Source organism: Veillonella sp. ACP1 (genome assembly GCF_000286635.1).
Taxonomy (GTDB): Bacteria; Bacillota; Negativicutes; order Veillonellales; family Veillonellaceae; genus Veillonella; species Veillonella atypica.
Map to the genome: position 1 here is coordinate 1 of NZ_ALKL01000021.1, position 51,908 is coordinate 51,908.

Consider the following 51,908-nt stretch of genomic DNA (forward strand, 5'->3'; position numbering starts at 1 on the left):
AATTTTGTTGTTAGTTCCTTCTGTGTATCCATTAGAATATGGAAGTAAGAATGCATTAGTTAATTGCGTCATCCATGCAGGAAATGATGTAAAGAAGTTATTAAATTCATTTAAGCCAGATGCTTTTACTAATTCCAACCAATGCGTTAAATGTGCAGCTATTCTTTGTTTACCATAGATTGAAAAGATTTTTCTAAAAGAAAGTTTTAAAGCATATGCTTTTCGTAAATCATCAGATATTCTAAGTATTTCACATAGTTTAATATGTTCGGCTTCCGTTAAATGGTCTGGATGCTTCATTAGTACACGTCGATTCTGTTTTAACATACGTGAATAAGCAGCCAGTTTATGTTGCTCACGCTTTCTAACTCGCTCTACCGCCCAATCTACAAGTCGACATACATGGTATCGATCACAGATAATATGCGCATGTGGAAATAGCGCCTCCATGATGCGCTTAAATTGTATGGACATATCCATTACAATAAACTTAACTTGTAGGCGATCCTTATGTTTAAATGATGCAAAATAGTGGATTAATGCTTGCGTATCACGTTTCGGTAAAATATCTAATATTTCATGTGTATCTGGATTAGTTAAATTAACTTGGTATTGGTAGCCTTCTGCATTTCCTTTAAACTCATCAATACCAATCACAGTGGGTAAGGTCTTGGGCTTAGGTATAGTGATCATAGAGCAATAACGTAATACTGTAGTAATAGATGTATCACACTCGTTAGCAATAGCTGTATAGGTTACACTTTCAGTAAGTTTATCAAATAGCATTCTAATATTAGTTACACTTAGTTGCATATGTTTTCGTACAAATGGATTGCTTTCAGCAAAAGAATGACCACAATGCGGACAAATATACCGACGCTGTCTGTATTTTCCAATTAGTGGACCTCGTTGTACTTTTCCAAACTTTACAGTACGTATGCGGTAATCCTTAATATGCTTTGTGGTTTCTCCACACTTTGGGCAAATATGTGATGTTGCTGGTAATTCTATGTCAAAAATAAATACTCCGTCTAATTCATAGCTATTTGTAATATATTCTTGTTTTACATTATGTAAAAATTCAGTATAATCAGTAGTAGGCATATAAGCTCACATCCTTTCTTTAGGACTTTGACACTTTTATTGTAAAGCATGTGAGCCTTATATGCTTATTTTTTTGCAAAAAAATAATGTTGGAAGTGACACCGTAGTGGTGTCACCCCAACATTTATTATAGAGCCTAAAATTGGCACCTAGATTTCTATAAGGAAACCTTAGGTGCCAATTCAAATATAATTATATGAAATTGTTGATTATAGCATTTCTACCAGCATGATACTGATTATCGATGATCCCAAGGACCATCACGCAAATCTTGTTCCCAATAGTACTCAACCTTCATATCACTGCGTTTAACCTTGTCGAACATCTTAGAACGTGCCGAAGTCATCACATTTTCGCTATGCTTACCACCAAAGTACGCATATTTAGACTTACCTAAGGTATACATAACAGATACATACGGTTCTACAGAACTAATATTACTTTTACCAATTCCTAAATCTACAGAAATATGAGGCGTCACATTCATTTTAGCGCCTACCTTTAATCCATGTATAGATTGCCACTTATGTTGGTCAATATAGTACATCACTTCTGGATGCTCTCCTGGAGCTTTTGTTTTCCAATGATATCCTTCCACATAACTAGATAACCAACGAGCATTCTTATAATCACGTGTATACCGTATATCAAAGCCATCCAGTACATGTTCATAAGAATAACGAGGTGTTCTTCGAATACCATTAGGTGGTGAACTTAAGCTATCATGGAAGTCTATTGCCCGTGGTACTTGACGCAAAGGTGTGTTAATGTCATAAGGCCCCACCGTTTTTTCTGATAGTCCATGGTAAACATTGACACTAATCGTATTTAGACCAGCTACATATTCTAATCCTGCACTAACACGAGAAAATTTATCCTTAAATGCATAGTCATAGAATACATTGGCGCCGACGTAGGCATGCTCATGTGTACTAAGGCGACGATAGCCAACACCAGCAGTACCGACAACACCAAGCGTATCATGTTCTACTACTTCACCTTTATCAATATAGGTACCTTGACCGTCAATTCTTCCAAAATCTGAATCCGAACCATTCCAATATGTAGTAGTGGAAACTTTTTCGCCACCATTACCATCTAAGCGCCCCTGTACAAAAACCATAGATTTATCATATTTCTTTATAGGTTGCAATGTTTCTATAAAATACTTTGCGTTCATTTTCTGCTTAGAGTTATGATTACGATAATGGAATCGTGTATCATAGCTTAGATTATTATCAGTCATTTGTTTATTAGGCATTGCATAATCATGATAAGAATCTTTATGAGTACCTTGTACCCCAATACCAATATCCGTACGATCCATCCAGCTACTTTGTTCAGTATCCCCAGCTTTTACATCAGTATTCACATCTGCAGCCATCGTTCCCACACTTAGACTGCACATAAAAGCTCCACAAACAAGAGCTTTCAGTATTAATTTGTCTTTCATTTCTAACTCCTCTCTTACACATTCATTCCAATAATGAATATAAGATGAACATACTTTATTATACATATAATCTAAAGCGCTGACAACTATAGAGAAGGAAAAATTTATGTGTTAAAATATATGTATTATATACATCGGAGCAACATTATGAAATCAAAAGCATTAACAATAGCAATCATTATTGCCATCATAGCCGCACTGAGCGCTATGTGGTATTTCTTATGGTACATTCCTCATACACCAGCCTATACGTTCCAAACTATCCGAGAAGCCGTAGAAAATAAAGATGCGGACACGGTATTGGAGCACATCGATACAACATCATTAGTAAAAAACATCGTCACCCGTGAGGGCAACACCTATGTGGATACATCCTCACCTCTAGGCAAGGCCGCTGTGGCAGCAACGAAAACATTCGGCCCAGCCCTTCTTGATGATGTAATTCGTAAATATGTAGAAGATCCGGATGGTTTCAAATCGACAAATAGTAGTGATTCCAATACTGAAAGCGAAGATACATCCAATACCTTCTCTATGGTAGACCGCATCCAACGGGGTGAATTATTTAAACAACGCCATTTAGAGATTAAAAATATTACCTCTGAAGATGATGGCAACACCGCTACAGTAACCGTAACGATTCACAACACAAAAACAAACCAAACAGCTCCCATCCGAGTACTTATGAAGCACATCGGTGATGGAACTTGGGCTATCTATGATATCCCAGATATCGAAGCACTCTATAAAATCACAAGAAAATAAAGACCTCTTTATGTATCTCAATACGAATAGAGGCTAATGACAGAAAAATCCGACTTTGGCCCTGCGAAGCCCGAAGGGCGTAGACAGACCCGGCCGGTGGAGGATTTTTCTGTTATTGGCCTCTACATACATATTTGATACGAAAGAGGTCTTTTTTTCTTATCGATTTTTAGGTACTATCGCACAAGTTACAGTAACCTGAGATATCAAACGGTTGCTTTCATCATACATATCAAAGCGCCAAACGTGAGATGTTTTCCCTTGTAAGAGTAGCTGTCCTCTAGCAATCAAATTGCCTTCTGCCTTCATAGGGCGCATATGATTGGCGGTTACCGATTGTCCTACAGCAAATTGATCATCCCGAATCAGTTGATTGCTGAGCATACCCGATAAAATTTCGCCAAAGGCCAAAGTAGCGCCACCATTGAGATAGCCTTGTGGTTGCGCGTGATAACTAGTTAAATGCATCACCCCTTGCCCGCTGGTAGGCCCTGTTAACTCAACACAATCGATTTGTAATGCTTCTATCATTGTCATAGTGTTCGTTTCTCCACTGTATATTCCTCAATACGATTATCCAATACATCGACGCCAAGACCATTGCCATTAGGCACTTGCATGACCCCATCGGTAAATAAAATTTCTGGGTCGATAAGATCATGTTCAAAATAGCGATTAGAATTGGATAAATCCCCTGCCATATAAGCATCACCTAAGGCAGCTAGCTGAACATGTAATATCTTTGAGATACCTGATTCAACCATACTGCCAATCCAGTATGGAATACCTGCTTCGCGGCACCGTAAAATAGCAGCACGCGTCTGTATTAAGCCCCCAAGTCGTCCTACTTTTACATTAAGCACATCGATTAATCTATGCTCGATTGCATAAGACAAATCATCATAGGACAAGATTGACTCATCTAGACAAATAAGACTTGTAATCGGCCAATTAGGCAACGATTCCTTCCACGCTTTATAGGTAATCAGATTCGTCATGCTAAAGGGTTCCTCTATGCAGAGCAAATGCAAATCATTATAAGCAGCCACCATATCTAATTGATCATAGGTATAACTTTGGTTAGCATCAACGGCTAAGGCTAACTTTGGATAGGCTTCACGTACAAGTCGTGTCCGTTCATAACCATCACGAGGCGATACCTTGAGTTTAATTCGTTTGCAACCATTAGATACATGCTGTTCCACGATGTCCAATACTTTATCCATGGGCACGTCACCAATGACGATGCCGTTTAAAATGGTAGGTTCCAAGGACTGCCCCATAATATACGACACAGAATTCACGCCTTTTCGGTTGCAGTCCAAATTAATTAATGCATTTTCAAGGCCTGCTATCGTCATGGGCATATTATCGCGTTTTAACCAAAATTGCAACTGACGAATGTATGCCATCAATGGTTTTGGCCGCATCAAGCGCAACTCTAAGATGTAGGTATCTACCAATTGTTTCCATCCGGAGTCAACGGTTTCTGGTGTATAAAACGGATCTGTGAAAGCCACACATTCCCCGTAGCCAACATAGCCTTGTTGGTCCTCGATACGAATGATAATACTTTCACGAACACGAACAGCGCCCTTAGCGGTTTTAAATTCAAATTTTAGCGGTAATGCTACACGATATGTCGTTATAGATTTAAAGTTCAATACATCATTCATGAGAACCTCCATTGGTCTCAGCCATATCGAGATAGGAGGCCAACGATTTACGCACAATTTTACCCGTCCCATTACGTGGCAATGCATCCATAATCGTAATGTATTTAGGCACCTTGTATTTGGCTAGCTTACTAGAAATATAGTCTCGCACGACCATTTCCAAATTGGAACCTAATGCATCTATATCCTCAAAGGCAAGGAATAATGCTGGCACCTGTCCCCATTTCGCATCAGGCACAGGGATAACAGCACATTCCTTCACCCCTTGCATGGCATACACGGTATCTTCAATTTCCTTTGGATAGATATTTTCGCCTCCAGAAATAATCAAATCTGTACGGCGATTTAAAATGTATAAAAAACCATCTTCATCGACATAACCCATATCATCGGTATTAAAATCGCCATGAATCGGTTCGCGATTGATATAGCCACTCATGACCATGGGGCCATTCAAATGGATTTCCCCTACTCCATCCGCATCGGGATTCACAATATGCACGGTCATACCTGGCAAAGGTTTACCTACCGAATCTAGTTTGTTTAGATTGAATAATACAGGCATGGTCACGCTTTGACTAAAGGTTTCTGTCATACCATAGGTTTTATAAATCGGTAACTGCTTTGCTACACACGCATCAACTAGAGGTCGCGGTATAAATTCCCCGCCCAATAAGATGACCCGCAATTGATGGTGAGTAATGCGCGGTTCCAAATTCTTTAAAATAGTAGGCACCAAAGACATCATATTAATGCGCCCATCATGAATATATTGCAGTACTTGTTCTTCGTCATAGGATTCCATAATGGTCATAGCTGTACCATTATACAAAGACCGCATCAAAATAGATAATCCACTTACATGAAACAACGGCAATACCATAAGCCAATTATCCTGTTCAGTTCTGCCTAGCACCTCTTGTGATGCTTGTACATGAGCCTTAATTTGGCCCCATCGAAGTGGCACCGATTTAAACTGTCCCGTTGTAGCACTGGTATTCATAATAGCAGCAATGTCATTGTCATCCACGGTCCAGCCAAAGATATCCTTTACCTCATCATGTAACATAACGCCCATGGATTCGAGTTCAATAGCCTTTACAAATTTTGGTACTTGTTCACGTCGTTTAGCGCTGTGTAACACAGTTGTAATATGTAGCTGACACAACTGATTTTCTATTTCACCCACTGTAAGATGAACATTTAATAAAAGTACCTCTTTACGGACTAGCATAGCGGCCAAGAGATAAACGGCCATCATTACGGAGTTATCCGATACTATAGCGATGCGTGTATCTGGCAATGCTTGTAATCGCGTTGCCACGTGCACAACAGCACTATATATGTCGCGATAGGTATATTCATTTATACATTTACGATTCGGATAGTGCTGTCTTCCATATCGTAACCATTCCATCATCTCACCTCATAGCTAACCATAATACTATAAAACATATACGTATAAGAAAGGCGCCTCATATAGAGGCGCACTGCACTTATTATGTAAAAGGTTCATGTCCATACATAAGGACTGATAACCATATTCCTATTAAGGGAATTTAGGGAATTGTTTGAAGTCTGGTTTGCGTTTTTCTTTGAACGCATCACGACCCTCTTTAGCTTCATCTGTTGTATAGTACATCAACGTTGCATCCCCTGCAAATTGTTGTAACCCTGCAAGACCATCTGTATCTGCGTTGAAGGATGCTTTCAACATGCGCAATGCCATTGGGGACAATGCCAAAATTTCATTACACCATTGAACCGTTTCTTCTTCCAATTTGTCAAATGGTACCACGCAGTTAACCATGCCCATTTCATAAGCTTGAGCAGCCGTATATTGACGGCAAAGGAACCATACTTCACGAGCGCGTTTGTGACCAATCATGCGCGCTAAATAACCAGCGCCATAACCAGCATCGAAGGAGCCTACGCGAGGACCTGTTTGACCGAATTTCGCATTTTCAGAAGCGATGGTAAGGTCACATACGATGTGCAATACATGGCCACCACCGATAGCAAAACCATTTACCATAGCGATAACAGGTTTTGGAATGATGCGGATTAAATGTTGCAAATCAAGTACGTTAAGACGAGGGATATTGTCATCGCCTACATAGCCGCCATTGCCACGCACGCGTTGGTCACCACCAGAGCAGAATGCTTCTTTATCTTCGCCTTGGCCGTGGTTGGCACCAGTCAAGATAATAACGCCGATTTCTGCATCGTCGCGAGCGATTGTGAATGCATCAATAAGCTCGATTACGGTTTTAGGGCGAAATGCGTTTCGCACTTCTGGGCGATTAATCGTGATTTTTGCAATACCATTATAGGTTTCGTAAATTACATCTTCATAATTACGATCCAATACTTTCCAATCAAATTTGCTCATGGATGTTACCTTTCCTTATATAAAAAATCTGCTAAGGCCGTCATAAACGAGCCCGGCTTTTCTAAATGTACATTATGTCCCGCCCCATTGACGATGACATGGTCACAGTTTGGTAAATTACTAAACCGCTCTTCTCCTATTGTAGTATATTTTGTATCTAACGCGCCACTAATATATAGAGATGGCATAGATAATTCTTGTAATCGATGGCCTACATAAGGCATAACGCCCTGTCCTGAGCCGCGCAACGTAGCTGCTAATGCATAAGGACTATTGTGTGCACGACGTTGAAACAACTTGTCATGTACAATTGGTGAAAGCTGGCTTTGGCTTTCAAAAATAGAGATTTCCGACCATTTAGTGGCAAACCAATGCCCATCATTATCCTCTATATCTGATGCCAATTGATCATCTGATTCTTTACGCGCTCGCCGTTCTGCATCAGATTCAATGCCAACAGAACCACTTTCTAAAATGAGGTTTTCAATTTCTGAACCATAGTCAAGAGCGTAAATCAATGCTAATCGTGCCCCCATGGAGTATCCCATGAGCGAGTAACTTTCACCTGCGACGGCGGAAATTACTGTATGCAAATCACGGAGCATGGTAGGGATAGAAAAGGCACTCTCATCCTCTGGAATATCCGAATCGCCATGACCAATCGTATCGATACGGATAAGCTGATAGCCCGGTACGACGATGCCATCCCAAGTGTATCCAGACTCAGAAAAACCATGTAGGCACACAAGAGGTTTTCCAGCGCCAGCCAATGTAACACCATATCGATATTCACCAAGATCGACATACATGCGAAGTGCTGGATTATATATGGAGTTATCTATAATACTGCAAGCATATTGGCTCATAGTCGGTCCTCCTTGTTTGTAGGAATCGTCGTATATAGCTTATGTAATTCCCGACTTCGTTCTTTAGATGTGGGGATTTCAATGACATGAACACCTGCTGATCCTACATAGTTTTGTAACGCATTTTGCAATTCATCATTATTGGCAACACGTACAAAGTCGATACCATATAGTGTAGCAAGGCCACTATAGTCTAGACCTTGTGCGGTGCTAAATAAGTAATCAAAATGCGGAGTTCCCTTTTGCGGCAAATATTCAAAAATGCCTCCTCCATCATTATTGTGAACAATGATGGTTAAATTTAACGGATGCGTTTTCGCCACAGCAAGACCATTTAAATCGTGAAAGAATGTTAAATCCCCCGTAAGCAATACGGTAGGAACGCCATTAGTAGCTAAGCCGAGGGCCGTCGAAACGGTACCATCAATACCGTTAACGCCACGGTTACCGTAGATGGTAGCGTCATGGCGATTACCAGCCCAAAAATAATCCATATCTCGAATGCTCATACTATTGGCAACTACAATTTGACTATGTTGTGGTAACAGTTCTTGTAAGAGATGAATTGTACGTCCTTCAAATAGTTCCTGTTCTTGACCTACTGTATCGAGTTGTTTACGCCCCACTGCATCTACGTCAATCCATGTAGATAGATAGTTATTACCATCTGTATCTAAGTTCTCATCAATACCGTCTGTACAGTCATTATGTTCCATTGAATGAAGCTCCGGAATCTGTGTGTTCAATGCCTCTACTAAGCCTTGTGGTGTCGATTGTACGAAGAGCGTTGTATTCCCTGCGGGATTCGTGTAATCCATAGTTGGACTAACAGAAATGATAGCCCTATCCTTCATGGATGCCACCCACTGCTGAACGCGTTTAGATACGACCATCTGACCAATTTGCAAAATGCAATCTGGTTGTAATACGTCACGATACGCTTCTTGCGTCAGTACTGCATCGTAGGATGTGATGACCCGTTCATCACGAACGCTACGCATATTAGATAAGGGATCGCCTAAAATTGGCGCATTGAACATATAGGATAAAGTAAGAATAGCCTCTATGTCATCAGGATTAGCACTTGGGCCAGCTAACATAAGCACCTTTTTATTCTTAAGAAGGTCATATATAGCACGCACATCGCTTGGTTGAATCGTTCCACTCACAACAGAAAATGGAAGTCGTCCACATTCAAAATGCTTTCGATCTAACTTCGGTACTAACGGTTCAAAGAGTGGTACATTGATATGCACTGGTCCCCGTTTCACATCCATAGCCTTCATGTAGGCCTTCCGAGCTACTAAGCGTGGATACGTATAGTAATGGTCCTGTTGTGGTACAGCTAATTCTTCGTAATAATTAACGGCTGTTCCGAATAGTTTTTGTTGGTCCACCGTTTGTGGAGCCCCTACATGTTGCAATGTATGAGGTCGATCGGCGGACAAAATAATCAAGGGTACACCGCTATATTGTGCTTCTAGTACAGCCGGCATATAATGGGCCACCGCTGAACCCGATGTGCACACGAGAATTACAGGCTTGCTATGGGCTTTAGCAACGCCTAACGACATGAACCCCGCAGACCGTTCATCAATATTCATATAGGTTTCAAAAGCACCATGTTCACGAAATAACATGGCCATCGTTGTAGAGCGAGAACCAGGGCTAAACACGGCATGCGTGATGCCTAATTGGGCGAACTCATCTACCAAGGTAGCGATATATTCATTCATGTAATTTCTCCGTAATCTAGATGAGGTACATAGTCCTCATCATAGTTATTTCGCACTAGTTCTATACCATTTATAAAGCATCTAGTATAGTACGCATTTTATTATTCGTTTCTATATACTCTTCATCCGCATCGGAATCAGCAACTACACCACATCCAGCATACGCATACAGAACATTGTCCATAATGAGTGCTGATCGAATGGCAACAACAATGATGCCATCCCCCATATCCTTCATAAAGCCAAACGGAGCGGCATACATACCACGCTCGTGTGCTTCATATTGTTGTAGTAAGGCCAACGCCTTATCTCTTGGTTCTCCCCCAAGTGCTGGTGTAGGATGTAATAACTTCGCCCATTCAATGAGCGACTTTGTGCTATCCTTGGCCGTTATGATGGTTCTCAAATGATAGAGATGGGCAAGCTCCATAATCTCTGTTTTACCAACAGAAACATCTTGAGTGACCTCGTTCATTGTATGTACAATACGATCTCGAACGATATTGTGTTCAAACAGATTTTTCTCGTCTGTTAATAACTGTTCCTTGGTCCATGCATGAGGTCCATCCTTTGGCGCTGTTCCAGCTAGTGCATAACTAAGGATTTCATCACCACGATGACGCACCAAAATTTCTGGAGAAGCTCCCACAAAGGTACGGCCATCCTTTTCATAGCCAAAGATAAAACAGTTCGGATTATTTTCAACCAAGTTTGCCAAGATACTCGCCACATTAAACGGTGTATCACTTGTAAATTGCACCTCACGAGATGCAACCACCTTTGTCATCTCCCCACGACTAATGCCATCCGAAATAGCATTCATCAAATTATCCCAATCAGATTTATCATCACTAGTTTCATGGAAATCATGACGAATATGAGGCACTTCCATGTCTTCGATGCTAACGCTTTCACCAGCATACAAATAAAAGGATTCCCCATTTTCTACGATATAGTAATGGGTAAATGCAATCATTTCATGCCCCATGCCTGACCATTTTGGGTCCTTTGATGTGTCAAAAAAAGTATCCCCATAAAACACGTACGCATAATTATGGCGGTCCTCGTCATCTTTAACTGTGGCTAGACGTTTAGCGCCTACAACAATACGATCACTTTGCCGATCCACCCAAAAAACGCGTTCCTCGTTGGGGAAATTAAGCCAAAAGGCTACGGGACTATTCAGTTGTAACGGTTCTTTATTATAAATCATAATGGTATATCGCTATTACAAAGAAAACAGACTCTATTACAGCACCGAATGTCATCTACATTGGTGTTTCTATGTATATCGATATTATTATATCACGGGTACCTGCTAAATTATAGGCAATAAAAATCCCCTACACCATATGCATACACATATAGTATAGGGGATTATGTATTATTTGAAAGCTTTTGCACCAATATCCTTACGATATTGCATACCCTTAAAGGTAATATGATCTACGCGCTCATAGGCACGGTCTAAAGCAGTTCGTAGGTCCTTACCAAGTCCTACAACACCAAGAACACGACCTCCATTTGTAACATAATGGTCACCTTCTAACCTCGTGCCAGAATGGAAGATGATGGATGTATCATATTGTACGAGTTCACCTAAGATGACATCACCTTTAGATGAGGTTTCTGGGTAGCCCTTTGAAGCGAGAATAACGCAGGCAGCAGAAGAGTCTTTCCACTTCACCATATTGGACTGCAATGTACCAGTAGCACAGGCCATCATAATTTGGCCTAAATCACCATCTAACAAAGGCAATACAACTTGTGTTTCTGGGTCGCCAAAGCGCGCATTAAATTCTACCACCTTAGGACCTTCATTGGTAATCATAAGGCCTGCATAGAGGCACCCCACATATGGCATACCTTCTTTTGCCATAGCTGCTACCATAGGCTCTAAAATAGTCTTCATCGCTTCGTCTCGCAATGCTTCGGTTAACACAGGTGCTGGTGCATAAGTTCCCATACCACCCGTATTAGGACCCTTATCGCCATCAAAAATGCGTTTATGGTCTTGAGACGCAATCATAGGAACCACGGTTTTACCATCTACAAAGGCAAGGAGGCTCGCTTCTTCACCTTCCATGAATTCCTCAATAACAACGGTGCTACCAGCTTCACCAAAGCGGTTACCACTGAGCATATCATCAACGGCTGCATTGGCTTCGTCAATGGTCATGGCCACAACAACACCCTTGCCGGCCGCTAAACCATCTGCTTTTACCACAATAGGTGCTCCTGTTTTAGCGATGAATTGTTTCGCTTCATCTGCATCGGAGAATACGCCATACGCAGCAGTTGGGATATTGTATTTTTTCATAAGGTCTTTAGCAAACACCTTGGATCCTTCTAGTTGAGCTGCCGCTTTAGATGGTCCGAACACAGGAATTCCCGCATCATTCAACACATCTGCAAGACCTGCCACAAGAGGCGCTTCAGGACCTACAACAACAAGGTCCACCTTATTATCTTTCAAAAAACGAATAAGATGATCCGTATGAGACCAATCGATGCCCACTAATTCTGCACAATTTTTCATAGCCGCACTGCCAGGAACGGCGTATACCTTTTCTACACTCGGACTGATGGATAAACGCCAAGCAATTGCATGTTCACGGCCACCATTTCCGATTACGCAAACCTTCATAATTACCTCTAATGTTTAAAATGACGAATACCTGTAAATACCATTGCAATGCCGGCTTCATCAGCAGCCTTAATGGATTCTTCATCACGGATAGAACCACCTGGTTGGATAATAGCAGCTATACCGTGTTTAGCCGCCGTTTCTACGGTATCGCCAAATGGGAAGAATGCATCAGATGCAAGAACGGCCCCTTTTGCAGCCTCTCCGGCTTGTTCAAGAGCAATTTTAGCAGAACCAACGCGGTTCATTTGACCGGCACCGACGCCGAGTGTCCGTTTCTCATTGGAGATTAAGATAGCATTGGATTTCACATGTTTTACAAGCTTCCATGCAAATTCAAGAGCTTTCCACTGTTCTTCTGTAGGTTGCGCCTTTGTAACAACCTTATAGTTAGCACGGTCTTCTACGATATCATCTTCCGTTTGTATGAGCATGCCACCAGATACCTTTTTCACGGTTACTTGACCAGATTCAGGTTTGGATAGTTCGATGAGACGAATGTTTTTCTTCGCTTCCAAAATGGTTAAGGCTTCTTTTGTGAAAGCTGGCGCCATGATGACTTCTAAGAAAATTTTGCTCATTTCTTCGGCCGTAGCCGCATCGACTTCGCGATTGAGCGCAACGATACCGCCAAAGGCGGATACGGAATCGGCTTCATAGGCATTAACATACGCATCATGCAATGTGGCTGCCGTTGCGGCACCACATGGATTCGTGTGCTTAATAATACATGCAGCTGGATCAGTAAATTCCCATACCATATTCCACGCAGCTTCCATATCGACGATATTGTTATAGGATAACTCCTTGCCGTGCAATTGTTTCAATGCACCCATGCCATGAGCCTTGCCAATTTCTTTATAAAAAGCTGCCTTTTGATGCGGATTTTCGCCATAACGAAGATCCATAACCTTTTCATAAGCGCTTAAATATTCAGGAGGTGTAGGGCCTTCTCCAATTACACCACTCATATAATTGGCAATCGCTGTATCATAAGCAGCTGTATGAGCAAAGGCTTCTTTAGCTAATGCAAAACGATACTCTTGCGTCAATGCACCATTCGTTTTAAGCATGTCTAAAATTTCATCATAGTGATCAGGGTTAACCACAATGCCTACATAGGCATTATTTTTAGCTGCAGAGCGCACCATGGTTGGGCCCCCAATATCGATATTTTCAATAGCATCTTCTAATGAAACATTTGGTTTTGCAATCGTTTCGCGGAAAGGATATAAGTTTACTACCACTAAATCGATTGGCAAAATACCATGTTTTTCCATAGCAGCTTGATGCTCTGCATTATCACGAATCGCTAAGATGCCACCATGTACCTTTGGATGTAATGTTTTTACACGGCCATCCATCATTTCAGGAAAGCCTGTAAGAGATTCTACGGCCTTTGCAGGAACGCCTGCATCAGTAATAGCTTTCAACGTGCCACCTGTAGAATAAATGGTTACCCCTAAATCTACAAGACCTTTGGCAAAGTCAACAATACCTGTTTTATCAGAAACACTAAGTAATGCGTTTTGAATCATCGTTCCTCCTAAATATAATGTACAATGCGTCCTTCTATACGCAATGCATCTTCACAGAACAAGCGAAGTGCTTCACGATAGGTAGCATGTTCTACGGGCAATAATCGTTCGGACAAAGTATCCTCTGTATCATCAGGGTATACAGGAACTGTATTTTGCATGATGATAGGGCCTGTATCCATACCGGCATCCACGAAATGAACGGTACAACCCGTTACTTTTACGCCCGCATCAATAGCCTGTTGATGACCATGAAGGCCTGGAAAGGATGGCAATAAAGCGGGATGAATATTTAAAATCTTATGTTCATAGCGAGCAATAAGGCCAGCACCTACGATACGCATATAGCCTGCCAATACAATACCATCCACACAATACGGCTCAAGAGCATCCAATTGAGCTTGTTCAAAGGCTTGCTTTGAATCAAATTGACTACGTTCAATAGCAATGAGTGGAATGCCCCAGCCTTTAGATCGTTCTACAATACCAGCATCTGCATGGTCTGTAATAATAACGACAAACTCTCCATTGATAAGCCCCTCTTGCATCGCCTTATACAAGGCTTCGCCATTTGAGCCTCTACCGCTAGCAAATAGAGCAAGCCGCTTTTTAGCTACGGAATTAGTCATTAAATACCGCCCCTTTTACGACAACAGGACCTTCGCCTGCAACGATGCGACCAATTTCATATACCGCTTCATTGCGGCTTTCAAGGTTAGCTTTCACCGCATCTACATCATTAGCATCGACGATGAGAATCATACCAATCCCCATGTTAAATGTGCGGTACATTTCATGCCAATCTACATTGCCCCATTCTTGCAATTTTGTAAATACCGGAAGGCGTGGCCATGTATCACAATCTACCTCAGCAGTTACACCATCAGGTAGAACGCGCGGAATATTTTCATAGAAACCACCGCCCGTAATATGAACTATGCCTTTGATGTAATTTTCTTTAATCAACGGCAACACAGCTTTAGGGTACAAGCGTGTTGGCGTTAATAATTCTTCCCCAAGGGTTTTGCCAAATTCAGGAATGTCTTGATCTATGGAGAAACCCTTATGGTCGAAAACGATTTTACGAACCAAGGAGAACCCATTGGAATGAACACCGGAGGATGGCAAACCAAGAATAACGTCACCAGCTTTAATATGTTCACCAGTAATCAATTTAGGTCGATCTACAATACCTACGGCAAAACCTGCCACATCATAGTCGCCTTCACCATAGAAACCAGCCATCTCAGCTGTTTCCCCACCGAGGAGAGCACAACCGGACTCTTCACAAGCATTAGCAACGCCGCGTACGATATCAGCCACTTGTACAGGATCAAGTTTACCAACCGCAACATAGTCTAAGAAAAATAGAGGCGTTGCACCTTGTACGAGAATATCATTGACACTCATAGCCACACAGTCTTGGCCGATTGTATCATGTTTATCCATCATGATAGCGAGACGCAATTTAGTGCCAACCCCATCTGTACCAGATACGAGCATTGGTTCTTGCATGGAATGGCCTGCCAAAGAATAGAGACCACCAAAGCCACCTAAATCACCTACAACACCTGCTGTATATGTTCTTTTTACGGATTCTTTCATCAACTCTACGGCTTTATTACCGGCATCGATATCTACACCTGCATCACGATAGGTTAATCCTGTTTTATTCGAGCACATATTTGACCCCTTCCTCTTGTTCTGTAGGCACATCTACCCTGTAATCACCATTGAAACAAGCGAAACATAAATCCGCTTCTGGTACGCCACTAACAGCTCGGCACAAGCCTTCTTTTGATAGATAATGCAATTTATCTGCCTTAATATAATCTCTTATTTCTTCAATTGTATGTGTGGCCGCAATCAATTCTTTACGAACCGACGTATCAATACCATAGTGACAAGAATATTCGATAGCCGGCGAGCTAACACACATATAGATTTCCTTAGCGCCTGCCTCTTTTAACATCTTAACGATAAGGCCGCTTGTGGTACCACGCACGATAGAGTCATCGATTAATACAATACGTTTACCGCCTACAACCTCTGGCATAGCATTTAGTTTCATGCGCACAGCTAGTTCCCGTTCTTCTTGGTTAGGTTTGATAAATGTACGTCCACTGTATCGATTTTTAATCAACCCTTCTGCAAAAGGGATACCCGACGCACGAGCATATCCAAGAGCAGCCGTCGTGCCAGAGTCTGGAATAGACATGACGATATCTGCATCATATTTAGTTTCATTATATAGTTCACGTCCCATATTGAGTCGTGTTTCATATACAGATTGGCCATCGATTTTACTATCGGAGCGCGCAAAATAAATATATTCAAAGACACAAAGTTTTTTATCAATTTTTTGAGGTTCTGCATAGATTGTGCTGCGCACACCACGATCATCGATGATAACCATCTCACCTGGGTCAATATCGCGAATAAATTCAGCTTTTATAGCATCAAAGGCGCAGCTTTCACTAGATAATACATAGCCATGTTCAGTCTTGCCCAAACAAAGCGGTCTAAAGCCTTGAGGATCGCGAACCCCAACGAGAGAGTCGTTAGTGGTAATAACCAAGGAAAAGGCCCCTTCGATTTGACGTGCCGCATCAGCAATGCGTTCCTCTTGCGTTTCAGCCTTAGAACGAGCGATTAAGTTAACGATAACCTCTGAATCCATAGTTGTTTGAAAAATGGAACCATCTGCTTCAAGTTGACGACGGATGCCTAGAGCATTCGTCAAATTGCCATTATGGGCTACTGCAATTTGGCCACCTTGATAATGGATTACAAGAGGTTGAATATTACGTGGATTATTAGAGCCTGTTGTAGAATACCGAACATGACCAGTCCCCATATGGCTTTTTAATGTTGGTAATTCCTTGATAGCCTCGGTCAATAAACCCATACCTTTTTTTAGAGCCACTTCATTACCATCGGTAATAGCGATACCTGCGCTTTCTTGACCGCGGTGTTGAAGGGCAAACAATCCCCAGTATACATATCGTGCAACGTCAACAGTGCGGTCAAACACACCAAAGACGCCACATTCTTCATGCCATTTGTCAAAAATTGGATCGTAGTTCATCAATAACCCCCAGGTTATGCACGTTCGCCCGTTAAGCGGAATAACATTTCTTTATAAGCTTCTTCGATATTGCCAAGGTCGCGACGGAAACGGTCTTTGTCGAGTTTTTCACCTGTTGTGGCATCCCAGAAACGGCATGTATCAGGAGAAATTTCGTCACCAAGCAATACTTCTCCATTATGTGTACCAAATTCAAGTTTAAAATCGACTAATGTTACATTCTTAGTAGCCAAGAAGTTTTTAAGGATATCGTTAACCTTCATAGTAATTTCGGAAATTCTATCCAATTGTTCTTGCGTAGCCCAGCCAAGAGCTGTGATTTGAGATTCGTTGGCAAATGGATCGCCAAGTTCATCATTTTTGTAGCAGAATTCAAGAATTGGATGTTTAAGAGGCGTACCTTCTTCAATGCCAAAACGTTTAGCCATAGAACCAGCAGCAATATTACGAACGATAACTTCTAGAGGAACAATGTTCAACGTCAATACTGTTTGGTTACGGTCATCTTCACGACGAACGAAATGTGTTGGAACGCCTTCTTTTTTCAATAATTCAAAGAAGAATGAGGAAATTTTATTATTCAATACGCCTTTACCAAGGATAGTATCATGTTTTTCACCATTAAATGCAGTGGCATCATCTTTGTAGTGAACAATATATGTTTCCTTGTCATCTGTTTGATACACTTGTTTTGCTTTGCCTTCGTATAAAAGTGTTAATTTTTCCAAATCGATATTAGCCATGATAGTAATCCTCCTATGTAATAATTATTTATTTAATTCTGCTTGTAATGCAGCATTATCTGCTAAAACCTTGTCAGCCATATCTTTGCGATAGGCAACATATTTTTCTTTTAGTTCCTTGTTGAAAGTAGCACCGATTTGTACTGCAAATAATGCAGCATTTTTTGCACCATCTACGGCCATTGTTGCTACTGGCATACCAGACGGCATTTGTACGATTGCCAAGAGGGAATCAATGCCCTTTAATGCTGTCGCATTAAGAGGAATACCGATAACAGGTACGGTTGTAAAACTTGCCACCACTCCAGGTAGATGGGCTGCAGCGCCTGCACCTGCGATAAAGGCGATTGCTCCTTCTGCTTCAAGGCGTTCCACAAAAGACTTAACAGCCTCTGGTGTACGATGCGCAGAAGCAATCACCATTTCATAAGGAATATTGAATTCATCTAATATAGCAGATGCTTTTTTCATCGTGTCTAGGTCAGATTTACTGCCCATGATAATGCCAACCTTCATTGTTCCTCCTTAATAAAAAAACTCGACCTAAAAAGGCCGAGTTTACGCACTGATAGCGTTAGCAGAAATAGTCATAATAGTAACGGATGTTAGGTTTATATGTCTCTTCATGATAACGCCTCCTTATCTGTATCTAAATTGTATCAGACCAATTTGTATCGGTCAATCATTTTTCGAATAATAATTATATTAGTTTTTATAATCGTTCATTGTATTCCGAACTATATAGTGCTTATATTAAAAATTACACAGTGTGATACGAATAATAATTATTATATACGAATGTACATTGATAAAAAAAGACTTCCACACATAGGTATGGAAGTCCCTTGTATTCTATTCCCTATTCACACGATATACTATCGTATAAGGAATATCATATTTTATTGTACATTGCTTTCAAAAGCAGCTTTTAAATCGCCAACGGCCTCAGGAATATAATCCACAATCGACGTCATTAAAGCATACATCAACTCTGGTATAAACTCATCATTAGCACACATGTAGACGCAATCTAAATACAATGTAGAGTCTTGTTCATCAATATAAAATTTATAGTTTTTATACGTTGCATTTTCACGGTTGATCAATGCGTTGATAGCCGCCATATTTCGGGCAGTAACCTTTTCAGGGCCAAGCACTAAACGGATAACACTATAAATACTATTATCTAAGATCACGAACATCGGCATATCCCAAAGCGGTGATTTAATATAGGATCGATATACAACTGTACCATCTTCATCATCAAAATCTTTGCGCTCAAAAGCCGTTACTTCTTCTGCCTTCATAAATTTATCAAAGGCTAATGCTTTAGGATTCATACTAACCTCTTATTTTGCTTGTCCTACAATTTTCAAAATTTCTGGATGAACTTCATCTAAATGCGGTTTAATAACCTCTAACATAAGATTAACCAATACTGCTGGTTCAAATGTTTCAGCTGTAGATGGCACAGAAATATCAGTGTAAATATTGCTGTCTTCATCATTTACATAGTATTTTGTCACTTTAAATTGTTGGTTAAGCTCATTCAATTTAGGCAATACTTTTTTAATGGCTGCATCTGTAATGCTCGTTGTTGTAACTGCAACACGAATATAGGAGAATACAGAATCATCCAACACGATAAAAACAGGTAAAGAATTACCATGAATTTCTAAACGACCATGGTATACAACCGTATTGTATTCATCGCCTTCAATAACATCCTTTGTAAACCATGTATTACCAGATTTTTCAATGTCCGCTACTAGTACATCAAATTTCTCAGCTTTTACGTTCATTATTCTACCTCTCTCCGCAAAAAACTATAGGACTAGTCCTCTATAAAAACACATTTATTATCTTTAAATTCTTTGATGCGCACTAAGGATTCAACACGGAAACCAGCATTTTCTAAGCGTTCACGACCTGGTTGGAAAGACTTTTCAATAGCAATTGCCATACCAACCACTTCATCGCCTGCATCTTTTACAAGTTTAGCAAGCCCCATAGCTGCTTCACCAGAGGCCAAGAAGTCATCAATAATTAAAACCTTTTCGCCTGCTGGCAAGAATTTTTTAGAAATTGTAATGTCATAATTTTCTTCTTTTGTATAAGAATATACAACAGAGTGATATACATCATCGACCATAAGAATAGATTTTTTCTTACGAGCAAATACTAATGGCACGTCTAGTTCAAGAGCAGCCATCAATGCCAAGGCAATACCAGATGCTTCAATGGTAACAATACGTTGAACACCAGCATCACGATAGCGGTCAGCAATTTCTTTACCAATAGCTTTAAATAAATGTGGATCGATTTGGTGATTCAAAAAACCATCAACTTTTAATACACGATTGTTTAAGACAATACCTTCTTCACGAATGCGTTGTTTTAATAATTCCATTTCGTTTTACCTCCGCATAACTATCTTTAAATTTTAACGTAAATCAACGCTTAGGGTCAACAAAAAAACACACTTTATTGAAAAAAAGAATAAAGTGTGTTTGTAATTCATATTTATAAAACTTTGTCTCGTTTATCTTCACGATTAGTCAATAAATTTGTAAATCTAGCAGCGCCTTCGGATTGTGGAACGAGACGCGACCGAACAAGTACTATATCTCGCGTGGGCACAGGAATATCTGTATCAATTTTTACGACAGTACCTTCTTGCATTTTTTCTTGCACCACATTACTTGGCAGCATAGCAATCCCCATATTGATTTCCACTAAATCAAGAAGAACGTCTACACTACTCAATTCAAAACGCGGTTTACTACATGCGCCATGTGTAACTTCATCAAAGAATGTACGGCTAGCAGTACCCTTTTGTAGTAACAACATAGGCTCGCTGAGCAAGCGACCTTGGTCAAAGAAACCCGCCCCTTTATATTCATGGCCACCTACAAAGATATCTTGAATGCTCGCTAGTGTAGTAACCTCTAGTTGTGTGTTGCTGCGCAAGCCTTCATAATCATTAACCACTGCTAATTGTGCTTCTTTATTGATGACTAATTCTACGCAGTCAGGAGATGGTTTATTGATAATATGCAGACCGATTTGATTTTCTTGTAATTGCCATTTGTGAAAGTATGGTAGCAAAAAATGACGGCATAATGTATCTGTAGCGGCAATGTTCAAGCTTTCATAAGCTTGATTTACCCGTTCTTGTAATTGCGTAATCCCATTATCTAGAATAGAAAAAGCTTTAGCTACAGTATCAAACAATTCTTTACCTTCTGGCGTAAAGGCAACTGATTTCGTGGTGCGTACAAAAAGGGGCATCTTTAACTCCCCTTCTAATTGTTTAATACTTTGACTAATTGCGGACTGCGAAACACCTAGTTCTTTTGCAGCACGAGAAAATGACAAATACAACCCTACTCCTAAAAAAGATCTATATAGATCTGCTGATACTGCCATTTTATCCTCCTCTGTTATATACTAATAGTATAGTAATACATTATTAATATTCTACTTTTTACTCAAAACAAGATACTATTGTTACGGTTTATGAAATTTTGGTCTTATGACCTTCATGAAAATTTCATATTTATAAGTAGCATTAATCTTTATATAAGTAAGATTATCTTTACTTATAAGTCTAGACCGACTATACTTATCTTGTCAACACCAGAACTCATTTATTCTGCATATTACAGGAGGCTATATGGCTATTCAACGACTATTTGTAAGAAAACGTGATGCTTTTGCTAATGAGGCAGCACATGTATTAGCTACATTACAGCAAGAATTACACGTACCAGCTACAGCCGTACAAATCTATGAACGCTACGATGTGGAAAATCTTAGCGAAGAAGCATTACAAAAAGCTAAACATTTAATTTTTTCTGAACCACCTGTTGATTTAGTAGCAGAAACATTAGATATTCCTGACAATGCTTTTGTCTTTGCCATCGAATATGTACCTGGTCAATATGATCAACGTGCAGATAGTGCAGAGCAATGTATTTCTATGCTCACACTTACAACAGGTCATACTGTTCGTTGTGCTCGAGTTTTCGTTATAGAAGGTACTTTCACAGACGAAGAAAAAAATACCATCAAACACTATTACATCAATCCTGTTGACTCTAGAGAAGCCAGCCTTGAATTACCAGATACCTTGGCACTTAAGCTCGAAGAACCTGAAGATGTTGCTATCATCAACGGTTTTACAGAAATGACAGAAGAAGCTCTACAACATATGATTAGCGACTATGGTCTCGCTATGACGTTGGCGGATATCAAATTAATTCAAGACCAATACAAGAATGTAGAAAAACGCAATCCGACGATTACAGAAATACGATTATTCGATACATACTGGTCCGACCATTGCCGCCATACTACATTTATGACAGAGCTAACAGATATCACTATCGAAGATAGCCGTTTCACAGAACCAATTAAGGAAGCACTCGAAGAATACACTGAAGGTCGCAATTTATTATATACAACTAAGGTGAAAGCTCGTTCTCTCATGGATATGGCCACATTAGCTGTAAAAGAATTGCGTCATGCAGGAGGTCTTACTAACCTTGATGAATCCGAAGAAATCAATGCATGTACCATCATCGTTCCTGTTGATGTAGATGGCAAAGAAGAAGAATGGCTCTTGCTATTCAAAAATGAAACACATAACCATCCAACTGAAATCGAACCATTCGGTGGTGCTGCTACATGCCTTGGCGGTTGTATCCGCGATCCTTTAAGTGGCCGTTCTTATGTATATCAAGCTATGCGCATTACTGGTAGCGGTGACCCTCGCACACCACTAGCCGATACCCTAGAAGGCAAGCTACCACAAAAGAAAATCACTGTTGAAGCTGCACGTGGCTATTCCTCCTATGGCAACCAAATCGGTCTTGCCACTGGTGAAGTCAAAGAATACTATCATCCAGGTTATGTTGCAAAACGCATGGAAATCGGCGCCGTTATCGGTGCTGCACCGCGCAATCAAGTGCGCCGCGAAGTACCAACACCAGGTGATATTATCGTACTACTTGGTGGTAAAACTGGTCGTGATGGCTGCGGTGGTGCTACCGGTTCCTCTAAGGAACATACATTAGAATCCCTCGCTACATGTGGTGCAGAGGTTCAAAAGGGTAATGCCCTTACAGAACGTAAAATCCAACGCCTATTCCGTCGCGCTGAAGTTACAACACTCATCAAACGTTGTAATGACTTTGGTGCTGGTGGTGTCTCCGTAGCCATCGGTGAACTAACAGATGGCGTTACCATCAACCTTGACTTAGTACCTAAAAAATACGACGGTCTTGATGGTACAGAACTCGCTATTTCCGAATCCCAAGAACGTATGGCTTGCGTCATTGCACCAACCGATGTTGATGCATTTATGAAGTATTGCGATGAAGAAAATCTTGAATGCACAATCGTTGCCGATGTAACCGATACAAATCGCCTCATCATGACATGGCGCGGAGAAACAATTGTCGATATCAGTCGTGATTTCTTAAATACAAATGGAGCGAGTCAACAACAAGAAGCTGTAGTGACAGCTCCTACTGAAAAATCTTATTTCCGCCGTGGTTCTGCAAGTGCCGACAATTTCAAAGATCAATGGCTCGAAGCAATATCTACATTAAACACTGCTTCTCAACAAGGCCTTGTTGAACGCTTTGATAGCACAGTTGGGGCCAATACAGTGCTCATGCCATTTGGTGGTAAATATCAAAAAACACCTACCCAAGGTATGGTGGCAAAATTACCAGTTCTTCACGGTGAAACAACAACTGCTAGTATCATGACACATGGCTTTGTACCTGAATTGTCCGCTTGGAGTCCATACCATGGCGCACAATATGCCGTGCTTTTATCCGTTGCAAAACTTGTGGCACTCGGTGGTCGTCGTCAAGATGCATACCTTACTTTACAAGAATACTTTGAACGTTTACACTCCAAAGAATCTTGGGGTAAACCGGTAGCAGCACTTCTAGGTGCTTACAAAGCGCAAAAAGAACTTGAGATTGGTGCCATTGGCGGCAAAGATTCTATGAGTGGTACATTTATGGATTTAACGGTACCTCCTACCCTCGTATCCTTCGCAGCTGTAACAGCTCCTGTCAAAAATATTGTAAGCCAAGATTTAAAAGGCCCTAACCATCGACTCGTATACTTTGATGTACCTCGTACATACAATGACACACCTGACTGGGATCACTTCAAGGAAAATTGTGATATCTTACAAGAAGAAATCGAAAAAGGTCGCGTATACTCTGCCTATGTAGTAGACCAGGGTGGCATCCCTGAAGCGGTTTCCAAAATGGCTCTGGGCAATAAAATTGGCGTTAAATTCGACAAATATGCAGAACGAGCTATTTTCCAACCAGCTATTGGTTCTTTCATCGTAGAAGTAGATATTACAGCGGTTAACCATTTACTTGAATTGTCCGACGTTCGCGTTATTGCAGTTACCCAAGACAAACCTGTCATCGAATGGAACGGCCAATCTGTAACACTTGATGAAATCGAAAAAGCATACGAAAAACCATTATCCGATATATTCCCATTGGAAGCAAAATCCGGTACTGGTGAAGCGGTAGCTTACATTCACGATCAACACGCAAAGCCTCGCAGTACCTCCTTAGGTGCTAAACCAAAGGTACTTATCCCTGTATTCCCTGGCACTAACTGTGAATTCGATTCCGCTCGTGCTTTTGAACGAGCTGGTGCTATTGCAGACATCGTACTTATTCGCAATCAAACGCCAGAACAATTAAAAGAATCTATTGACGTAATCAAAGCTAAATTAGCAGAGTCTCAAATTCTTATGTTCCCTGGTGGATTTAGCGGCGGCGATGAACCAGATGGGTCTGGTAAATTCATGGCTACCCTATTCCGCAACCCATATCTTGCAGAAGGCCTCGAAAACCTACTTTATAAACAAGATGGTCTCGTTCTCGGTATCTGTAACGGTTTCCAAGCGTTGATTAAATTAGGTCTATTACCTGGTGGCCATATTGAAACATTAACAGCGGATCACCCTACCTTGACATACAATACCATTGGACGTCACGTATCCCGTATGGCCAACACTAAGGTTATTTCTACAAAATCGCCTTGGATGTGCGAAGCTAAGGCTGGCGAAATTTATATGGTTCCTATTTCTCATGGTGAAGGTCGCTTTATCGCCTCCCCACAACAAGTATTGGAATTCAATAAAACTGGGCAAATCGCTACACAATATGTCGACTTTGATGGTATTGCATCCATGGATGGACGCTTTAATCCTAACCAATCCGTAGCTGCTATCGAAGGCATTTATAGCCCTGATGGCCGCGTATTTGGTAAAATGGCGCACTCCGAACGCTGTGGTGCAGATATTAGTAAAAATATTCCAGGCAACTTAGAAATGCCAATCTTCACATCCGGCGTAAAATACTTTAAATAATCTATATGGCCCATTCTTCGGAATGGGCTATATTTGCAAACTTTCACAATACACATTCTAATATGTGAAAGTTATCATAGTTATAACACATTGACATATATCGATATATTGATTTTTTTCGAAAAAAACTGTATTATAAGATGTCAATATAATTAATTAAACCGTCATCATATGGATGAGGTTAGTTATGTATATACATATGTGTAAGGAAAGGATATTACTATGCATTGTGCTCAAAAAATGACCCATAATATCTACTGGATTGGTAGTAATGACTGGACAACTGAACGTTTTGAAAACTTATTCCCTATTCCAAATGGTGTAAGCTACAATAGCTATTTCATCGATGATGAAAAAACTTGCGTTGTAGACTCTGTTGATGCAGAAATTCGTGAAGAATACTTTGACAACTTATCCCACCTTTTAAATGGTCGTGATCTTGATTACATCATCGTAAACCATATGGAACCTGACCACTGTCAAACATTGTTAGAAACATTGGAACGCTATCCAAATTGTAAAATGGTTGGTAATGCTACGACGTTCCGCATGTTCGAGCAATTCTACCGCACACCAAAGCCTGATCAATATTACACAGTAAAAGAAGGCGACGAAATTTGCTTAGGTAAACATACTCTTGTATCCTACACAATGCCTATGGTTCACTGGCCAGAAGTAACTTGTACTTATGAAAAATCTACAGGTACATTGTTCTCTGCTGATGCATTCGGTACATTTGGTACAATCAATGGCAACATCTTTGCTGACCAAACTGATTTTGTAGCAACATACGAAGATGAAGCTCGTCGTTACTACACAAACATCGTTGGTAAATACGGTCCTCAAGTACAAAATGCAATTCGCAAGGTTTCCGGCCTTGAAATTAAACGCATTGCGCCACTTCATGGCCCAATTTGGCGTACACCTGAAACGATTGAATATATCTTGCACAAATACTTACACTGGTCCAGCTACACAGCTGAGAAAAAAGGCGTTGTTATCGCCTTCGGTTCCATGTATGGCAACACTCGTGACATTGCTCAACAATTGGCTAAACAATTGTCTAAACGCGGTGTTACAGATATTAAAATCTACGATGTTTCCAAAACTAATGCTTCCTACATCATCGCTGATGCTTGGAAATATACAAACTTGGTAACAATTGCACCAACTTATAACTTGAACCTATACCTTACTATGGAAAACTTCATCCATGAGTTAAAAGCGCTTAACTTTCAAAATCATAAGGTATCCATCATCGGTAACCATTCCTGGGCTTCTGCTGCAATGAAAACAATGGTTGCTCACTTCGAAAACGACTTCAAAGATATTGAAATCGTATCCGAACCACTTGATATCAAATCCTCTTTGAAAGAAGAAGATATTCCATCAATCGAAAAAATGGCAGACGATATCAAAGCATCTATCGATGCACAAGAAATCAAAGAAGTATTATAATATACATACTAAAAGCCGTCCTTCGGGGCGGCTTTTTAAAACTCTTATGAAACTATGATAATTCTACTATTTTGTTCTTGACATAAATCTAACTTTTTCATATACTATACAAGTACCTGTTACATAACAGAATACGTGGAGAGGTGTCCGAGCGGCTGAAGGAGCATGATTGGAAATCATGTGTGCGGTTATACCGTACCCAGGGTTCAAATCCCTGTCTCTCCGCCATATATAAGAAGGTTATCCGATGGATGACCTTCTTTTTTTGTATACAAAGACCGCTTAATGCACGCTGATATCCCCCCTTTACTGGACGCCCAGAAAAAAGGATGAAATATCACGCGTCATTAAGCGGTCTTTCATTTGTACCGATTAATGGTTAGCAATACGCTCCATTATTAATGTAAAATCATGGATTGAATATCTACCTTTTTATCACTAGGAATCATACCTATAGAGATTAAATAATCCTGTGATGCTTCCAAACTTTTAATATCTGAATCGGCGATTGTCGTATCAAAGTTATACCAAGGGGCCATTGTAGCCACATCGGCTTCCGTTAAGCCCGTTTCTTTCGCCACAATATCATAGTAAGAATTTGGATCTTTTTCATAAGCTTGAACGGTTTGATTATGTGTATCCATATATTGTTTGATCAACTCAGGATGTTCTTTAGCAAACTTACCACTTGTTGCAATAACAATGGAGCCATCAATATAGCCTTCGCCACTTACAACAACGCGAGCACCTTGTTGAATAGCTTTTAACGCTACAGGGCCCGCTACCATGGCTACATCTACATCACCGGAATCGAGCGCACTGGCCGCTTGTGGAATGCCTCCATTTATGAACTCTACATCATTAGCAGTCATACCATTCTTATCCAATGCAGTTAATAACAATTGATGTAGAATCGTTCCTTTAGGTCCCATCACCTTCTTCCCCTTCAAATCCTTAACAGATTGAATATCAGGATTTTTAGTAATCAACACAAATGCTTTTGGTGCACGGCTATACATACCGATAATCTTGATATCGGCGCCATTCGCCTTTGCTAAAATCGCAGATGTGCCACCCAATACGGTAGCAATATCAATATCGCCGGATTCTAACGCTGCTGTTTGCTTAGGCCCTTCTGTAATTTCCGAATAAGTAACACCTATATTCTTTTCTTTGAAAGCCTTCTCCATAATACCATTTTGTTTTTCAATGATGGACGGAATATTTAGAGGTGATTTTACATAGGTTAAATGTAAATCCTTTGGTTCTTGTCTTGATTGTTCAGAACCACAACCAGCCATTACAAATAGCACAGTAATTAAACATAAACAAAGGGTAAGTATTTTCCGAATAGAATACTTCATATAAACTCCTTTCATAAATTCATATATGCTCATCAATCGTTGGCAATCATGGACTGTAATTTTTCAATAAATGTAAAACGTCGTTCCAAAACATGTACATCCTCATCCCATCGCTCATCTTTTACAATGGGGTTTTCTACAATCTCATGATTACCATTTGAATTAATGACGATAACAATATCCCCTAGAAGGGATGCCTCTTGTAAATCATGTGTAGTCATCACTATAGACATAGATTCTTTTACATACAAGTCATATAAATCACGCTGTAATTGTTGTCGTGTAAAATAATCAAGTGCGCCAAATGGTTCATCCATTAAGAGAATATTCTTTTTACTGCAAAAAGCACGTCCTAATGCTACCCGTTGTGCAAGCCCGCCTGATAATTGAGCTGGATAGAATGAACCATATTGCTGTAACCCTAATTGTTTCATATAGTAATCAATCGTTGACTCATCAACCGTAATTCCACCATATTTTGAGAAAGCCATATTCTCGCGCACCGTAAGCCATGGCAACAATCGTGGTTCTTGAAATACAAAAGCCATAGATCGTTGTACCACATCAAGATCCATATCATCAACAAAAAATGTGCCGCTCGTAGATTCTTCAAGCCCTGACAACAACCGTAACAATGTTGTTTTACCAGAACCACTTTTACCTACAACACAGATTAATTTCTGCAATGATAATGTTGCCTCTAAGGGGTGTAGTCCAACTAAGACATTGTGTTCGCCCCTATACAGTTTGCTAAGATTATTAATATGTAAACTAGGAGCCATATCCATCACCACCAGTCATATATCTTGACAGCATTCTATTGGTAATCCATTTAAACAGAGCATCAGAGATAATGCCGCACAAACCGATTACGATGATACCAACAATGACGATATCCGAACGGGCCATTGTTTGTGCATCTAGAATCCAGTACCCGATGCCTGAAGATGCGGCAATCATTTCAGCACCAATTAAGGATCGCCAACTATAGCCTAAGCCGATACGAAGGCCACTGATAATATAAGGTATGGCATAAGGAATAGTAACATGTAGAAAAATTTGTTTCTTGGATAAGCCGTATTGATGTGCCATTTCAACGAGCTTTCTGTCTACCTCACTAAAGCCCATGAGAGCATTTAGAAAAATAGGATACACTGTTGCAAGAAAAACAATGGCAATTTTAGAGCTTTCACCAATCCCTAACCATAAAATTAATAGTGGTAACAACGCTAATGGCGGAACATGTCGAAAGAATTCAATCATACCTGATGAAAGCGTGCGCATGCGGTGACTAGCCGTCAATACAATGGCGAGTGGTATAGAAATAATAGTAGCCAATAAAAAGCCCTGTACAACCCGCAACAAGCTCATTCCTACATGTTTCCATATGAGTCCTGATACAATACAATCTATAAACTCGGACCAAACCATATACGGTGTTGGTAAGATATAGGTGGACCAGATGTTTAGAGAGCTCAATATAAACCATATAACGATAACTAATACAGGCAATATAAACTTCCACGCTATTTTTGTAAATCTCTGTTTTATCTGCACACACCTCCTTATGTTAACTATATCATGTTGCGAATAAATATCAATTATTTATATACATTATATCATTTCACTAAAGTAAAAGGGACTGTACTTATACAGTCCCTCTCATTTATTTTACATGTATTTGTTTTGCTACTTCACGAATGATATCAGGATTTGTTCGGCAACATCCACCGATTATATTAGCCCCGGCCTTGCGCCATACATCAACATAGTCGATAAAGCTTTGTTGTCCACCTGACCATGTTTTAGTTTCTCCATCATAAGTTTCACCAAGATTTGGATATACAGCAATTGGCTTATTTGTGACAGACCTAATATCTTTAATCAAGGATTCTACATATTCCGGCGCTGTACAGTTAATCCCTATCCCCGTCACTTGACGCACCTTATCGATCATTTCAGCACATTTAATGATGGTCTCCCCACTTGAAATATGATGTTCATCTTTGCAGGAAAAGGAAATCCATGCAGGAATGCCTTTTGTCGTAAGTGGATCACACAAGGTACGGGCAATGGCGATGGCCTCATCATAGCAAGGCACAGTTTCACAGGCTAACACATCTGGGTTTTCTTCGCAGAATAATGCAATGCGAGGAATATGGAACACTTCTAAATATTCGGTTTGTACACCGTAGTCGCCACGATATTCCGATCCATCTGCCAAGAAAGCACCATATGGGCCAACAGAAGCCGCTACCAATGGTTTTGGTAAGGCCCCTTCAGAGAAGTAACGGACACTGCCATCTGGCAATTGTTCGCCTAATGTAATACCACGCAATGTAAGCGCATCATTCGCTTTAGCTTCTAAAAATTCATTACGTGCTTGCACGGCTAAACGAACGGATAACTTCACCAAATCTAGTGCTTCTTCTGTACCATACCCATGAGCTTTAAACCCAGCTACAGTTGCTTGATAACCAGAACTTTCAATAATATCTGCACCGGCTGCCAAGTAGGAAATGTGCACTTTTTTGATGATTTCTGGATTTTCAATAAGCATCTTAGACGACCACAACTCATCATGAATATTACATCCATGACGCTCTAATTCTGTACCGAATGCACCATCTAGTACAAGAGGTCCATTTTCCTTTACAATCTTCAAAAATGCTTTTCGTTTAGCCATTCTATCACCTATTTCAAATCTTCTACAGGTGGTTCTTTACCAAACCACTTTTTATAAATCTCTGCATATTTACCATTAGCCTTAATTTTGGCTAACCCATCGTTTATTTTACCAAGTAACTCCGTATTACCTTTTTTCACAGCAATACCGAGGGGCGCCGCATCATAGTCCTCACCGGTAACCTTGGCAATGCCACGGCCTTTATTATTTACATAATACTCATTTACCGGCGTATCATTAATAACGACATCTACGCCTTTATTTTCTAATTCCAAAAAGGCATCAACAATATTATTAAATTGTCGTACATCTGCATTAGGAATTTTGCTAGCAATCTCAGCACCAGTGGAGCCAATAGAAACGCCAATGCGTTTACCCTCTAAGTCCTTAAAGCTATGGATTGTAGTATTATCAATATTTACGACTAATCCATTACCAGCAATATAGTAAGGATTACTAAAATCAACGGATTTAGCACGATCCTCTGAAATAGTCATATCAGAAATGGCAATATCAATTGTATTACTTTGTAAAGCTGGTAATAAAGCATCAAAATTTAAGTTTTGAATATCTGCTTCAATGCCTTCTTCTTTAGCTATAGCATTAATAATATCGATATCAAAACCATCCAACTTGCCTGTATCTTTGTCTTTAAATCCAAATGGTGCATAGGTAGCATCTGTGCCAACGCGCCATACTTTATCATTATTACTAGTAGTATTACCACAACCAGCTATAAATAGACTACTAGCAATTGTGAAAGCACCTAGTAGAGCCGCAATTCGTTTTAATTTCATTATATACCTCAGCAGTAAAAAGACTCTACTATTTGGTCACTTAGAATCTTATACCTTTTTCTAACTAAAAAATAATATAAACATATCATATCACCCTATATATACTAGGTCAATAATTCCTACTATATAAATATGTTTTATTTGGCATAGATTATATATATATTAAAGACAATCTATTATAGTTTGGTTATTTCCATATAAAAACGCTCTCTACAAATTCCATTCATAGAGAGCGTTCTTTTGTAATCCCATTAAAAGGGATTCATATTATTTAGCTGTTTTTTTATCTTTAATATACATAGCTACCTTGTACAAGAATGCACAGAGTAACAAGTACATTACGATACTGAGGTATGTTGCCTCTGGTGTTTCTACCCATTCTTGAGCAAATACATCAATACCTGCAATACGAAGTACGGCACTGAACAAGGAACCAATAGCACCACCGGCTACAAGACCGGATGCAATTGTACTACCTTTGGAGAATCGAAGGTCTGCCAACGCTTTATCGTTTGTACTATTTTGTACAAAGTATGCAATCAAACCACCAACTAGTAATGGGGTGTTGATTTCCATAGGTAGATATGTTCCTAATGCAAATGCCAACGGTGGAACTTTCACCATCCATAAGATGATTGCAAACAATGCGCCTGCCATGTATAAAGGCCATTGTGCACTACCACCAGTCATCATAGGTTCGATGATGGCAGCCATTGCATTCGCTTGAGGAGCATTCAATGCATGGTCCCCTACGAAACCATAGGCACCATTTAATAAGATCATGACACCTACAGAAAGTACAGCACAGAGAATGGTACCAACGATTTGCCATTGTTCCATTTTTTTAGGTGTAGCACCTGTCATGTGCGCTACCTTAAGTTCGGACATAAAGTTACCGGCCATACCAATGGTTGTACCGATAAAGGATGCCATCATGAGGACTGCAATCATACCGACTTTACCAGTCATACCAGCAGCTGTTAAGCATACAGCAGAAATGATAATCATAAAGATTGTCATACCGGATACCGGTTCTGTACCAGTATAGGCAATGGAGCTAATACCTACTACAGCAAGTAAGAAGGACATGATTAGAACGATTAAGAAGGCTACGCCTGTTTGAGCGAGGCTTTCAGAATACATAAAGTGGAAGTATACGGCAAATAAAACGGTACATAACAAGATGCCTGCACCAATCCAAGATGTAGGAACATCGCGTTGTGTACGAAGCAAATTAACTTCTGTAGTTTTGGATGTGAATATATCTAAAACCGCTTTTTTAACAACACTGCCCACAACCTTAGACATACTCAAGAGGCCAATAATACCGGCCATAGCGAGCATACCGATGCCGATATGACGCACATAATCAAGGAATACCTTACGAATTGGCGCATCTGCTAAGAGTACGGATTGACCATTGATGTGCATCACATGTTCTGGCGCTAAGAAATACACAACCGGAATACATACAAACCAAGAGAAGAATGAACCAGCCGCAATAATCGCTGCATAGCGAAGGCCTGTAAAATACCCAAGGCCTAGCAATGCTGCATCGGTATCTACAGCAGCCGTCAATTTAGTTTGGTCTGCTAAGGCAGCACCCCATTTAAATGTAGCTGTACGAATGACCTCTTCCCACCAGCCAAGGCTGTTTAGAATAAAGTCATATACGAGAGCAATAAGGCCAGAACCTAACATCAATTTAGCTTTACTACCTTCGTTACTCATCAATACTTCAGCTGCAGCGCGACCGCTTGGGAATGGATACACATAGTGCATTTCTTCTACAAAATAGCGACGGAACATAACGCATAATAGAACACCAAGTACGCCACCGAGAATAATTGGAATTGCCATTTGTGTAAAGGTTACATCTGTTACACCCCAAATGTAAAGGGCTGGCAAGAAGAACATAGCCCCAGCTAATGTGTTTGTACTAGAGCTGGCGATTGCTTGAATGTGTACAGTTTCAGCAAACGCATTTTTCCGTTTCAAAATAACTGCTGTACCCATGGCAAGTACAGATACTGGAGCAAAGGCATCTACTGTTTGACCAATTTTCAAACATAGATAGCCAACAGCCAGTGTAAAGATTGCTGCATAGAACAGGCCCCAAAATACTACGTATGAATTAATTTCTTCGTAGTCCTTTTTAGGATCAAGTACCGGTTCTACGGGCGGAATAGAACGAGTTTCGTCCGACATAGTAAAACCTCCTCATAAAAAACACAAACGTATATCTATCCACCTTTATACTATCATGGTGCTATATACGTTTCAATTGCTTTATATGCATAATACGAATATTTTTACACATTATGCACCGATACACTTTGCTTTTTATGCACTACTGGTCTACAATTAAGATATATAGGCTAAATAGGTCTAACTATGGTATCAACCAATTATATATTCAATACATTCTCTCAAGGAGGCTTATTATGGAACCAATGGTTGAACGTTTTGTACGCTACACAAGCATAAATACACGGTCTAACGAGGAAAGTACAACGATTCCAAGTACGCAAACGCAAGTTGATTTTGCTACCAATGTGCTTGTTCCTGATTTGAAAGCAATTGGTCTTGATGAGGTCATCTACAATCGAGAAAACGGATTTGTCATCGGTACATTAAATGCTAACACAGATGCAAAGGCCCCTTCTATTGGTTTTATCGCCCATATGGATACGGCCGACTATAACGCAGAAAATATTAAGCCACGCATCATTGAAAACTACGATGGCAACGATATTTGCCTCAACGAAGAACATCAGATTTTCACACGTCGTACAGATTTTCCTAATTTAAAGAACTATATTGGTAAATCCTTGGTCGTAACAGATGGTCTCACACTACTCGGCGGTGACGACAAGGCTGGCATCTGCGAAATTATGGAAGCCCTCTCCTATCTCGTGGCTCACCCAGAAATCAAACACGGTAAAATCATGTGTGCCTTTGGCCCTGATGAAGAAATTGGTACTGGCGCAGATCACTTTGATGTGAAACAATTCCCTGTTGATTTTGCCTATACGATTGATGGTGAAAGCCTAGGTCAACTCGAGTATGAAACATTCAATGCGGCTGGCGGTACTGTAACGCTCAAAGGCGTATCGGTTCATACGGGTACAGCAAAGGGTATCATGATTAATTGTGCTAAACTGGCTATGCAATTTGACGCGTTATTACCTGGGGCGGCCGTTCCTGAACACACTTGTGGTCGTCAAGGTTTCTTTATGCTCATGAGCATGGAAACACAAGTAGATACTGGTAAGATGAACTACATCATCCGCGACCATGACAAAGAATTGTTCGAAGCGAAAAAAGCATTTTTCCTACAAGCAGGTCAAACATTAAACGAAATCTATGGCCGTGAAGTTTGCGAAGTCTCCGTAAAAGATCAATATTACAATATGTACGATATCATTAAAGACAATATGGAATGTGTAAACGTAGCCAAAGCGGCCATGGAAAAAGCAGGTATCACACCTATCTGCGATCCTATTCGTGGCGGTACCGATGGCTCTAAAATTTCTTTTATGGGCATTCCAACACCTAATATTTTTACTGGTGTAGAAAATCTCCATGGTCGTCATGAATTTGCATGTATCGACGATATGAAAAAAGCTGTTGAAGTTATCGTCAACATTGTAAATATCGAAAAATAATACTATAAGATAGCAAAATGACTATCCGAGCAACTGCTCGAATAGTCATTTTTTATTACTCTATAAAATTGTATCCCCAATGTCAAACATCGTTTTATACAAGTTTACCATTACGTTTACGATTTCTAATTTGTTCTTCTTCAGCACGTGCTTTCATGGAAAGATCTTTATCTGTGCCTACATAACGGCCATAGAATAAATAATAAGCAACTAAGGCAACAAGGGCTACTACAACAGTTACATGGAACATGCTTGTATAACCGACTACCTCCTTAATGGCACCTAAGATATATGGACCAAAGCCAAGGCCCACATCCAAGGCGATAAAGTATGTTGATGTAGCAACACCAATGCGGTGTACCGGTACAATTTTAACAGTTACCGCTTGACCATTAGACATGAATGTACCATAGCCAAGTCCGACGAATACGGCGGATAAAAGTACAAGCCATGTAGAGTGAGCAATGGATAGTAAGAAAATACCAAGCGCTAAAGATACGAAACAAGGATATAAAACGAAGTTTTCCCCTTTCATATCAAATAGAATACCAAGTAAAGGTCTTGTAATAGTGATCACTACGGCATAGACAACGAAGAAGAATGTACCTGCCATAATAAGATCTAAGTCTTTTGTATAGGCTGCCATAAAGCCGATAACACCAGAGTATGCAAAGCCTACAAGCACAGAAACAAGGCTAATAGAATTCATACGAGGTTCAATATAATCGGAAATCTTAATGCCCTTATGAGCTTCAGAATCGATATCAAGCTTAGTCTCCTTAAACTTCATAATTACGGCGCCAATGCCACAAATAACGATAAGGGCAACACAGAATGCGATGATAAAATCATAGCCAAGACTGTGAAGCATTAAAATACCTAAGAATGGACCTACTGCAGCAGCAAGAGAAGTAGATAAACCGTAGTAGTTAATCCCTTCGCCACGACGAGATTGAGGTATAATAGCAGCAATAATCGTACTTGTTGCAGTTGATGTAATACCGTAAGCAAAACCATTTAAGAATCGAACGCTATCGAGCATTAACAAGTTAGGTGTGTAGAAGTACATGGCCGTTGAAGCCAAATAAATAAACAAACCTAAGTACAGCATCTTTCGGCAACCTAAGACACTAATAAAGCGTCCCGCTAACAATCGTGCCACGACGGTACCGATAATATATATACCAACAGCTAAGCCTGCTTGACTGGCTGTGGCGTGAAGGTTATCTTTTGCCACTACGGCAATAATAACAATTAATAAATAATAAATCAAAAATACTAAGAAATTAATCAAAGTATCGAGGACAAATGATCTTGTCCATAAGGCCTCCTTAGCCTTATCCATAGTATCAACTCCTATTTCTAAAATATTTGTCAACCATATAATGACATTGGTTAATTATAGACCTCTCATCATAAAAAACAAGAATTAAAAAGTTATTTTTGTTATCACTTTTAATTATGACTGATGCCATAGATTTATATACAATAAGCAAATTACCATATCACCTATTTACGTAAATTTTTAATAATAAAAATACCTTTGATAGGTTCTACTCTAATTTACCAATTAGAATAGACCATCAAAGGTATCCTACTATTATTCAATTATTTTGTTTCTAATCCACAAGCTTTAAAAAATGCTTTATAAGCCTCCGCCTTCTTCACAAGACTCAACGGATAGGCTCTAGAGGTAGATGGCAAACGCGTCAAAGAAAGTTCTCGGCCTTCATAGACAAAAGGAATCGTTTCCCCTGTTTTTGGTAGTTTTACCTTTTCAGGTAATAAACTAAGTAAGATTTCTGTGGCCTTGCCACCTGTTGTACCAATATGAGTACAATCTGGTATTTGTGCTAATACGTCAGCGAGAGGAACGGGCTCAACTACCTTTAAAAACGCATCAGATGCATTACCATGCTCACGAATAGCTTTCAATACCGTTGGACAAGAAGCTATACCAATTTGAGATAAAAAAGCTTTAATCTTTTCCGCATCAAATGCTTTTTCTTCCCCTTTTCTAAAATGTTCTTTATCATCAAAGAACACCAAACCGAAAACACGCCACATATCATTTTGAAAATTAGGATAATGAAATTCCATGGCTCGCTTTTCAGATGTTGGTGGAAATGTTCCCATCATCATAACCGTTGCATTCTTCGGCAAGAATGGCGGAAATGGTCTCGTCTCTACAACTTCATTAGAATGTACTTCAACAGCCGTATTATCTTTCACGATACACATCTCCTTATTGTTTATGTTAACGATCTACTCTCACAATAACAAGCTTAGATAATTGATACTATGATAAAACTCACCTTTTATTGAACCATAGGTTGGGTCATAATCGTATTGACCGCATCAAATCCTGTTGGTACAGGAGATACGAGATATAAACATACAACGGCAGCTATAGCAAATCCAATTGCTAGGTAAGAGAAGGTGCCCCGTTTAGGGAATTCGTACAAACCAAACATGCGTATACCAATGGCCGCACCAATGGCTGTAATAAAGGATGGCAATGAGAACATGCCATATACACCAAAGATAACCATCAATCCCGCATAACCGCCTACTACAGTAATCATTGGTAGCATACGATCCATAGAACTCTTATAGTCTCGAGTCAACCCAGATGGATAGTTGGCGCTTTCAATACCGAATAAACCAAGCAAAATGCCGAAATCAACCCAGATAAATTCCCAAATACCTTTAAATGCATTTCGATTACGGCCTGCATACCAAGCAAAGGCAGTAATGGCCAAGATGGCTAAACCAACTAAGCCAAAATAGTAATCCCCACTAATAGTAGGACCTACATAGGCGCCAATAGCTGTTACAATAGCACTGAGAACGGAAAGTACAATAACGCGATGAACAGCAGGACGTTCCCGTTCAGGAATGCGTTTGAACACTGTAGCTAGTAATTCCAATACAAAGCAGGCCATAAAGACAGCAATACCAATAGCTGGGTTAATGAAGATACCAACTACCGTCAAAACTAAAGGAATTAACAAGCGCCATTTAGGAAATAATACGAGATCCTTGTAATCAAGGCGTACATCTTGTGTTTCAGATGTGAAATTATTATACACTACAAAGAGGAGCATAAACGCAACCACATCTAGTGGTGTAGCCCCCCAAATCAACAAGGTTGGTACAATAATCATGGATAACGCCACACCAGATATTCTAGATAGGCCGGCGGCGATGAACCCTAGCAGTAAAAATGGTAATAATAATGTTAAATATTCGAACATAATAAACCTCCCATCATCATATAAATCTAAGTATATAGTAATTAACTACAAATTTCTATACCGAATGGGATGAGGTTTATATAGATTTACCATACGACACCATACTATACTACGTCTCTACTAAGATTGTTGCTGCTTTAATCGGTTTCTTATAACAGACGGGGAACATTCGAGTTGTCGTGCGATAGCTGCAATGGATAAGCCTTCCATCCGTAATCTACTAATCTCATTCGTATCTACCTCTAACCGTTTACCACGTAATGCAACACCAGATTCTCGCAAATATAAGGCGACTGTGTTGGCTTGTAACTGATACGCAACACCTATATCCTTTGTACTCAACCCATGATAGCTATACAAATAGCTCATTTCATCGATAGGCATCACCTTACGCCGCCCACCGCGTATATTGACCCCCATGTGATGTAAGATATGTAATACCTTCCATCGTGAAAGCCCCATCATATGGGCAATACGAGTTGTACTATTACCACTTTCATAAGCCTTTTTAATACGATCTGGTTCTACACTATGAATAGAATGGTCATGAGTACACAGCAGTCCATACTCATGTAATCGATTAGATATGGTCGCAGTGGATACATTAAAACGGCGGGCCAAGGCTTCAATACTCGTATGACTCACTTCATATAAATTTACCAAGGTTGCGCGATTGATATCTTTACGCGTTTCACGTCGCGCAATCTTATACATCTGCATACGCCTTACAATTGTATCTACACTACACCCAATATAATCGGCAATGTCTCGTAAGGTCCATTTCTCTTTAACATATAGATTCTCTAATAATTGTTTTGGAATATTTCGTACGCTGCGATACATATAATCGCTCCTTTCATAATTTAGGCGAACTATATTCACACACCTATTACACTTATTATGAAAGGCTAGTTATAGTCTTAGCAATAGAAAAAGGGTTCCCAATAGTCACCCCGGTGACCATTGGGAACCCTGCCTTTATCAGGAACAGATATACATTATCGAACCCTATGACGCAATGCCTTCGGCTTTTCTAATATAAAAGCCCATTTCATACCTTCTTTAATATCATGACGCGACTTGCGAGCCTTCTTCGTTACAGGCTTCGTATGAGTCTCTACATCAACAAGAGGAATCTTTACTTCTTCCATTGCTTTTTGGCGCTTAAATTCTGCTAGGCGCTCAGTCAATGTAGAAACTGCAACCGTTTTACTAGTAGATACTTTATGTTCTTCTCGTTGTTTATATTGCTCTTTTTTAGGTTGTTCTGCAGATTGATTATAAGAAATTTGAGTATTAGACGACTGATAGACAGCATCATTAGATGTAGCATTAACCGGAGGTTCTTCTATTTTACGTTCAATAGAAATACCGTATTCACGCTCCATATCCTCCCAAGTCTTTTCAGCACCTGAGGTTTCATACTCATCAGCATCTTCAGTCTTTGAGCTTTTCAAAAAGGAGAACACGATATAAGCAATTATAGCTAGAACAAATATAGGATTATGCGTAAAGGCCGATAGTACTGTAGACAAAATAGAGTCCATAGCTACTCCTATTCACCATCTGCTAAATTCTCACGCATCTTAGTGTCTGCAATAATATTATTCATATTGTAGTAATCCATAACGCCGAGATTACCGTTTCTGAAAGCTTCTGCCAATGCTTTAGGAACTTCAGCTTGTGCTTCCACTACCTTAGCTTGCATATCTTGTGTTTTAGCACGCATTTCTTGTTCTGTAGCAACTGCCATAGCACGGCGTTCTTCGGCACGAGCCTGTGCGATTTTTTTATCTGCTTCCGCTTGGTCTGTTTGCAATTGAGCACCAATGTTACGTCCTACGTCTACGTCAGCGATATCAATGGATAAGATTTCGAATGCAGTACCCGCATCAAGGCCTTTACCCAATACAGTACGAGAAATGTGATCTGGATTTTCCAATACATCTGTATGCTCTTCAGAAGAACCTACCGTTGTTACGATACCTTCACCAACACGGGCGATAATTGTAGCTTCACCAGCACCACCAACGAGGCGATCAATATTAGCACGTACCGTTACGCGAGCACGAACCTTGAGTTCGATACCATTTTTCGCTACTGCAGAGATAATTGGTGTTTCAATCACTTTAGGATTAACGGACATTTGTACTGCTTCCAATACATCGCGACCTGCAAGGTCGATAGCTGCAGAACGTTCAAATGTCAACGGAATGGATGCGCGCTCAGCGGCAATCAATGCATCTACGACGCGGTCAACGTCACCACCTGCAAGGTAATGCGCTTCCAATTGATTTACATTAACCTCAAGGCCCGCTTTATTAGCTTTAATCAAAGGCATTACGATTTGAGATGGATTTACACGACGTAAACGCATACCAACTAATGTAAAAATGCCTACGTTAACACCGGCTGCCAACGCGGATACCCAAAGGCCTAATGGCACAACATACAAGAATACCATAATCCCAATCAGTAGAATGGGAATCAAAATTAAAATACCTACATCCATAGTAACCTCCATTATATACGACGATGTGGTGAAAGCTTAATCGCGCTTTCTAACAATATTGCGGCCACCTACAACACGAAGCACCACAATGGGTGAACCGGCATCGATGAAGTCCCCTTCGGTTACAACATCCACTAAATCACCATCAATTTTAGCAATACCTGCAGGGCGTAATGTTGTATGCGCTACGCCCTCCTTGCCAGCTAGATCCTTTAATACATCATTAGACACATATCCAGCTTTTGTGGTAGATCGTTGCCCTAAGGTAAAGAGCTTGCCAATCCAGGTTTTTGAAAAGTGATTAAAGAAGGTTAATAATACCACGACTAATACAATCGTGATACCGAGCACCGCATATAAGGCTATATCTGTACCACCAAGGCCGATAAATACGCCCCACATAAACAAACAGTACCCGATAAGACCCGCAATACCACCAGGTATAACTAGTTCAATAGCCATCAATACGAGACCTATAATAAGCCAAAAAATATAATCCATATAAACCTCCTTTCACAAATCATTTCATACAATATATTATACAATAGACATTTATATTTTTCCAATAGACACGCTTCTATGATATATATAAAGGCCCACTATACAAAAACGCGTAGCCGAAAAGCTACGCGTTAATTATAAGTCTTGCTATATAGTTAAATGTATAATCAATTATACATCCGTTTTCTTTAATTGATCATTACCAATACCTGTTTTTTGTAGGATAAGAAGTACAATGCTCATCCCCATACCTACAACAGTGGCCAAGCCCATTCCTTTTAAAACAACAGGACCAATTACGAGCTGTGCACCACTAAGGCCTACAACAAGAATAACAGATGTAAGAATCATGTTAACAGGGTTTGTATAATCTACCTTGCGTTCTACAAGCATGCGCAAACCAGATGCTGCAATGATACCGAATAAGAGAATGGATACACCACCCATAACTGGAACTGGAATAGCATGAATAAGAGCTGCTACTTTACCTACAAAGGAGATAATCATCGCAAGAACTGCAGCACCACCAATTACCCATACGCTAAAGCAACGAGTAATAGCGAGGACACCGATATTTTCACCGTATGTCGTATTTGGTGTAGCACCAAAGAAACCAGAAAGAATGTTCGCAAGGCCATCACCTAGCAAGGAACGTTGTAAACCTGGTTCTTTCATCAAGTCTTTTGATACGATGTTACTTGTAACAACAAGGTGACCCACGTGTTCCGCAAATACTACAAATAATGCTGGCATAATCATGACGATGGCATTGATATCAAATTCAGGCATACCATAAAACTGTGGTAGCGAGAACCATGGTGCCGCTTCAACAGCGGAGAAATCGACAACGCCCATGATAGCAGATAAGATATAACCTGCCACTACGCCGATAAGCACAGGAATTACAGCAAGGAATCCTCGGAATACGACGGTTCCTAACAAGGTCACAATCAAGGAGAACATAGATACTATGATAGCCTGCTCATGAGACATGCCAAGATTTTGATCACCGATGAGTCCAGCCATGCCCATAGCGACTGGAGCTAGTTCAAGACCGATGATAGCAACGATAGCCCCCATCGCAGCTGGTGGGAATAATTTATCAATCCAACCGATACCAATATAGCGAACTAAGAACGATAAAATAACAAAGGATAAGCCAAATACGACAAAGGCACCTTTGGCTGCCTCATAACCAAATCCTGCAGCCAATACCGCACTAACAGGAGCAATAAAAGCAAAACTAGAGCCTAAATAGGCTGGAATCTTGCCTTTACATACGAATAAGTACAGCAATGTACCAATGCCATTCATAAATAATGCCGTTGCTGGATCGACTTTCAACAAATACGGTACAAGTACGGTAGAGCCAAACATGGCAAATAAATGTTGAAAGCTAAGTGGCAATAATTTACCCAATGATGGGCGTTCTTGAATATCAATAAAATCGTTCATAATTTTCCCTCATACACAACACATATATTATCGTTTATTTGGTGGTACAAAACGTCCCGGTAATTTAGATTCAACCGTTCTATTCGGTCTAAACCGACTCTGCGTTTCCTCGCGCAACGACGGCAACGTTTCCTTATTACCTACTGGTTTAACACCTTCTACGCCACGTCTCGCAATACTTGCTAAAATACCGATAGCTAAACAATTCATCATTAGAGAAGAACCACCATAGCTAACGAATGGCAATGGCACACCTGTTACAGGCAACATACCACAAACCATGGCGATATTGAAGAATGCTTGACCACTGATGAGAATCGTAATCCCAATGGCTAACCATCTACCAAAAGCATCGCGTGCTCTATTAGCAATACGGAATCCAAAATACGTAAACATGGCCATTAAGAATACGACCAGAATACCGCCTAAAAAGCCCATTTCCTGTGCCCAAACAGCGAAGGCAAAGTCCGTATGTGCTTCAGGTAGATAGAAATACTTTGACGTACCATTCAGAAGGCCTTGTCCAAAGAACCCACCTGAGCCTACGGCTAACAAACCTTGTACAGTTTGATAGCCTTTATCCTGTGCATAGGACCAGGGATCAAACCAAGATACAACGCGTTCCCACCGATACGAACTACTACGAGCAGCATAAATACCTACGACAATAGCACCCATCAAGGATAAGCCAAATATACTTTTCTCAAAGCCAGATAAGAATATTAACAGGTAGGAGAAACCTATAATCAATACGGCAGTCCCCATATCCGGCTGTTTAATAGTGAGCAAAGCAAATATGATTGGCCAAAGCAACATATAGCACATATATCTTACGCGTTCAAAAATATAACCTAATGCTACCTCTTTTTGAGACAAACCCTTCTTAGGTTTAATCATAGATGTAAATCTGGGTTTTACCCACGGTTTATCCGCCAATTTAGCTGCTGTCCACATGAGTGCAGCCAATTTAGCAAACTCTGATGGCTGGAACGAGAATAGGCCAAGAGAAATCCACCGGCGCGCACCATTGACCTCTACACCGACCAAATATATAGCCACTAAGGATACTGCGGTCAATCCCATTATCCAAGTCAGTAATTTAGCATTTTGTAATCGACGATAATCAAATCGATACAAAAGGACACCCAAAATAGCAGAAGCCAATAAATAACCTAAATGTCTCGGTGCATAGCCCAACAATCCAGTATCTGTTGTAATCGACCCAACATAGGTGGCACTAAAGATATTAATGCTACCAATCAAGGCCATAAGCGCTATAGGCAATAACATGCCTTGTAGGTCGTTCTTAAACACTTTCTCCCAAAAGTGCCCCTTCTTTTCCCCTTTTTGCACCATATTATGCCTCCTTAGTAACAGTCGGTTTCACTGCTTCTAATCGGAAAATAGGTTGTCCCTTTGCGCTAAATTTCTCTTCATATTCCGTTTTTACATTCGGTAAATCTGTACTATGTAAATCATAGGTGACATTCTTGAGTTCCCACCCACAATTTTTGAACTCCTCTAGAGAGAACATAAACAAGTCTTCATTATCGGTTTTAAAGTGCACTTCGCCATTATCTTTTAACAAACGTGCATAGCGGTCAAGGAATGTATGATATGTTAAGCGACGCTTAGCATGTTTAGCCTTAGGCCATGGATCACAGAAATTGATATAGAATCGATCTACTTCTTCAGGGGCTACAATTTCTTCAATTCCTGCAATATCAAACAAAGATACTTTTGCATTGTCCCGTTGAGCTTCGAAAATCTTTTGTGCTGCATAGTAAATTACACCGATTTGAACCTCAAAACCAACAAAATTTGCATCTGGATATGCTTCAGACATACCCGCAATGAATCGTCCCTTACCAGTGCCTAGTTCCATGTATAATGGTCTTTCTGGATGCGAAAAAGCCTCTCTCCATCTGCCTTTATAAGCCTCTTGTCCTGATAAAATAATGTGTGAATCATACTCGCGGATAGCCTCATCAATCCACGGTTTTCTACGAAGACGCATCGTTACTCCTTATATGTCTATTCTGAAAGTACTATATTACATAACTAATTGTTACCTATCCTTATTATTATAGAAAAATGCTTTACTTTACGTCAATTAGTAATATAAAAAAGCCCCTGTCATTATGAAAAGACAAGGGCTCATCATTAATTAGATAGCATATTTTCTAAGTATTCAATTTGTTGTGGGCTCAAACCAAGCTCTGTTAAACTTTTCTTAGATGTAGCAAATACCGCATTTGATTTACCAACACGAGTACCTAATGCCGCTGCTGCTACGAGTTCACGATCAAGTTTGCCTAGACGTGATCTGTTTCTATTTTGTGGTTTTGGCTTTTTAATACGGAATGTATTATATTTTACAGCTGTTGATGCTTCATCAGCTTTAATTTTGGCAGCCATATTTGTACTATTTGAGCCATTACCTAGTAGAGCACTTAAGCCCACTCGCTTTGGCACAAGTTTATCATAATCTACACCAAACTCAGGGCGTTCTTCGCGAAGTTGCTCAAATGTAGCAAGAGCCGCATTCATTTGCTTTAAACCCGCTGCAGAGTACAACTGACGAATAGCAATACTTACCTCTTGAGGTGTCAAAGTACCACGTTCAATAGCAGAAATAATCGTTTCTCTCAAGGAGTCAAGATCTCCGCTAGCTGTATAACGTCCGATTTCAACAAGATCTTTTTGACGTTCATTGAGCTCTTTTGGCACATATATATTAAATTCTGAGATGGAAGGCGCTTTTTTGGTTATCGGTTCTGCGGCACCATTTACCTCACACAGATAACCACTGCTGACTACAGCCAAAGCCACGGCCAAAGTTAAAACCTTTTTCAATGTTTCCAAATCTCCCTTTACACACCAACAAAAGCACATTTACGTTCATATACTAACCAATACAGATTTATAAATTAGTAAAACTGTATCATACATCCAAATGGGTCAGTCTATTTTTATTATATACTACTTCATCTATTATTTATAGTCATATTGATAAAAAACTATAAAATATTTTATTTATAAATACTATTTATAACTCATATTCATATATTCAAAAAGTAGTAGTTTCTATGCTAATTAGCAAGAACTACTAATTTTCAATTCATTTATAAACAATATTTATATAAGTTATATTCTGTAGCGATTTTAACTTAGTAATGCTTTTACATCAGCTACAATTTGTTCTACAGAAACACCGTTTTCCTGCAAAATATACCACAATCTAAGAAAAAGAGCCAGTCCATACAGAACCAGCTCTTTATGTAGCAAAAAGGCGGTACAACCAAATGGTTATACCGCCTTGATTCATCAATTATTCTGCAGTGAATGGCAATAAAGCGATTGCACGTGCACGTTTGATAGATGTAGTCAATTTGCGTTGATGTTTTGCGCAAGTACCGGAAATACGACGAGGTAAGATTTTGCCGCGTTCAGTCGTGAAACGACGAAGTTTTGCAACATCTTTATAGTCGATTTGATCGATATGGTCTGCACAGAAAACGCATACTTTTCTTCTTGGCTTTCTGCCTCTATCTCTTCTCATTGCGAATCCTCCTTTTCGAATTAGTAGGAGTCTCGGACACTAGAACGGGATGTGTTCGTCATCGCCGCCTGTACTGAAACTATCAAAATTGGACCCACCATCGAAAGAATTAGTATTCATATCAAGGGATTGGCCCACAAAGTTCGCTACCACTTCAGTAACGTAACGTTTTTGACCATCCTGAGTCTCGTAGGAACGAGTTTGCAAGCGACCTTCTACAAAGCAGCGACTGCCTTTACGAAGATTACCTGCCGCTTCACCAAGTTTGCCCCATGCAACGCAATTAATGAAAGCAGTTTGTTCTTTCGTTTCATTGGTTGTAGAGTCAACATAAGTATTAGTAGCAGCTACTGTGAAAGTTGCCACTGCTCTACCAGTTTTAGTAAAACGTACTTCAGGATCACGAGCTAAATTACCTAGAATTTGTACAGAGTTCATCTTTTCTCCTCCAGGCTTTAATTATGCATCGTGTTTAACAATCAGGTGTCTTAAGACATCATCGTTGATTTTCAACACACGGTCAATTTCTTTAATTTCAGCTGGATCAGCTTCGAAATTAACCAATACGTAGAAACCGTCAGTGAATTTTTTCACTGCGTAAGCAAGACGACGCTTGCCCCAACGATCTACCTTTTCTACTGTGCCGCCTACACGAGCAATTAAAGCTTCCACTTTTTCAATGACAGCGTTAGTTGCTTCTTCTTCAGCTGGTTTCACAATAACCATGACTTCGTATTTGTTCATACAAAATCACCTCCTCTTTCGGACTAATGCCCCTATCGACACATAGGGGTAGGAAGTGCTTACCATTAATAAGCTTTACTATTATAACCTAAATTAATGATGAAAGCAAGGATTCATTTAGAAACCTTGCTTTCACAGGTAATATATTATAACTGCACAAAACAGGTGCACTTATCTATACATTCTTCGTTATAAAGGTAATCTTTCACTGTCTAAACTTCAAAAACTTCTTTATCACTCAAAATGCGTATATTTCTATGATGTAAGATACGTTCTAACCTTTCAGGACTGTTTGTATGAATAGGAATGATTAAATCAGGATTGACCAAATCAATAAACGTAATTAAATCAGATGTAGTAACATGTCCACTAGAGTGACAAATATACGATGGATATGTATCAATCAATTCCTTCAACGATTCATTATACTTAATATACCCAGTCCACATCGAGTAAATAATCCGCACATCATCTCTATTAAAAAATTTAATTTTATTTATATAAGTATCTGTACATCTGATTAAAGAAACGAATCCATCCCGCATATATGATTGAGGATATGCTCCAGAATCTACTACTAAAGGTTTGTCATGCCACTTATATAATCGGCTATCATAATAGGTACTTTTAATAACAGTATCTAGAATCGTCTTCTGATATCGATCACAGAGTAACACCTTATCGTCTGGGAGATTTTGCCATATTCCCATGATCCGATCTATATTCGTGGAAGCACACATAACAAACACATACTTGCCATCTGAGACATAGGATGTTATATCGTCCAGTACTTCAGCTTCACTAATTGTTCGTCCTTGATTTCGTGATAGCGTAGTTCCTTCCGTAATCAAAATATCGATTGTCCCAACATAATTTTTTATCAACTTTTCTATACAATGGAGTCTTAGTCCATGTAACCTAAAATCGCCAGTATATAAAATACTTTTTCCTTCTGCTTCAACGACAAACATATAGCTATCTGCTGCACTATGGTCGATAACAAGAGGTCTAATTCGTATGTCACCAATCGTAAATACATTACCGCCACTAAAAGTATTAGCACCTAACAATCGTAAATATAATTGACTATCTTTATGTTCCGAAGGAATAAGCGCAATAGCTTTCGATAGTGTCCCTACATAAATAGGAATATCTGAAAGGACCGCTTTTAGCTGCCCTAAATGATCGCCGTGATAGTGAGATATGAGAACACCATCACAATTAGACGTTCCTTCAGTTACCCCATCTATCACTAAGGGGCATGGCATATAGTATTTTTCTAAACCAAGCTCATCGCCCATATCAAGTATAATCCGAGTTGTTTTAGTGCTAATTTCTACAGCACTACCACCTATCTGATGGGTGCCACGATGGATGATTATTTTCATACTTAACCTTTACTAGAAATAGCGAGTAACGTTTCTGCTCGGTATGAACGATCCAACGTTGGAGACCAGTTGACCATTTTATTTTGATAAGGCGCTTTACTTACTGTATCAGCACGCAATACAACAAAGCGAATTTGTTTCAATTCAGGTTCTTGTTCTAAGATAGCCTCACACAAAGTTCGTAAAGAATTACGTTTATCAGTCTTAAGTAATTCTTCACACTCTTTATACTGCTGAGAAACAACTGTTTTAGACGGATAGCGTGCTTTATCAACACAATTTGAATCTATACATAACATTGAATTCTTTCCGTCGTCTGCTTCAGCGTCTTTCTTTGAATTTATACGTAGCATTAAATTTGAATCTTCTCCACCATCTGCTTCAGTACAAGACGCCTCATCAAATAATATAACTAATTCAGCTTGTAACTTATATTCATCGTGCTTTTGGGCTAAATCAGGATACTTATGCTTTAATTCATTTAAGCCGATATGTGTACCACTATTATAAATCTGCTTCCATTCAAAAAGTCTATAATACGTATAAGATTCTAGAATACAACGAAGAAGTGTTTCATTACTTCCAGTGGGTGTATATTTTAACTCTACAACAGAAATCAAATTATCCTTATCATTATAACTAGTTAAGTCAATTTCTCCACAAGAATCACCTTGTGTCATATTCAAAGGAGTTTCATAGTCAAAAATATAACCTAACCCATCAATATTGCCTTGATAAAATAAAAGCTTTGCTAAAACTTTCTCTTTACTAGTTGTCAATTGTAGCTGTTCGATATCTTTATCCTCAAATGGAGTATGACCTGTATCAAAATGATTCTTTGCGCCAGTTCTTTTGGGATGAATCCCTTTCCACTCACTAATCCAATCACGAATTAACGTATCTGCTATAACCTCAGTATAAAGTTGACCAGTTTCCTTAATGTAACCAGTATAATTAACACACGCAGCTCTATAAAAATGCTCAATCAAATAATTCTTATAATCCTTCTCTGGAGTTTTGTAATTAAGACTACGCTCTATACTAATTAATAATCTTTTGTTGTAATCTTCCATAATACTATTTCTCGAACTCATAATACATTATCAACACTGCACGATATAAGCTATTTAAATACACTCTTTCCTATACATTTATTATAATAATAAATGCCGATTAATATCGAATCAACTGCTTATTATCTATCTACAGTATACTCCTCTACATGAGTATTTAATATGACATTATATTTTATTTGAAATTCTATAGAAACCTCTTGCGCCAATTCCTTATATATTTTACTATATATAGAGAATTCTAATTATAAAAGGAGTCATCATGGCTAATATTAATGAAAACTATTTAAACCTACAAGGTTCTTATTTATTTGCTAACATTGCTAAAAAAGTAGCGGATTACCAAGCAGCTCATCCAGATGCTGACATTATTCGTCTTGGTATCGGCGATGTAACATTGCCTTTAGTACCTGCTATCATAGATGCTATGACTAAGGCTGTTCAAGAAATGGGCAAAGCTGAAACATTCCGCGGTTATGGTCCAGAACAAGGTTATGATTTCCTTCGTAAAGCAATTATCGAAGGCGATTACAAACCATATGGCATCGAAATTGGTATGGACGAAGTATTCGTTTCTGACGGCGCAAAATCCGACGTTGGTAATATCCAAGAACTATTCAGCGAAGATAATATCATCGCTATCACCGATCCTGTATACCCTGTATACCTTGATTCCAACGTTATGGGCGGTCGTACAGGCCAAGACGTTGATGGTATGTTCGAAAAGGTTGTATATCTTCCTACATTTGCAGAAAATAATTTCTCTCCAGAATTTCCTGCTGAACGTGTAGATATCGTATATCTTTGCTCCCCTAACAATCCTACAGGCACAGTACTCAGCCGTGCACGCTTAGCTGAATGGATTAAATGGTGTAAAGAAAACGACGCGATTTTGATGTTCGACTCCGCTTATGAAGCTTTCATCAGCACGGAAGACACTGTTAAATCTATCTATGAAATCGAAGGTGCACGCGAAGTAGCTATTGAATTCCGTTCCTTCTCTAAAACTGCTGGCTTTACAGGTACACGTTGTGCCTACGCAGTAGTTCCAAAAGAGGTAACAGGCAAAACTAAATCTGGCGAACGTCAACCTTTGAATCCTATGTGGAACCGTCGTCAATGCACTAAATTTAACGGCGTACCTTACATCGTTCAACGTGGTGCTGAAGCGGTATATTCCAAAGAAGGCCGCGAACAAACTCGCGCAAACATCGCTTACTACAAAGAAAATGCACGCATCATCAAAGAAGGCCTCGAATCCATTGGCCTTACTGTATACGGTGGCACTGATGCACCTTACATTTGGTTAAAAACACCTGGCAACATGACAAGTTGGGAATTATTTGACCTTCTTCTTGAAAAGGTACAAATCGTATCTACACCTGGTTCTGGTTTCGGTCCACACGGCGAAGGTTACCTTCGTTTAACTGCATTCGGCAGCCGTGAAAATACAATCCGTGCTGTAGAACGCATTAAAACATTACAGTTCTAACACTATTACAACTAAAAATAGGCTTATAGGACAAAAAGTGTGTGTGAAAACCCTTATAACACTAGATATTTACTAGTGTTATAAGGGTTTAATCTTTTTCTGGAGAAGTTTGAGGGTGGACAAAAAGTGTGGGTAAAAACATCAATTAACCCTTGTAATTACTGATTAAAATGAGGTTATATCTTCCTATATATAAACAAATATGGAGGAAGAGTTTATGCGACAAATAAAATGTCCTGATTGTAATGAAACATGTATTAAACATGGTGTTTTAAAATCTGGTTCTCAGCGTTGGTTTTGCAAACATTGTAAGGTGGCATTTACCGTTAAAATTAATAATTTAAGTAAAGAGTTAAACCTATTTTTGAATTGGTTATTCAGCACCGATATTCAAGCTGATATGCCAGGTAAAGGTCGTACATTTAGGCGTAAAACTGCTAAATTTTGGTCCATATGGCCATTGCCACCAAAAGTGGAAGAAGTACATGATGTGGTATATCTTGATGGAATTTACTTAGCTAGG

General features: G+C 39.6%; 47 protein-coding genes, 1 tRNA gene and 1 pseudogene. 7 read left to right on the forward strand and 42 right to left on the reverse strand.

The genetic code is table 11. The annotated features are described in order from the left end of the window. A partial coding sequence (locus tag HMPREF1151_RS07550) for an ISL3 family transposase (protein WP_009661655.1) occupies positions 1–1,104 on the reverse strand: 1,104 nt, incomplete at its 3' end. A 238-nt stretch (positions 1,105–1,342) separates the two neighbouring features. After that, positions 1,343–2,557 carry an inverse autotransporter beta-barrel domain-containing protein gene (locus HMPREF1151_RS07555; protein ID WP_009661639.1) on the reverse strand — a complete coding sequence of 405 codons (1,215 nt, stop codon included), beginning with the start codon at positions 2,555–2,557 and terminating at the stop codon, positions 1,343–1,345. Positions 2,558–2,704: 147 nt separating this feature from the next. Between HMPREF1151_RS07555 and HMPREF1151_RS07560 the strand changes: the two genes are divergently transcribed. Then, positions 2,705–3,322, forward strand: coding sequence for a DUF2939 domain-containing protein (locus tag HMPREF1151_RS07560; RefSeq protein WP_009661631.1), 618 nt, complete (start codon positions 2,705–2,707; stop codon positions 3,320–3,322). A 159-nt stretch (positions 3,323–3,481) separates the two neighbouring features. On the opposite strand, the gene HMPREF1151_RS07565 is transcribed toward HMPREF1151_RS07560, so the two are convergent. The 18 genes from HMPREF1151_RS07565 to HMPREF1151_RS07650 form a co-directional block, all read right to left on the reverse strand. Beyond that, the gene (locus tag HMPREF1151_RS07565) at positions 3,482–3,859 is read right to left on the reverse strand and encodes a PaaI family thioesterase (protein WP_009661638.1); all 378 of its coding nucleotides are present in this window, start codon (positions 3,857–3,859) and stop codon (positions 3,482–3,484) included. Continuing rightward, positions 3,856–4,998 (reverse strand): o-succinylbenzoate synthase, encoded by a 1,143-nt coding sequence (menC, locus tag HMPREF1151_RS07570; protein WP_009661647.1) that lies wholly within the window; start codon positions 4,996–4,998, stop codon positions 3,856–3,858. The genes HMPREF1151_RS07565 and menC overlap by 4 nt, the downstream gene beginning before the upstream one ends. Beyond that, complete coding sequence (menE, locus tag HMPREF1151_RS07575) at positions 4,991–6,418, reverse strand: o-succinylbenzoate--CoA ligase (protein ID WP_009661644.1); 1,428 nt, start codon at positions 6,416–6,418, stop codon at positions 4,991–4,993. Before menE ends, menC begins: the two co-directional genes overlap by 8 nt. A 129-nt stretch (positions 6,419–6,547) precedes the next feature. Further along, positions 6,548–7,390 (reverse strand): 1,4-dihydroxy-2-naphthoyl-CoA synthase, encoded by an 843-nt coding sequence (menB, locus tag HMPREF1151_RS07580; protein WP_005377688.1) that lies wholly within the window; start codon positions 7,388–7,390, stop codon positions 6,548–6,550. Between the two features lie 5 nt (positions 7,391–7,395). Beyond that, the gene (gene menH / locus HMPREF1151_RS07585; RefSeq protein ID WP_009661659.1) at positions 7,396–8,256 is read right to left on the reverse strand and encodes a 2-succinyl-6-hydroxy-2,4-cyclohexadiene-1-carboxylate synthase; all 861 of its coding nucleotides are present in this window, start codon (positions 8,254–8,256) and stop codon (positions 7,396–7,398) included. Continuing rightward, positions 8,253–9,992, reverse strand: coding sequence for a 2-succinyl-5-enolpyruvyl-6-hydroxy-3-cyclohexene-1-carboxylic-acid synthase (menD, locus tag HMPREF1151_RS07590; protein WP_009661633.1), 1,740 nt, complete (start codon positions 9,990–9,992; stop codon positions 8,253–8,255). Before menD ends, menH begins: the two co-directional genes overlap by 4 nt. Before the next feature lie 70 nt (positions 9,993–10,062). After that, entirely contained in the window at positions 10,063–11,205 is a 1,143-nt protein-coding gene (locus HMPREF1151_RS07595; protein ID WP_009661658.1) for an isochorismate synthase, read from the reverse strand. A gap of 171 nt (positions 11,206–11,376) precedes the next feature. Further along, positions 11,377–12,639, reverse strand: coding sequence for a phosphoribosylamine--glycine ligase (gene purD, locus HMPREF1151_RS07600; RefSeq protein WP_009661627.1), 1,263 nt, complete (start codon positions 12,637–12,639; stop codon positions 11,377–11,379). A gap of 8 nt (positions 12,640–12,647) precedes the next feature. Then, complete coding sequence (gene purH, locus HMPREF1151_RS07605; RefSeq protein ID WP_009661632.1) at positions 12,648–14,177, reverse strand: bifunctional phosphoribosylaminoimidazolecarboxamide formyltransferase/IMP cyclohydrolase; 1,530 nt, start codon at positions 14,175–14,177, stop codon at positions 12,648–12,650. A gap of 8 nt (positions 14,178–14,185) precedes the next feature. Further along, positions 14,186–14,806 (reverse strand): phosphoribosylglycinamide formyltransferase, encoded by a 621-nt coding sequence (purN, locus tag HMPREF1151_RS07610; protein WP_009661641.1) that lies wholly within the window; start codon positions 14,804–14,806, stop codon positions 14,186–14,188. Then, a complete protein-coding gene (gene purM / locus HMPREF1151_RS07615; protein ID WP_009661653.1) occupies positions 14,799–15,860 on the reverse strand; it encodes a phosphoribosylformylglycinamidine cyclo-ligase in 1,062 nt (353 codons plus the stop codon). Before purM ends, purN begins: the two co-directional genes overlap by 8 nt. Next, complete coding sequence (gene purF / locus HMPREF1151_RS07620; RefSeq protein ID WP_009661649.1) at positions 15,847–17,265, reverse strand: amidophosphoribosyltransferase; 1,419 nt, start codon at positions 17,263–17,265, stop codon at positions 15,847–15,849. The genes purM and purF overlap by 14 nt, the downstream gene beginning before the upstream one ends. 14 nt (positions 17,266–17,279) lie before the next feature. Then, positions 17,280–18,008 (reverse strand): phosphoribosylaminoimidazolesuccinocarboxamide synthase, encoded by a 729-nt coding sequence (gene purC / locus HMPREF1151_RS07625; RefSeq protein ID WP_005377738.1) that lies wholly within the window; start codon positions 18,006–18,008, stop codon positions 17,280–17,282. A 24-nt stretch (positions 18,009–18,032) separates the two neighbouring features. Then, positions 18,033–18,524 (reverse strand): 5-(carboxyamino)imidazole ribonucleotide mutase, encoded by a 492-nt coding sequence (purE, locus tag HMPREF1151_RS07630; protein ID WP_005377732.1) that lies wholly within the window; start codon positions 18,522–18,524, stop codon positions 18,033–18,035. Positions 18,525–18,907: 383 nt separating this feature from the next. Continuing rightward, the gene (locus tag HMPREF1151_RS07635; protein ID WP_009661635.1) at positions 18,908–19,348 is read right to left on the reverse strand and encodes a hypothetical protein; all 441 of its coding nucleotides are present in this window, start codon (positions 19,346–19,348) and stop codon (positions 18,908–18,910) included. Positions 19,349–19,357: 9 nt separating this feature from the next. Beyond that, positions 19,358–19,810 carry a hypothetical protein gene (locus tag HMPREF1151_RS07640; RefSeq protein ID WP_009661657.1) on the reverse strand — a complete coding sequence of 151 codons (453 nt, stop codon included), beginning with the start codon at positions 19,808–19,810 and terminating at the stop codon, positions 19,358–19,360. 32 nt (positions 19,811–19,842) lie between these two features. Then, positions 19,843–20,418 (reverse strand): xanthine phosphoribosyltransferase, encoded by a 576-nt coding sequence (locus HMPREF1151_RS07645; protein ID WP_005380212.1) that lies wholly within the window; start codon positions 20,416–20,418, stop codon positions 19,843–19,845. Between the two features lie 113 nt (positions 20,419–20,531). Next, complete coding sequence (locus tag HMPREF1151_RS07650; RefSeq protein WP_009661630.1) at positions 20,532–21,437, reverse strand: LysR family transcriptional regulator; 906 nt, start codon at positions 21,435–21,437, stop codon at positions 20,532–20,534. Positions 21,438–21,684: 247 nt separating this feature from the next. Between HMPREF1151_RS07650 and HMPREF1151_RS07655 the strand changes: the two genes are divergently transcribed. The 3 genes from HMPREF1151_RS07655 to HMPREF1151_RS07665 all read left to right on the forward strand — a co-directional run bounded on the left by HMPREF1151_RS07655 (position 21,685) and on the right by HMPREF1151_RS07665 (position 27,114). Beyond that, the gene (locus HMPREF1151_RS07655) at positions 21,685–25,428 is read left to right on the forward strand and encodes a phosphoribosylformylglycinamidine synthase (RefSeq protein WP_009661629.1); all 3,744 of its coding nucleotides are present in this window, start codon (positions 21,685–21,687) and stop codon (positions 25,426–25,428) included. Positions 25,429–25,650: 222 nt separating this feature from the next. Next, the gene (locus tag HMPREF1151_RS07660; protein ID WP_009661646.1) at positions 25,651–26,886 is read left to right on the forward strand and encodes an FprA family A-type flavoprotein; all 1,236 of its coding nucleotides are present in this window, start codon (positions 25,651–25,653) and stop codon (positions 26,884–26,886) included. A gap of 137 nt (positions 26,887–27,023) precedes the next feature. Then, positions 27,024–27,114 (forward strand) — tRNA-Ser (locus HMPREF1151_RS07665). A 170-nt stretch (positions 27,115–27,284) separates the two neighbouring features. Here HMPREF1151_RS07665 and HMPREF1151_RS07670 read toward each other — a convergent pair. From HMPREF1151_RS07670 to HMPREF1151_RS07695, 6 genes are all read right to left on the reverse strand, one after another. Beyond that, positions 27,285–28,250: an ABC transporter substrate-binding protein gene (locus HMPREF1151_RS07670; protein WP_009661642.1), complete on the reverse strand. Its 966-nt coding sequence runs from the start codon at positions 28,248–28,250 to the stop codon at positions 27,285–27,287. Between the two features lie 32 nt (positions 28,251–28,282). Then, on the reverse strand, positions 28,283–29,032 hold the full coding sequence (locus HMPREF1151_RS07675) for an ABC transporter ATP-binding protein (protein WP_050988786.1): 750 nt from the start codon (positions 29,030–29,032) through the stop codon (positions 28,283–28,285). After that, positions 29,022–29,588 carry an ABC transporter permease gene (locus HMPREF1151_RS07680; protein WP_198002255.1) on the reverse strand — a complete coding sequence of 189 codons (567 nt, stop codon included), beginning with the start codon at positions 29,586–29,588 and terminating at the stop codon, positions 29,022–29,024. The genes HMPREF1151_RS07675 and HMPREF1151_RS07680 overlap by 11 nt, the downstream gene beginning before the upstream one ends. Before the next feature lie 328 nt (positions 29,589–29,916). Further along, positions 29,917–30,936 (reverse strand): homocysteine S-methyltransferase, encoded by a 1,020-nt coding sequence (gene mmuM / locus HMPREF1151_RS07685; RefSeq protein ID WP_009661651.1) that lies wholly within the window; start codon positions 30,934–30,936, stop codon positions 29,917–29,919. A gap of 8 nt (positions 30,937–30,944) precedes the next feature. Next, complete coding sequence (locus HMPREF1151_RS07690) at positions 30,945–31,733, reverse strand: basic amino acid ABC transporter substrate-binding protein (RefSeq protein ID WP_009661634.1); 789 nt, start codon at positions 31,731–31,733, stop codon at positions 30,945–30,947. Positions 31,734–32,000: 267 nt separating this feature from the next. Then, the gene (locus tag HMPREF1151_RS07695; RefSeq protein WP_009661652.1) at positions 32,001–33,941 is read right to left on the reverse strand and encodes an OPT family oligopeptide transporter; all 1,941 of its coding nucleotides are present in this window, start codon (positions 33,939–33,941) and stop codon (positions 32,001–32,003) included. 236 nt (positions 33,942–34,177) lie between these two features. On the opposite strand from HMPREF1151_RS07695, the gene pepT reads away from it, so the two are divergent. Beyond that, on the forward strand, positions 34,178–35,401 hold the full coding sequence (gene pepT / locus HMPREF1151_RS07700) for a peptidase T (RefSeq protein WP_005377708.1): 1,224 nt from the start codon (positions 34,178–34,180) through the stop codon (positions 35,399–35,401). Positions 35,402–35,495: 94 nt separating this feature from the next. Here pepT and HMPREF1151_RS07705 read toward each other — a convergent pair whose 3' ends face one another. The 16 genes from HMPREF1151_RS07705 to HMPREF1151_RS07780 all read right to left on the reverse strand — a co-directional run bounded on the left by HMPREF1151_RS07705 (position 35,496) and on the right by HMPREF1151_RS07780 (position 49,893). Continuing rightward, positions 35,496–36,746: an MFS transporter gene (locus HMPREF1151_RS07705; RefSeq protein ID WP_009661628.1), complete on the reverse strand. Its 1,251-nt coding sequence runs from the start codon at positions 36,744–36,746 to the stop codon at positions 35,496–35,498. 263 nt (positions 36,747–37,009) lie between these two features. Further along, positions 37,010–37,642, reverse strand: a complete 633-nt coding sequence (locus tag HMPREF1151_RS07710) for a DNA glycosylase (protein ID WP_050988787.1) — start codon at positions 37,640–37,642, stop codon at positions 37,010–37,012. Positions 37,643–37,719: 77 nt separating this feature from the next. Further along, positions 37,720–38,658 carry a hypothetical protein gene (locus HMPREF1151_RS07715; protein WP_009661636.1) on the reverse strand — a complete coding sequence of 313 codons (939 nt, stop codon included), beginning with the start codon at positions 38,656–38,658 and terminating at the stop codon, positions 37,720–37,722. 120 nt (positions 38,659–38,778) lie between these two features. Next, positions 38,779–39,501, reverse strand: a complete 723-nt coding sequence (locus tag HMPREF1151_RS07720; RefSeq protein ID WP_009661656.1) for a helix-turn-helix domain-containing protein — start codon at positions 39,499–39,501, stop codon at positions 38,779–38,781. Between the two features lie 155 nt (positions 39,502–39,656). Beyond that, a complete protein-coding gene (locus tag HMPREF1151_RS07725) occupies positions 39,657–40,205 on the reverse strand; it encodes a hypothetical protein (RefSeq protein WP_005382140.1) in 549 nt (182 codons plus the stop codon). A gap of 8 nt (positions 40,206–40,213) precedes the next feature. After that, a complete protein-coding gene (floA, locus tag HMPREF1151_RS07730; RefSeq protein ID WP_005377705.1) occupies positions 40,214–41,170 on the reverse strand; it encodes a flotillin-like protein FloA in 957 nt (318 codons plus the stop codon). 36 nt (positions 41,171–41,206) lie between these two features. Further along, the gene (locus HMPREF1151_RS07735) at positions 41,207–41,671 is read right to left on the reverse strand and encodes an NfeD family protein (RefSeq protein WP_009661625.1); all 465 of its coding nucleotides are present in this window, start codon (positions 41,669–41,671) and stop codon (positions 41,207–41,209) included. A gap of 171 nt (positions 41,672–41,842) precedes the next feature. Beyond that, entirely contained in the window at positions 41,843–43,126 is a 1,284-nt protein-coding gene (uraA, locus tag HMPREF1151_RS07740; protein ID WP_009661650.1) for a uracil permease, read from the reverse strand. Positions 43,127–43,153: 27 nt separating this feature from the next. Further along, positions 43,154–44,482: an FtsW/RodA/SpoVE family cell cycle protein gene (locus HMPREF1151_RS07745; protein WP_005377720.1), complete on the reverse strand. Its 1,329-nt coding sequence runs from the start codon at positions 44,480–44,482 to the stop codon at positions 43,154–43,156. A gap of 1 nt (position 44,483) precedes the next feature. Next, a complete protein-coding gene (gene trmB, locus HMPREF1151_RS07750) occupies positions 44,484–45,143 on the reverse strand; it encodes a tRNA (guanosine(46)-N7)-methyltransferase TrmB (protein WP_005380282.1) in 660 nt (219 codons plus the stop codon). Positions 45,144–45,289: 146 nt separating this feature from the next. After that, on the reverse strand, positions 45,290–45,982 hold the full coding sequence (locus tag HMPREF1151_RS07755) for a hypothetical protein (protein ID WP_009661654.1): 693 nt from the start codon (positions 45,980–45,982) through the stop codon (positions 45,290–45,292). Positions 45,983–46,457: 475 nt separating this feature from the next. Beyond that, positions 46,458–46,688 (reverse strand): 30S ribosomal protein S18, encoded by a 231-nt coding sequence (rpsR, locus tag HMPREF1151_RS07760; protein ID WP_004693795.1) that lies wholly within the window; start codon positions 46,686–46,688, stop codon positions 46,458–46,460. Positions 46,689–46,727: 39 nt separating this feature from the next. Further along, on the reverse strand, positions 46,728–47,126 hold the full coding sequence (locus tag HMPREF1151_RS07765; protein ID WP_005382135.1) for a single-stranded DNA-binding protein: 399 nt from the start codon (positions 47,124–47,126) through the stop codon (positions 46,728–46,730). Between the two features lie 21 nt (positions 47,127–47,147). Beyond that, on the reverse strand, positions 47,148–47,432 hold the full coding sequence (gene rpsF / locus HMPREF1151_RS07770; protein WP_005377647.1) for a 30S ribosomal protein S6: 285 nt from the start codon (positions 47,430–47,432) through the stop codon (positions 47,148–47,150). A 212-nt stretch (positions 47,433–47,644) separates the two neighbouring features. Then, positions 47,645–48,820: an MBL fold metallo-hydrolase gene (locus HMPREF1151_RS07775; RefSeq protein ID WP_009661643.1), complete on the reverse strand. Its 1,176-nt coding sequence runs from the start codon at positions 48,818–48,820 to the stop codon at positions 47,645–47,647. A 2-nt stretch (positions 48,821–48,822) separates the two neighbouring features. Continuing rightward, the gene (locus tag HMPREF1151_RS07780) at positions 48,823–49,893 is read right to left on the reverse strand and encodes a hypothetical protein (protein ID WP_009661648.1); all 1,071 of its coding nucleotides are present in this window, start codon (positions 49,891–49,893) and stop codon (positions 48,823–48,825) included. Between the two features lie 262 nt (positions 49,894–50,155). Between HMPREF1151_RS07780 and HMPREF1151_RS07785 the strand changes: the two genes are divergently transcribed. Beyond that, positions 50,156–51,385, forward strand: coding sequence for an LL-diaminopimelate aminotransferase (locus tag HMPREF1151_RS07785; RefSeq protein ID WP_009661645.1), 1,230 nt, complete (start codon positions 50,156–50,158; stop codon positions 51,383–51,385). A 217-nt stretch (positions 51,386–51,602) separates the two neighbouring features. Further along, positions 51,603–51,908, forward strand: a pseudogene (locus HMPREF1151_RS07790) (IS256 family transposase); the annotation flags it as partial.

Bases quoted from the DNA above. Each gene is read 5' to 3' on its own strand.
- HMPREF1151_RS07555 (WP_009661639.1), bottom strand. From the start codon at position 2,557: ATGAAAGACAAATTAATACTGAAAGCTCTTGTTTGTGGAGCTTTTATG.
- HMPREF1151_RS07560 (WP_009661631.1), top strand. From the start codon at position 2,705: ATGAAATCAAAAGCATTAACAATAGCAATCATTATTGCCATCATAGCC.
- HMPREF1151_RS07565 (WP_009661638.1), bottom strand. From the start codon at position 3,859: ATGACAATGATAGAAGCATTACAAATCGATTGTGTTGAGTTAACAGGG.
- menC (WP_009661647.1), bottom strand. From the start codon at position 4,998: ATGAATGATGTATTGAACTTTAAATCTATAACGACATATCGTGTAGCA.
- menE (WP_009661644.1), bottom strand. From the start codon at position 6,418: ATGATGGAATGGTTACGATATGGAAGACAGCACTATCCGAATCGTAAA.
- menB (WP_005377688.1), bottom strand. From the start codon at position 7,390: ATGAGCAAATTTGATTGGAAAGTATTGGATCGTAATTATGAAGATGTA.
- menH (WP_009661659.1), bottom strand. From the start codon at position 8,256: ATGAGCCAATATGCTTGCAGTATTATAGATAACTCCATATATAATCCA.
- menD (WP_009661633.1), bottom strand. From the start codon at position 9,992: ATGAATGAATATATCGCTACCTTGGTAGATGAGTTCGCCCAATTAGGC.
- HMPREF1151_RS07595 (WP_009661658.1), bottom strand. From the start codon at position 11,205: ATGATTTATAATAAAGAACCGTTACAACTGAATAGTCCCGTAGCCTTT.
- purD (WP_009661627.1), bottom strand. From the start codon at position 12,639: ATGAAGGTTTGCGTAATCGGAAATGGTGGCCGTGAACATGCAATTGCT.
- purH (WP_009661632.1), bottom strand. From the start codon at position 14,177: ATGATTCAAAACGCATTACTTAGTGTTTCTGATAAAACAGGTATTGTT.
- purN (WP_009661641.1), bottom strand. From the start codon at position 14,806: ATGACTAATTCCGTAGCTAAAAAGCGGCTTGCTCTATTTGCTAGCGGT.
- purM (WP_009661653.1), bottom strand. From the start codon at position 15,860: ATGTGCTCGAATAAAACAGGATTAACCTATCGTGATGCAGGTGTAGAT.
- purF (WP_009661649.1), bottom strand. From the start codon at position 17,265: ATGAACTACGATCCAATTTTTGACAAATGGCATGAAGAATGTGGCGTC.
- purC (WP_005377738.1), bottom strand. From the start codon at position 18,008: ATGGCTAATATCGATTTGGAAAAATTAACACTTTTATACGAAGGCAAA.
- purE (WP_005377732.1), bottom strand. From the start codon at position 18,524: ATGAAGGTTGGCATTATCATGGGCAGTAAATCTGACCTAGACACGATG.
- HMPREF1151_RS07635 (WP_009661635.1), bottom strand. From the start codon at position 19,348: ATGAATCCTAAAGCATTAGCCTTTGATAAATTTATGAAGGCAGAAGAA.
- HMPREF1151_RS07640 (WP_009661657.1), bottom strand. From the start codon at position 19,810: ATGAACGTAAAAGCTGAGAAATTTGATGTACTAGTAGCGGACATTGAA.
- HMPREF1151_RS07645 (WP_005380212.1), bottom strand. From the start codon at position 20,418: ATGGAATTATTAAAACAACGCATTCGTGAAGAAGGTATTGTCTTAAAC.
- HMPREF1151_RS07650 (WP_009661630.1), bottom strand. From the start codon at position 21,437: ATGGCAGTATCAGCAGATCTATATAGATCTTTTTTAGGAGTAGGGTTG.
- HMPREF1151_RS07655 (WP_009661629.1), top strand. From the start codon at position 21,685: ATGGCTATTCAACGACTATTTGTAAGAAAACGTGATGCTTTTGCTAAT.
- HMPREF1151_RS07660 (WP_009661646.1), top strand. From the start codon at position 25,651: ATGCATTGTGCTCAAAAAATGACCCATAATATCTACTGGATTGGTAGT.
- HMPREF1151_RS07670 (WP_009661642.1), bottom strand. From the start codon at position 28,250: ATGAAGTATTCTATTCGGAAAATACTTACCCTTTGTTTATGTTTAATT.
- HMPREF1151_RS07675 (WP_050988786.1), bottom strand. From the start codon at position 29,032: ATGGCTCCTAGTTTACATATTAATAATCTTAGCAAACTGTATAGGGGC.
- mmuM (WP_009661651.1), bottom strand. From the start codon at position 30,936: ATGGCTAAACGAAAAGCATTTTTGAAGATTGTAAAGGAAAATGGACCT.
- HMPREF1151_RS07690 (WP_009661634.1), bottom strand. From the start codon at position 31,733: ATGAAATTAAAACGAATTGCGGCTCTACTAGGTGCTTTCACAATTGCT.
- HMPREF1151_RS07695 (WP_009661652.1), bottom strand. From the start codon at position 33,941: ATGTCGGACGAAACTCGTTCTATTCCGCCCGTAGAACCGGTACTTGAT.
- pepT (WP_005377708.1), top strand. From the start codon at position 34,178: ATGGAACCAATGGTTGAACGTTTTGTACGCTACACAAGCATAAATACA.
- HMPREF1151_RS07705 (WP_009661628.1), bottom strand. From the start codon at position 36,746: ATGGATAAGGCTAAGGAGGCCTTATGGACAAGATCATTTGTCCTCGAT.
- HMPREF1151_RS07710 (WP_050988787.1), bottom strand. From the start codon at position 37,642: ATGTGTATCGTGAAAGATAATACGGCTGTTGAAGTACATTCTAATGAA.
- HMPREF1151_RS07715 (WP_009661636.1), bottom strand. From the start codon at position 38,658: ATGTTCGAATATTTAACATTATTATTACCATTTTTACTGCTAGGGTTC.
- HMPREF1151_RS07720 (WP_009661656.1), bottom strand. From the start codon at position 39,501: ATGTATCGCAGCGTACGAAATATTCCAAAACAATTATTAGAGAATCTA.
- HMPREF1151_RS07725 (WP_005382140.1), bottom strand. From the start codon at position 40,205: ATGGACTCTATTTTGTCTACAGTACTATCGGCCTTTACGCATAATCCT.
- floA (WP_005377705.1), bottom strand. From the start codon at position 41,170: ATGGATGTAGGTATTTTAATTTTGATTCCCATTCTACTGATTGGGATT.
- HMPREF1151_RS07735 (WP_009661625.1), bottom strand. From the start codon at position 41,671: ATGGATTATATTTTTTGGCTTATTATAGGTCTCGTATTGATGGCTATT.
- uraA (WP_009661650.1), bottom strand. From the start codon at position 43,126: ATGAACGATTTTATTGATATTCAAGAACGCCCATCATTGGGTAAATTA.
- HMPREF1151_RS07745 (WP_005377720.1), bottom strand. From the start codon at position 44,482: ATGGTGCAAAAAGGGGAAAAGAAGGGGCACTTTTGGGAGAAAGTGTTT.
- trmB (WP_005380282.1), bottom strand. From the start codon at position 45,143: ATGCGTCTTCGTAGAAAACCGTGGATTGATGAGGCTATCCGCGAGTAT.
- rpsR (WP_004693795.1), bottom strand. From the start codon at position 46,688: ATGAGAAGAGATAGAGGCAGAAAGCCAAGAAGAAAAGTATGCGTTTTC.
- HMPREF1151_RS07765 (WP_005382135.1), bottom strand. From the start codon at position 47,126: ATGAACTCTGTACAAATTCTAGGTAATTTAGCTCGTGATCCTGAAGTA.
- rpsF (WP_005377647.1), bottom strand. From the start codon at position 47,432: ATGAACAAATACGAAGTCATGGTTATTGTGAAACCAGCTGAAGAAGAA.
- HMPREF1151_RS07775 (WP_009661643.1), bottom strand. From the start codon at position 48,820: ATGAAAATAATCATCCATCGTGGCACCCATCAGATAGGTGGTAGTGCT.
- HMPREF1151_RS07780 (WP_009661648.1), bottom strand. From the start codon at position 49,893: ATGGAAGATTACAACAAAAGATTATTAATTAGTATAGAGCGTAGTCTT.
- HMPREF1151_RS07785 (WP_009661645.1), top strand. From the start codon at position 50,156: ATGGCTAATATTAATGAAAACTATTTAAACCTACAAGGTTCTTATTTA.